The sequence below is a fragment of the Arthrobacter sp. AOP36-A1-22 genome (assembly GCF_052377615.1).
Taxonomy (GTDB): domain Bacteria; phylum Actinomycetota; class Actinomycetes; order Actinomycetales; family Micrococcaceae; genus Arthrobacter_H.
In genome coordinates this window covers 57,672-115,123 of record NZ_JBQSWX010000005.1, presented here as the reverse complement: position 1 = coordinate 115,123, position 57,452 = coordinate 57,672, and the positions used below count along the sequence as shown (strand labels likewise).

Sequence of the window (57,452 nt, the reverse complement as noted above, 5' to 3'; positions counted from 1 at the left end):
TATACCGTGCTGGCGCTGCGCCCGCTACCGGCGCAGCTGGCCGTTTCCAGGTGGCGGCGTCCCAGCGCCGTCAGGGAAAACTTCTTCATCGTCAGCCTCCCGGCAACACCACAGGGCACTGCATCCGCGTTCCTGCGGCTCGAAGCCGCGGGCTGCCCTTTCCACCTGCGGCGCACTGTGGTTCCATCCTACGGCCAAACACAGCTGATGTGCCCCCGATCACGTTTTTATTGGATGGGCGTCCGGGGCTCCCCTAGATTGGACGACTAATGTCATGGTCTCTTGCGTCATCTCGGCGTACGTTGGGGACCACCGGCCCGGTGGAGTTCGCTTCGACACGAAAAGCCAGGTGCCCCCAAAATGCAGAACAGTTTCGACACCCGCTCTGAACTGCAGGTCGATGACACGAGATACGAGATCTACCGGCTGGATCGCATCAAGGGCTCCGACCGTCTGCCCTACAGCCTCAAGGTCCTGCTGGAGAACCTGCTGCGCAACGAAGACGGGCATCTGGTCACGGACGAACAAATCAACGCGATGGCCAACTGGGATGCCAACTCAGAAACCAACTCGGAGATCCAATACACCCCGGCCCGGGTCCTGATGCAGGACTTCACCGGGGTCCCCTGCGTGGTGGACCTGGTCGCCATGCGCGACGCCATGACCGATCTCGGTGGCGATCCGAAGAAGATCAACCCACTGATCCCCGCGGAACTGGTGATCGACCACTCGGTCATTGCCGATGTGTTCGCCCGCCCCGACGCCTTCGGGGTGAACGCCGAACTGGAATTCGGCCGCAACCAGGAGCGCTACCAGCTCCTGCGGTGGGGCCAGCAGTCCTTCGACGATTTCCTGGTGGTTCCCCCGGACACCGGCATCTGCCACCAGGTCAACCTTGAATATCTGGCCCGGGTCGTCTTCACCCGGGAAGGACCCCGTGGCCCCCAGGCCTATCCGGACACCCTGGTCGGCACGGATTCGCATACCCCCATGGTCAACGGCCTCGGCGTACTGGGCTGGGGTGTCGGCGGGATCGAAGCCGAAGCATCCATGCTGGGCCAGCCGATGAGCATGTTGATCCCGCAGGTCGTCGGACTCAAACTGTCCGGGGAGCTGCCCGAGGGCACCACCGCCACCGACCTGGTCCTCACCGTGGCCGAGCTGCTGCGCAAGGTCAGGGTGGTGGGGAAGTTCGTCGACTTCTTCGGCCCCGGGGTCGGCAACGTCCCGTTGGCCACGCGGGCGACGTTGGGCAACATGAGCCCCGAATACGGTTCGACCGCTTCCATCTTCCCGATCGACGACGAAACACTGAACTACCTGCGCCTCACCGGACGCGAAGAGCACCAGATCCGGCTGGTCGAGGCCTATGCCAAGGAACAAGGACTGTGGCACGATCCCGACCACGTCCCGGAATACAGCCAGATCGTCGAGCTGGACCTTTCGACGGTCTCCCCCTCGATCGCCGGCCCGAAGCGTCCCCAGGACCGCATCCCGCTGGCGAAGTCGCCGCAGGTCATCCGCCGGCTGCTGGCCGGGCAGACCCACGCCGACGCCATCGCCGGAGGGCTCGACTCCGCCGTCGAGGACTCCTTCCCCGCCAGCGACCCGGTCGCCATCAGCACCCGCATCCAGCGCGACGACCCGCCGCGGACCTACGACGATGACGGCAATGTCCAGGACGCCTGGCCCTCGGACCCCTCCGAACTGCTGCTGGGCGGCCGGAAGACCAGCATCGACAACGGTGCCGTGGTCATCGCCGCCATCACCTCCTGCACCAACACCTCCAACCCCTCGGTGATGATCGGGGCGGCCCTGCTGGCCAAGAAGGCCGTGGAACGCGGCCTGTCCAGCCAGCCGTGGGTGAAGACCACCCTGGCCCCCGGTTCACGCGTGGTCACCGACTACTACGACCGTTCGGGGCTGACACCGTATCTGGAGAAGCTGGGTTTCAACCTGGTCGGCTACGGCTGCACCACCTGCATCGGCAACTCGGGGCCGTTGATCCCCGAAGTCAGCGCCGCGGCCTCGGAGAAGAACCTCACGGTCGCCTCGGTCCTGTCGGGCAACCGCAACTTCGAGGGCCGGATCCACTCCGAGGTCCAGATGAACTTCCTGGCCTCACCACCGTTGGTCATCGCCTACGCCCTGGCCGGGACCATGCGCACCGACATGCTCAAGGATCCACTCGGCCACGACCCCGAGGGCAAGCCGGTCTACCTGCGCGATATCTGGCCCAGCACCGACGAGATCAAGGACGTCGTCGACGCGAACCTCGAAGCGAAGATGTTCACCGAAGGCTATCTCGACGTCTACCACGGTGACGAGAACTGGCGCGGCATGACGATCCCCGAAGGCGACCAGTTCGCCTGGCAGCCCGATTCCAGCTACATCCAGCGTCCACCCTACTTCGACGGCATGACGCTGGACCCACCGCCGCTCACGGACATCCACGACGCCCGTGTACTGGCCTACCTCGGGGATTCGGTGACCACCGACCACATCTCCCCGGCCGGCGCCATCAAGGCCGATTCCCCCGCCGGCAAATACCTGCAGGACCTGGGAATCGAGCCGAAGGACTTCAACTCCTACGGATCACGGCGCGGGAACCACCACGTGATGATCCGCGGCACCTTCGCCAACGTGAGGCTGCGCAACCGGCTCGTCCCCGGGGTCGAAGGCGGCGTCACCAGGCATCTGCCCGACGGCGAGCGCATGAGCATCTTCGACGCCTCCACCCGCTACATCGGCGACCAGGTCCCGCTGGTCGTGCTGGCGGGTTCGGACTACGGGTCGGGGTCTTCCCGCGACTGGGCGGCCAAGGGCACCACGCTGCTGGGCGTCAAGGCGGTGCTGGCCGTCTCCTACGAGCGGATCCACCGGTCGAACCTGATCGGCATGGGCGTGCTGCCGTTGCAGTTCCTGGACGGCGAAAGGGCCGATACCCATGGGTTGACCGGGGAGGAGACCTATTCCGTCGTCGGCATCGAAGGTGCGTCCCCGCTGCCGAAGGAAGTCACCGTGCGCGTCGACGACGGCGAGAAGACCCGGGAGATCACTGCGAAGGTCAGGATCGACACCCCCGCCGAGGAAGGGTATTTCGTCCACGGGGGCATCCTGCCCTACGTCCTGCGTCAGTTGCTTTCGTCATGAGTGCCACCGACACCAAGCGCGGGCGGGTCCCGGTGCTGCGCTCCTCGGCCGTCCTGCATGCGGTCATGGCCGTGGGCGGGCTAATCATGGTGCTGTTCCTGATCGCGCATATGTACGGGAACCTGAAGGTCTTCGCGGGCCAGGAGGCCTTCGACGGCTACTCGGCGTACCTGCGCACGATCCTCGAGCCCCTGCTTCCCTATGCCGGGGCCCTGTGGATCCTGCGCGTGATCCTGCTGATCAGCGTCGGCGCCCACATCTGGGCGGCCTTCGTGCTCTGGCACCGGTCCCGGGCGGCCACCGCCGGCGGGGGCGGCTGGCGGTACCAGACCACGCAGAACCGCCGCGGCGTGCAACGCAGCTATGCCTCCTTCACGATGCGCTGGGGCGGGGTGACGATCGCCCTGTTCGTCGTCTACCACCTGCTGCATCTGACCGGGAACGTCATCCACCCCGGCGGAGCCTCGGACAGCGCCTATGAGCGGATGGTCAACGGCTTCTCCATCTGGTGGGTGGTGCTCTCCTATGTCATCGCGCTCATCGCCCTGGGCTTCCACCTGCGCCACGGCATCTGGAGCGCCTTCGCCTCCCTGGGCGCAAACACCAGCATCGCGGTACGACGCCGGCTCAATGGGCTGGCCTACGTGGTCACCTTCGTGATCATCGTCGGCTTCCTCGTACCACCACTGAGCATCTTGATCGGATGGGTAGGAGCATGATGAACGATTACTTCACCGAAGGCGACCCGCTGCAGGACACTCAGGACCCCGGCGGGCCGCTGAAGGACCGCTGGGACAAACGACGTTTCGAGGCCAAGCTGATCAGTCCGGCCAACCGGCGCAAGGTCTCCATCATCGTCATCGGCACCGGGCTCGCCGGTGGGTCCGCGGCGGCGACCCTGGGTGAGGCCGGCTACAACGTGAAGGTCTTCTGCTATCAGGACAGCGCCCGCCGGGCCCACAGCATCGCCGCCCAGGGCGGGATCAACGCGGCGAAGGACTACCGCAACGACGGGGACAGCATCCACCGGCTGTTCTACGACACGGTCAAGGGCGGGGACTACCGTTCACGCGAATCCAACGTCTACCGCCTGGCCCAGGTCAGTGCGGCGATCATCGACCAGGCAGTGGCCCAGGGGGTCCCCTTCGCCCGCGAATACGGCGGCCTGCTGGATACCCGTTCCTTCGGTGGCGTCCAGGTCTCCCGGACGTTCTACGCCCGCGGGCAGACCGGTCAGCAGCTGCTGCTGGGCGCCTACCAGGCGCTGGAGCGCCAGGTGGGGGCCGGGACCGTGGAGTTGAACACCCGGCACGAGATGCTGGACCTGATCGTCATCGACGGCAAGGCCCGCGGGGTGGTGGTCCGGGACATGGTCACCGGCGAATTCGAGACGCATCTGGCCGACGCGGTCGTACTGGCCAGCGGCGGCTACGGCAACGTCTACTACCTCTCCACCAATGCGATGGGCTGCAATGTCACCGCCAGCTGGCGGGCCCACCGCAAGGGCGCCTATTTCGCCAACCCCTGCTATACGCAGATCCACCCCACCTGCATCCCGGTCAGCGGGGACCACCAGTCGAAGCTGACCCTGATGAGCGAATCGTTGCGCAACGACGGACGGATCTGGGTGCCGGTCAAGGCCGGCGACGACCGGGCCCCGGCGGACATCCCCGAGGACGAACGCGACTACTACCTGGAACGGGTCTACCCGGCCTTCGGCAACCTGGTCCCCCGGGACGTGGCCTCGCGGGCGGCGAAGAAGCAATGCGACGAGGGCCGCGGCGTGGGCCCGGGAGGCCTGGGGGTCTATCTGGATCTCACCCACGCCATCAAGCGGTTGGGCCGGCACGTCATCGAGGAGAAATACGGCAACCTCTTCGACATGTACGCCAAGATCACCGACGAGGACCCCTATCAGGCGCCCATGCGCATCTATCCGGCCATCCACTACACGATGGGCGGGCTGTGGGTGGATTACGACCTGCAAAGCTCCATCCCCGGTCTCTTCGTCATCGGCGAGGCGAACTTCTCCGACCACGGCGCCAACCGGCTCGGCGCCAGCGCCCTGATGCAGGGGTTGGCCGACGGCTACTTCGTGCTGCCCGGGACCATCAACGACTATCTGGCCCGCAACCCGTTGCCCGCCGACGTCGACGCCAACCATCCAGCCGTCGTCGAGGCCGCCGAGGGCGTCCGTGAACGCACCGAACGGCTGCTGTCCATCAACGGGAGCCGTTCGGTGGATTCCTTCCACAAAGAGCTCGGGTCCATCGTCTGGGAGTACTGCGGCATGGAACGCAATGCCGAAGGACTCAGCCACGCCATCGAAGAGATCCGCCGGCTGCGTGACGAGTTCTGGACGGATGTGAAGGTCACCGGGGTCAACGAGGAATTGAACCAGTCCCTGGAGCGGGCGGGCCGGGTCGCCGACTTCTTCGGGCTCGCGGAGCTGATGTGCATCGACGCACTGCACCGCGAGGAGTCCTGCGGGGCGCATTTCCGTTCCGAAAGCCAGACCGAGGGCGGCGAGGCCCTGCGGCAGGACGAGGACTTCAGCTACGTGGCCGCCTGGGAATTCGGCGGCGATGGAGACGAGCCGGTACTGCACCGTGAACACCTCGAATTCGAGAACATCAAGGTCCAGCAAAGGAGCTACAAATGAAGATCACATTGCGGATCTGGCGCCAACACCATCAGGACCAGCCCGGGGCCATGGAGGCCTACGAGGTCGACGAGATCTCCCCCGACATGTCGTTTTTGGAGGTCCTCGATCTGCTCAACGAGGACCTCACGCTCAACGGCGGGGAACCGGTGGCCTTCGACCACGACTGCCGCGAGGGGATCTGCGGGATGTGCTCCCTGGTGATCAACGGGCTGGCCCACGGCCCCGAGGCGTTGACCACCACCTGCCAGCTCTACATGCGCCACTTCGAGGACGGCCAGGTCATCGACGTCGAACCCTGGCGTTCGACGGCGTTCCCGGTGATCCGGGATCTGGTGGTGGACCGCAGCGCCCTGGACCGGATCATCGAAGCCGGCGGTTACGTCAGCGCCCCCACCGGCGCCGCGGCGGACGCCAACGCCGTCACCGTGCCGAAGAAGGATGCCGACCGGGCCTTCGACGCCGCGGCATGCATCGGCTGCGGGGCCTGCGTGGCCGCCTGCCCCAACGGTTCGGCGTCGTTGTTCCTCGGCGCCAAGATCACCCACCTCGGTTCGCTGCCCCAGGGCCAGCCCGAACGGGACGAGCGGGCCCTGGCGATGGTCGAACAGCACGATGCCGAGGGCTTCGGCGGCTGCACGCAGATCGGTGAATGCACCGCGGTCTGCCCGGCGGGCATCCCCTTGGACATGATCTCCCAGCTGAACCATGACGTGCTGTCCGGGTTGAAGCACCAGTCGGGACAATGATCTGTCCCCCGGCAAGGCCTACGTCTGGGCTGATCCCTGCTCGCGCCTGACGCGGCGGACGGTGTGGAAGACGTGGTGCGCCAACACCACCAACGCCGCCCAGCCCAGCCCGAGTGCCCAGGCCACGGCGACATCCGTGAACCAATGGTGGCCCAGATAGATGCGGCTGCCGCCGATGAGGACCACATAGGCCACACAGCCGGCGACCTTCAGCGCCCGGGTCCAGCGGCGTTCGAGCTGCAGGAACCACAAATAGGCGATGACCATGATGATCGCCGTCGCGTTGAGCGTATGCCCGGAGGGGAACGACGGCGAGGTTTCATAGGGCGGGACGGCGTCGGCCATCGGTGGCCGGGTCCGCCCGATCAGATCCTTGCCTGCAATGGTCATCACCACGGAGCCGGCCCCCGCCGCACCGATAAGCAGCAGCGGCCGCCAGGACCGACGGATCCGCGTCAGCACGGCGATCGCTGCCAGGGCAATAATCGACATCCCGATGACCGAGCCGGTGTTGGTGAACCAGGTGACCGCTGTGTCGGCCAGCGGGCTGCGCCACGTCATCACCCAGGCCAGTAACGGCCGGTCCACTGCGGCCAGGTTGTCCTTCTCCGCCAGGGATTCGTAGATATTGGCGGCAAAGAGGGTCATTAGGGTGACGAAGGAGGCGCCGATGACCAGCGTGATCCACAAGGCACCATAGGCCCCGAGTCGCGAGGGCAGCCTGCGTGCCGCGGCGTCGGCGACCGGATGCCCCCGTGGGGGAGGCTCGGGTGAACAGGAAGTGGGCATGCCTGTCAGACTAATGCCATGACGCTGCGCATACTGGCCATCGGGAAGAAGCACGAGTCGTGGGTGGCCGAGGGCATCGAGCGCTATTCGAAGCGGATGAAGAAACCCTTCGACGTGTCCTGGGCCCTGCTGCCGCATTCGTCCCGGGAAGGCGATGCCGCACGCACTGAGGAATCCGCCCGCATCCTGGCCAAGGTCCAGCCACGGGACCATGTGGTCCTGCTGGACGAACGCGGGAAGAACATCGATTCCCCGGCCCTGGCCCGTGCCCTGCAACAGCCGCTGGATACCGCACGCCCGGTGGTGCTGGTCATCGGCGGCGCCTACGGGGTGGACAGGTCGGTGCACCAGCGGGCCGACTTCACCTGGAGCCTGTCCAAGCTGGTCTTCCCCCACCAACTGGTCCGGCTCGTGGTGGCCGAACAGCTCTACCGTGCCCAGGAAATCGCCGGAGGGCGGCCGTACCACCACCAATAATGGTGCCGAGGTGCCCCGACCGCCCCCGCGCCAACTCGTCGGTGCTTCGGCGTAGGCTTTCAGCGATGGCAGAAAAGCCCGCAGCAGCCGCAGTGCTCCAGAAGTTCACGCCCGCGACCCGCGAGTGGTTCACGGGTGCCTTTGCCGCGCCGACGGCCGCCCAGCTCGGCGCCTGGGACGCCGTTTCCGCGGGCAGCAACGCCCTGGTCGTCGCCCCGACCGGTTCGGGCAAAACCCTCTCCGCCTTCCTCTGGGCCCTGGACGGGTTCATCCGAAACAGCACCGAACCACCGGCACTGCCCACCCTCGATGCCGACGATGCAGTCGCTGCACCCGGGAAGAAGGCGAAGGCCCCGAAACGCAAGACCCGGGTCCTGTACATCTCTCCGCTGAAGGCGCTTGGCGTCGACGTCGAACGCAACCTGCGCGCACCGCTGATCGGGATCACCCGGATGGCCCAACGACTCGGCCTGCCGGCCCCCGAGGTCAGTGTTGGCGTGCGTTCGGGAGACACCCCGGCCAATGACCGCCGCAAACTGCTGACGAGTCCGCCGGATATCCTCATCACCACCCCCGAGTCACTGTTCCTGATGCTGACTTCCAAGGCCCGGGAGACACTGACCGGCATCGACACGGTCATCATCGACGAGGTTCACGCCGTCGCCGGCACCAAACGCGGGGCCCATCTGGCGGTCTCGCTCGAACGGCTCGATGCCCTGCTGACAACCCCGGCCCAGCGCATCGGGCTCTCGGCCACCGTCGAACCCCGGGCCGAGGTCGCCCGGTTCCTGGGCGGGTCCCGGCCGGTGGACATCGTGGCTCCGCCCTCTCAGAAGACCTGGGACCTGACGGTCACCGTCCCCGTGGAGGACATGACGAACCTGCCCGCAGCCGCCGAAGCCAGCGAGCTCGACGAACTGGCCGGCTTCCAACCGCAGGCAAGCATCTGGCCGCATGTGGAGGAGAAGATCGTGGACCTCATCGAGGCCAACCGTTCCACGATCGTCTTCGCGAACTCCCGGCGCCTGGCCGAACGGCTGACGGCGAACCTGAACGAGATCCACGCGGCCCGGCAGGAACTGACCGGCTCAGATCCGTGGGCCGCATCGGCCAGCGAACCGGCCACCGGACCGACCATCGCCCCCGAACCGCAGCATCCGCCCGCGCAGGTCATGGCGCAGGCCGGGGCCAGCTCAGGCGCCGAGGCCGTGCTGGCCCGGGCCCACCACGGGTCGGTCTCCAAGGACCAACGCGCCGACATCGAGGATGACCTGAAGTCCGGGCGCTTGCGCTGCGTCGTGGCCACCTCCTCGTTGGAACTGGGCATCGACATGGGCCTGGTCGATCTGGTCATCCAGGTCGAATCCCCCCATTCGGTGGCCTCCGGACTGCAACGCGTGGGCCGGGCCGGACACCAGGTCGGGGAAGTCTCCACCGGGGTCTTCTTCCCCAAGCAGCGCTCGGATCTGGTCAATACGGCGATCACCGTCGAACGCATGCGCTCCGGGGCCATCGAGGCGTTATCCATTCCGGCGAACCCGCTGGATATCCTGGCCCAGCAGACCGTCGCCGCCGCAGCGTTGGGTGAGGTCGATGCGGAGGAATGGTTCGACGTCGTGCGTCGTTCGGCGCCCTTTGCCGCGCTGCCCCGGTCGGCCTTCGACGCGACCCTTGACCTGCTGGCGGGGAAGTACCCTTCCGATGAGTTCGCCGAACTGCGTCCACGCATTATCTGGGACCGCGAGGCCGGCACCCTGTCCGGCCGGCCCGGCGCCCAACGCCTGGCCGTCACTTCAGGGGGCACCATCCCGGACCGCGGCATGTTCGGGGTCTTCCTCATCGGCACCGAGGACCAGAGTGGCGGCGGGCGTCGGGTGGGCGAACTCGACGAGGAAATGGTCTACGAATCCCGCGTCGGCGACGTGTTCGCCCTGGGTGCGACCAGCTGGAAGATCGAGGACATCACCCACGACCGGGTCCTGGTCTCCCCCGCCTTCGGCCAGCCCGGCAAACTGCCCTTCTGGAAGGGCGACTCGCTGGGCCGTCCCGCCGAACTCGGCCGGGCGCTAGGCAGGTTCCGCCGGGAGCTCGGCGGAGCCGGCGCGGACGATGCCGGGGCCCGGCTGGCAGCGATCGGCCTGGATGGTTGGGCGGCAGCGAACCTGGCCGGTTATCTGGCCGACCAGCAGGAAGCCACCAGCATCATCCCCAGCGACACCACACTGGTGGTCGAACGCTTCCAGGACGAGCTCGGCGACTGGCGGGTGGTCCTGCACTCACCGTTCGGCATGCCGGTGCACGCCCCCTGGACGTTGGCCGTCGGCGCCCGGCTGCACGAACGCTACGGGATGGACGGTTCGGCGATGGCTGCCGACGACGGGATCGTGCTGCGGGTGCCGATGATGGACGATGAGCCCCCCGGGGCCGAACTCTTCCTCTTCGACTCCGAAGAGCTCGACACCATCGTCACCACCGAGGTGGGCGGTTCCGCCCTCTTCGCCTCGCGATTCCGTGAATGCGCGGCCCGGGCCCTGCTGCTGCCGCGGCAGAACCCCGCCAAACGCAGCCCGCTGTGGCAACAACGCCAACGCTCGGCCCAGCTGCTGGACGTGGCCAGGAAATACCCCTCCTTCCCGATCATCCTCGAGACGGTCCGCGAATGCCTGCAGGACGTCTACGACCTGCCCTCGCTACGCTCGATCGCCGCCGAACTGCAGGGCCGGGGGCTGCGGATCGTGGAAACGACCACGCGCCAACCCTCACCCTTCGCCCAGACCCTGCTCTTCGGCTATGTCGCCCAATTCCTCTACGAGGGCGACTCCCCGCTGGCCGAACGCCGGGCCGCCGCCCTGTCGATCGACCCGTCACTCTTGGGCGACCTGCTGGGCCGCACCGAATTGCGCGAACTGCTGGACCCCGAGGTCATCGCGGCCACCGAAGCCGAACTCCAACGGCTATCCCCCAACCGCCGGCTCAAGGGTCTGGAGGGGGCCGCCGATCTGCTGCGTCTGCTCGGGCCCTTGGGGATCGAGGAGCTGGCGGCCCGGCTGCGCCCGGCCGACGAATCCGCAGACGAGCCTGCCCAGGACGACGGCGAGGCAGCTGCGGACGCGGGCACCGGATCCGACGCCGGACCAACCCGCCCGGCAGCCACCGTGGACGAGGCCTCCGGGTATGCCGAGGCCCTGGTGCGCAGCAACCGTGCCCTACGGGTCAATCTCGCGGGCCGGCCGGTGCTGGCGGCGATCGAGGATGCCGCCCGGTTGCGTGACGGGCTCGGCGTCCCGTTGCCGATGGGGATCCCGCTGGCCTTCATCGAGCCGGTCGCGGACCCGTTGGGTGACCTCGTGGGACGCTACGGGCGCACCCATGGGCCCTTCACCGTGGCCGAGGCCGCCGCCGCGCTGGGCTTGGGCAGCGCCGTCGTCCTGTCGGTCCTCAAGCGTCTGGGCACCGAATCGAGGGTGGTCGAAGGAGAATTCCGTCCCACCACCGGTGAGTCGGCGGCTGGCTCCCCGGCGGCGAGCGAGTGGTGCGACGCCGAGGTGCTGCGCCGGATCCGCCGACGCTCGCTGGCCGCGCTGCGCGCCGAGGTCGAACCGGTCGACGACGCCACGTTCGGGCGGTTCCTTCCCGACTGGCAGTTCGTGGGGCAGGAGCTGCGCGGGCTCGACGGGGTCGCCACGGTGATCGACCAGTTGGCCGGGGTGCCGGTTCCGGCGAGCGCCTGGGAGGCGTTCGTGCTCCCGGCCCGGGTGGCGGATTACCAGCCGGGGATGCTCGACGAACTGATGGCCACCGGGGAGGTGTTGTGGTCCGGTGCCGGGACGTTGGCGGGAAACGACGGCTGGATCAGCCTGCATCCCGCCCAGGAGGCGGCACTGACGCTGAACCCCGACGCCGATTTCGAGCCTTCCGGGGTTCAGGTGCGCCTCCTGGAGATCCTGGCCAGCGGCGGCGGCTACTTCTTCCGCCAGATCACCGGGGCCCTGGGGGTCACCGGCCAGGACGAATCGGTGCTGAGCGCCCTCTGGGAGCTGGTGTGGGCCGGTCGGATCGGCAACGACACCTTCGCCCCGGTGCGCGGACTGCTCGGCGGTGGACGAACCGCCCATAAACCCCGCGGGGCCCCACCCCGGGCCCGGGCGCCCCGGCTGGGTCGGATGCGCTCACCGCGGGGACCGGGGATGCATGCCTCCGGGCTGCGTCCCGGCGCTGCCGGGGCCACCGCGCCCATCGCCCCGGCCCAACCACAGGCCGCCGGACGCTGGTCCCTGCTGCCGGCCCCGGAAGCCGATCCCACCCTCCGGGCCCATGCCGGTGCCGAATTCCTGCTCGACCGCTACGGCGTGCTGACCCGCGGTTCGGTCATGGTGGAGAACGTCCCCGGCGGGTTCGGCCGGCTCTACCGGGTCCTGGCCCGGCTGGAGGAAGCGGGCAGGACCCGCAGAGGCTATTTCATCGAACACCTCGGGGCCGCCCAGTTCTCCGTCCCGGCGACGGTGGACCGGCTGCGCGGGCATACCCGGGATACCGATCTGGAGTCCGCGGTCTCCCCCGCCGCCGGCCCCGGGAGGGTTCCGTTAGCGGTAGCCCTCGCGGCGACCGACCCGGCCAACCCCTACGGGGCGGCCCTGCCCTGGCCGACCGTGGGCTCGTCAGAGGACGGGCCCTCCCCCACCGGGCAACGCCCGGGACGCAAGGCCGGCGCCGTCGTCGTCCTGCTCGATGGCCGGTTGGGCCTGTACCTGGAACGCGGCGGCCGGACGGCGCTGGTCTTCACCGAGGAGCCGGCCGAACTCGAGGCCGCCGCCCGGGCGCTCGTGGCGGCCCTGCGCACGGCCCGGGTGGAGCGGATCGCCCTGGACAAGGCCAATGGGGCCCCCGTCCCCGATACGCCGCTGGCCAGGGCCTTATTGGCCGCGGGATTCCATTCCTCCCCCAACGGATTGCGCTTCCGCCCGTGAGTCGTTTTGCGGAGACCGGTATAGTGTGATCCATTCCACTTAGTGGGCTAGCGATGAGGCCAGCAACGAAGGACGTGACCAGCAGTGCCAGAGGGTGACAGCATCTACCGGGCAGCCCGTCGGCTCGATGCGGCACTGAGCAACAGGTCCCTGCAGTCCAGCGATTTCCGGCTCCCGTCCTACGCCACCTTGAACCTGGCCTCGCAAACGGTCTCCTCCGTGATCTCCCGGGGCAAGCACCTGCTGATCCGGGTGGCCGATCTATCGATCCACACCCACCTGTCCATGGACGGGCATTGGGATGTCTACGCCACCGGCGAGCGCTGGCGGGCCCCGGCCTTCAAGGCACGGTGCGTGCTGCGCAACCCGGACTTCCAGGCGGTCGGTTTCGACCTGGGTTTCCTGCGGGTGATCCGCACCGTCGACGAGCCCGACGCCGTCGGCCACCTCGGACCCGATCCGCTGGGGGCCTCCTGGGATGCCGAGGAGGTGCACCGCCGTCTGGCCATGATGCCCGAGCGGCCCATCGCCCTGACCCTGCTGGACCAGCGGGTCATCGCCGGTCTGGGGAACATCTACCGTTCGGAACTGCTCTTCCTGCTGGGCCTGCACCCCCGCACCCCCACGGGGCAGCTGCCCGATCCGGTGTATCTGGTCGATCTGGCCCATCAGCTCATGCATGCCAATATGGACCGCTCGCGCCGGGTCACCACGACGCCGCCGATGCGCGACCAGTACTGGGTCTATGGGCGGGCCGGCAAGCCGTGCCTGCGCTGCGGGGACACCGTCGAACACCGCAAGCTCGGCCAGCCACGCCCGCCCGCCGGGGCACGGCGCGGGGCGGACCGGGTCCCGGCGGGACGCCGGGGCCCCGAGGCCGGAGGACCCCGGCCCGCCGACGGCACCGGACAGGTCAAGACCGACGAGCACCAGCGGGCCCCCGGGGCCGAACCGTGCGAACGCGGCATCGACCTGAACGAACGCGACCTCTATTTCTGCCCCAGCTGCCAGGTGGATCCCTTCGCCTGAATCCTGCCGTCGCCCCGACGTGGGAAACTTATTCCATGGCCATGCAATCCCCCCTCCCCGTCCGCAACGGCGTCAACGCCACCCGGTTGCGCATCCCCCGGGAAGGGCCCTGGGCGACGGTCATGGACTACATGCTCGAACGCTTCGGCCATGTCGACCCCGAAGGCATCGTCCGCCGCTTCCGGGAGGGCGAAGTCGTGGGCCTGGGCGCCGAACCGTTGAGCACCAGCACCCCGTTGGGCCACCACGATTTCCTCTGGTACTACCGCAACCTCCCCGATGAGCCGGTGCTGCCGGTCACCGAAACGATCCTGTTCCAGGACGAGGACCTGCTGGTCGTGGACAAACCGCATTTTCTGCCCAGCACCCCCGGCGGCCGGTTCATCCAGGAATCGGCGCTGGTCCGTCTGCGCAACCGGCTGGACCTACCGGATCTGGTGCCGATGCACCGGCTCGACCGGGCCACGGCGGGCATCATCCTCTTCTCCACGAATCCGGCCACCCGCGGTGCCTACCAGGTCCTCTTCGAGCGTCGCCGAATCCAGAAGGAATACCGCTGCGTCGCAGCCCTTCCCCCCGGCTGGGATGCCGCCGCAGCCATGGCGGAACCGGACCCGGATTCCGCCCCGGGCCGGCATGGCCAACCCGTGAGGCAGATCAGCGGAAACCACCGGGCGACCGCCGCCGATTTCCCGGCGGAGTACCGCAACCGGATGGTCAAGGAAAAAGGCCATCTGCTGGCCCTGACCCAGCCCGGGGAACCGAACGCGGAAACCCGGATTGACCTGTTGCGCACCGGCCTGGGCACCGGAGCCCATGCGGGCACCGCCGTCGGACTCTTCCGCCTGCGCCCGCATTCGGGCAAGACGCACCAATTGCGGGTGCATATGGCGGCCCTGGGGCTGGGCATCCTCAACGATGCGTTCTACCCGGACCTGTGGGAGAAGGCCCCTGATGACTTCACCCGGCCGTTGCAGCTGTTGGCGCATTCGATCTCCTTCACCGACCCGCTCTCCGGGGCTCCGGTCACCTACACCTCGCAACGGAACCTGGGCGAATTTCCCGGTCCCGTCCACTAGCGGCAGGACCATGTCGGAGCTGTTACGTCCAATCGTCGGAGCTAAAGAGGCCAGTGGGATCACGATCCGGCCACAGCTGGGCCCGAATCCGCGCCGACGTCCCCAAACGGCCCCCCGGTATTAGGTAGGCTATGAGCGGTGGTATGGGGAGGAATCATTGCCATGAAAACAGCGGGTAAAGGGGATTCCACGTCATGACAGAAACACGCCAGGAGACTTCGGCGGCCTCCGAGGCGCTGGAGCGTCTGCGTGCCCATCAGCCCCCCGCCTCCCCCCGTGCCGAGGGCCCCGAATCGTCCTCCCCCCGGCCCCCGCACCACGACGGCGCCTCCCCCACGAACCATTCCACCTCGCTGCCGCCCAAACCCACGCGCGACCCCGAGGGCGTGCTGAACGAATCCGACGCACCCTCACGGCATATGGCCGCGGCAGGAACGCGCGGGAGGCTGCCTGACGAGAACGCCAAGACCCGGTTGAACACCTGGCTCGACGGAATCAACTCCCCCGACTGGCAGGAACTGGCCCGCAGGACGAAGACCGGCACCGTACGGACCATCGCCGCCCAACGCGCGGCCTCCCGCCGCCGGGCCGACGCCCGGGCCAAGGCCCGCGAGGAGAAGTCCCGCCAGCGGGCCGAACGCGAAGCCGCCGAAGCCGCCGAAGCCGAAGCCTCCGCGGAGCGCAAACGCGCGGCGGAGGAAGCAGCCCGACTGGCCGCCGAAGCCGAAGCGGCCCAGCAGGCCGCCGAAGAGGCCGCGGCCCGGGCGGCGGCCTCCACCAACGACCTCGAATCGTTGGTGGAAAACGCCCGCGAGGCCATCGTCGACGCCGCGGAGGTCCCCCGGACCGCCGAACAGCTGCGCAACACCAGCCCCTTCTGGGTCGACGACGAGGGCCCCATCTACGTCCCGCCCTACAACCTGCCCTCCAGCGACCCGGATCCGCCGGAGCAGCGCTCGGATCTGATCCGTCGCCTCGTCGTGACGGTGGTTGCCGCCGCCACCCTGGTCCTGGGGTTCATGGGCCTGGGCTGGTTCGGGGGCCCCACGGCCCATTCGGCCGCCCACTCGGCCTACGGCCCCGAAAATGCCTTGCTGGCACCCAACAGCAATTCGTTCATGATCTGGGGCGTGCTGTTCGTCTGGATCGCCCTGTATGCGATCTTCCAATGGCATCCGAGCCAGCGGTCCTCCTACCGCCAACGCGACATCGGCTACCTCACGGCCGGGGCCGGGCTGCTGGGGGCGTTGTGGCTGCTGTGTGCCCGGTCCTCGCTGGTGTTCCTGTCGGTGGTCGTGGCCCTGGCGCTGACCACCGTCCTGGTCTATGCGGTCCGCCGGATGAACCAGCGCACTGCCCGGTCGAATGTGGAGCGGGTGTTCGTGGACGGTCCGGCCGCCTTGTTCCTGGGCTGGATGCTGGTCCTGCTGCCGGCGACGCTGTCCATCGCGCTGACCCGCGCCGGATTCACCTTGCTCCTGCCGGCCTCGTTGTGGGCCGTCCTGACCATCGTCGGGTGCACGTGGGCCGCCGCCAGCTTCTCCATGTCCGAGCGGGGCCGCATCGTGGTGGCATTGGGCTTCGCCTGGGGGCTGTTCTGGGTCATGCTGGACCGGCTGCTGACCCTGCAGTCCTCGGCCCCGGTGGCGATCGTCTGCGGGTTGTGCGCGTTCATCGTGCTCCTGGCCACGGAGAACCGCCGATACCAGATCGGCCATGCCGAGCGCCGTGCCGCCCGCGGACAGCGCACCGAGTTCTAGAGCGCGGTCCACCGGCCCCGGACCCGGCGCAGCACGAGAAGTCGTTGGGTGGCGGCCACGCCCTCGACGGCGGCACGCATCCGCGCGGCGGCCGAGCGGGCGGCGCGCAGATCGGCGTCGTACTCCTCCTCCTCGACCGTGAAGCGCACAGTGATCCGAGGGACTCCGGCGACGATGTCGAGCTGGTTTGCTTCCACATGGTGGGATTCGGCCAGGGAAGCAACCGCCGCGTCCATCACCGCTTCGGGGCGGTGGCCCGGACGCAGGGACAGGATGTTCAGCTGGGCACGAAACGAGGGCACCACCCCAGCGTAGTGCCCGGCGATGCCCTCCTTCGAACCAGGCCTCAGGCGATCGCGGAGATCCCGGTGGCGGCCCGGCCGACGATCAACAGGTTGATGTCATGGGTGCCCTCATAGGTGTAGATCGCTTCGGCATCGGCGAAGATCCTGGCCATCCGGTGATCGGTGACGATCCCGTTACCGCCCATCGCGGCCCGGCCCAGGGCCACCGATTCGCGCATCCTCTCGGTCGCGAACGCCTTGGCCAGCGCCGCCTGCTCCATCTTCTCGGTCCCCTGGGACTGCGCCCGGGCGATCTGGGTCATCAACGCCATCGACGCCGTGGCATTTCCCAGCATGGTGGCCAGTTTCTGCTGGATGAGCTGGAAGGAGGCCAGCGGCCGGCCGAATTGTTCACGCTCCAACACATAGGCCCGCAGCACGTCGAAGGCCGCCAGTTGTTGTCCGACGGCGAGCCAGCCGACCATGATGCGGCTGGACCGCAGCAACTGGTTGATATCGGCGAAGGAATCGATTCCGGGGAACCGGTCCTCCTCCATCACGCGGACGTCCCGCAACACGATATCGGCGTTCTGCACGGTGCGCAGCGAGATCTTGTTCTCGATCTTGGAGGTGGTCACCCCGGGCAGGGAGGTGTCCAGGACGAATCCGCGCACCGCACCGGTGTCCTCGTCCAGGGCCCACAGCAGCAGGTGCTCACAGAACGTCCCGTTGCCGATCCAGCGTTTGGCCCCGTTGATGATCCAGGCATCGCCCTCCCGGCGGGCCCGGGTTTCCATGCCCTTGGCGACGTCGGAACCGTGCTCCGGTTCGGTCAACGCGAAGGCCCCGGTGGTGCGCAGGGCCGCCGCATCGGCCAGATAGCGTTCACGCTGGCCCTCGGTGCCGAAGTCATGCAGGGACTCGACGAAGAGGTCGTGGTGGATCATGAAGAACGTCGCCAACGACGCATCGGCCCGGGCCAGCTCGGCGATGAGCAGTCCGTGGAACAACGTCGAATAGCCGTGCCGGGTCGGCGTGCTCACCCCCAACGCCCCGAGCCTCGGCAGCAGATCGAAGGGGAACTCCTCGGCGGTCCACCACGCCCCGGCATGTTCGGTGACGTATTCGGCCACGAAGGCGCGCACTTCGGCCAGCTTGGCCCGCTCCCTCTCGTCGAGTTGCGACTCGATGTCCAGGAAATCGGCCCCGGCTAGTTCCCGGGTGGTGCGGGCAGGAGGGCCGCCCTCGTTCTTCACGGTCATCCCGCTCCTTATTTCGGGGCCATGCGGATGGCTCCGTCGAGTCGGATGGTCTCACCGTTGAGCATCTGGTTGGCCAGGATGTGCTCCACCAGCGCGGCGTATTCGGCGGGCTTTCCCAACCGTGAGGGGTGGGGCACCTGGGCGCCGAGGGAGTCCTGGGCCTCCTGCGGCAGACCGGCGAGCATCGGCGTTTCGAAGATCCCCGGGGCGATGGACATGACCCGGATGTGCTGACGGGCCAATTCGCGGGCCAGCGGGAGGGTCATCGCCGCGACCCCTCCCTTGGAGGCGGCATAGGCCGGCTGGCCGATCTGCCCGTCGAAGGCCGCGACGGAGGCCGTGTTCACGATGACACCGCGTTCCTCGGTCCCGGTCTCGTCGTCGAGGATCGGTTCGGTCCCGGCCATGGCTTCGGCGGCCAGCCGGACGACATTGAAGGTGCCGATCAGGTTCACGGCCACGACCTTCTCGAAGGAGGCCAGCGGAAGGACTCCGTCCCGGCCGAGGACCTTGCCCGGGGTGGCTACCCCGGCACAGTTGACCAGCACACGCAGCGGCGCCATGTCGCTGGCCACTTCGACGGCGCGCCGGACCTCCTGTTCGTTGGTCACGTCCGCGGCGACGAACCGGGCCCGTTCGCCCAGTCCGATGGCGGCGTCCTCGCCGGCCGATCCGGGCAGGTCGAGCAGGACCACATGGGCCCCGGCGTCGTAGAGCTTCTTGGCGGTGGCGGCACCCAGGCCGGATGCGCCACCGGTGATGAGGGCCGAGGCCCCGGCGATGTCCATGGTTCCTCCCGAAAGGGCGGATCGACCCGCCCGGTTAATGGTTGTTAACTCAAATCCAACTGTAGCGTCTGTCGCGCGGACACTCCACCCCTGCGGACGTCGTAGGATTCGCTCATGAGCCCCGTATCCGGCCCCCGCCCCTTCCTGCTGCTTTCCACCCGGGAGGACCCCGTGGCCGCCGCGGACGAGGTCCGTGGGTTCCTGGCCGCCGCGGACCTTCCGGCCGCGCTGTTGGAGGTCGTGGCCCTGGGCGCCTCCCCGCTGCCGGCCCCACTGGACCTGGGGGCGTATTCGGGCATCCTGCTCGGCGGCGGACCCTTCAACTCCTCCGATGACCCGGCCGGCAAATCCCCGACCCAGCGGCGGGTCGAAGCCGAGATCTCGGGATTGCTGGACCAGCTCCTGGCCCATGACTTCCCGTTCCTTGGCGCCTGCTACGGCATCGGGACCCTGGGGACCCACCAGGGCGGCACCGTGGACCGGACCCATGCCGAACCCGTCGGCCTCTCCCGGATCGAGCTGACCAGGGCCGGGGCCCGCGATCCGATCACCGCCGGGATGCCCCCGGCCTTCGACGCCTTCGTCGGACATAAGGAGGCGGTCTCCACGCTGCCTCGGCACGCCGTCCTGTTGGCGACCTCCGGGCCCTGCCCGGTGCAGATGTTCCGGATCGGCACGAATCTCTATGCCACCCAGTTCCATCCGGAGCTCGACGGAGACGGGCTGGCCACGCGTATTGGGATCTACCGTGACGCAGGCTATTTCGATCCCGCGGAGGCCGGCCCGTTGACCGAACTCGCCCATGCGGCCGACGTCCCCTGGCCGGGCCTGATCCTGCGCAACTTCGTCCAGCGGTACCAGCGCTAGGAGGCCCGTCCCGGGTACTGCCCCGACTAGCGGCGGGTGACCTTGCCGGTGAGCTGGGCGGCCGGCTGCAGGAACAGCGGCCGGGCGGCGATCCAGCCGGCCACCACGACGATCGCCGCGACCACGAAGATCCAGAACCCCACCCAATTGACCACATCGGGGCCCTGGCCGCTGTACATGTAGTTGAGGTTCCGGCGCATGCCGGTGGTGAAGACCAGGACGACGTGCACGAAGATGAACACGACGAAGTAGAACATCACCGGCAGGTGGATGATCCGCGCCAGCAGGACCGGATAATAGCGGTTGATCTTCCACTGGGTGGACCACAGCGAGGACATCCGCACCCCGGTCACCACCGCCAGCGGCGCGGCCACGAAGATGGTGACGAAGTAGGCGAGCAGCTGGATGCCGTTGTAGTTCTGCCAGGCCGATTCCATCGGCCACTCCAGCGACAGATACTGCAGCCCCGCCGAGATGGCCTGGGGGAAGACATCCCACCCCGTCGGGATGATCCGTTTCCAATGCCCGGTGGAGAAGACCAGGACGTAGAAGACCACCCCGTTCAGGATCCATAAGCTGCCCAGGCTGTAGTGCAGCCACAGGTAGATGCTCATCTTGGCCGGTGGATTCTGCCGGTTGCGGGGCCCCACCGTGCGGGTCCAATAGGCTTCCGGGGTCCGTTCGGTACGCACCATCCACCCGGCGCGGATGATCAGGATGATCAGGAAGAAGTTGAAGAAGTGCTGCCATTGCAGCCACCAGGGGAAACCGTCGGCGGTATCCGTGGTGGCCGGGGGCTGGCCCGGATACTCGGCGAGGAACCCCTGTCCGGCGGAGCTGCCCAGATACCATCTGGCCCCGAGGACGGCGGCGGCGAGCGCCACGACCACGAGGGGGCAGATCCAGACCAGTTTGAACCATTTGGACTGCCTGAAACCCGAAACAGGCCGCTGGGCCGGTGTTCTCATTGCGCTCCTCTGCCTCACCTTCGCCCCGGCTCCATGGGGTCACCGGGTCCGCCCATCATCCCCCGGACGACTCCCGCCGCCGTAGTGCGGCGGTCAGGGCCGGTACCACCTGGTGCAGGTCCCCGATGATGGCGTAGTCGGCCTGGGTGACCATGGGCGCATCGGGGTCGGTGTTGATGGCCACGATCATCTTCGCCGATTGGCAGCCAGCCCAGTGCTGGACGGCGCCGCTGATGCCGCAGGCGAGATAGACCTCCGGGGAGATCCTGCTGCCGGTCTGCCCGATCTGTTCATGGTGGGGGCGCCAGCCGAGGCTGGTCACCACCCGGGAGGCCCCCAGGGCGGCGCCGAGCTGGTCCCGCAGCTGAAGCAGGTCATCGAAGCCATCCGCGCTGCCCACGCCGCGGCCGGCCCCGACCACCACCCGCGCCCCGGTCAACGTCGAGGTGGCATCGGGGGCGCCGGTTTCGACCCGGACGACGGCGGTGACCAGATCGGCGTCGGAGAGTTCGGGCTCGAATTCGTGCCAGACGGGAGCCGAGGCGTCATCGGCCGCCACCGGGTCCACGGCATGCCCGGCGACGGTGAGGACCCGGGGTGCACCGTCGAGCCGCATGTGCTCGAAGACGCCCCCACCCATCACCTGGCGCGAGAGGACCAATGGTTCGGTATCGACGATCCCCACGACGTTGGCCGCCATCATCGCCCCTGCCCGGGCGGCCACATGGGCCAGGACCTCGCTGCCGCGCGGGGTTCCCGCAGCCAGCACGTAGGCGGCCGGCACCGCTCCGAGGGCGGTCGCCCAGCCGCTGGCGCCATAGCGTTCCAGCCGTTCGCCGGCGGCATGGTGGATGGAGTCCACTCCCTGTTCGGCCAGTTGGGCCGACAACTTCTCCTTCACCCGTTCCTGCGCTTCGGGGCCTCCGGCCGAGGCCTCCCCGGCCCCCAGGGGACCAATGATCAGTGCCTCGACGGTTTCGCCACCGAGCCGGCCGGCCAGTTCCCGCGCAAAGGTCAGGGTCTCCAGCGAGGTGGGGGTGGCTCCGTCGCTGCCGGTTTCCACGAGGACCAGAATCATCGGTTCAACACCCCGCTGCTGGCCAGGATCTCGACCAGTGCCGGGACCGCATCGGGCCCCTCACCCAGGATCTGGACCGTACTGGGTTTCGTCGGGGGCAGCGTCAGCTTCACCCGGCCGGAGCCGATCGGCTCGATCAGGGGGTCCTTGCGGTCGATGCTCAGTCGCTTGGCCTTGAGGCGGCCGCGGATCGAGGGGTAGCGCGGCTCCACTCCCCCCTCCTGCACGGCCATCACCGCGGGCAGGGGGACCTCGAACACGTCGGTGCCCTGCGGCCCGGCGCCCCGGGCCAGCACCGAGGATCCGTGGATCTCCGCGGTGTTGATCCCGGTGAGGACCGGCCGGCCCAGGGCGAATCCCAGCCGGACGCCGACCTGGAAGTCACCGGTATCGGCGGCGTCGTTGCCGACGAGGATCAAATCGTAGGCGGCCGGCGAGGCGCGGACCTCCGCGGCGATCGCGGCCGCCACATCGGCCGGCCCGTAGGATTCGGGGTCCGCGGTGATCAGGGTGGCTGCACCGGCCCCCAGCGCCACCGCGTACCGCAGTTGTTCGGCCGCCTCCGCGGTACCGAGGCTGAGCACCCGTACTTCACCGCCGGTGTCCCCCGCCAGCCCGACGGCGAGCTCGATCGCGCATTCGTCGTGTTCGCTCAGCGTATGGCCGACATGGCGGGCGTCGATGCTGTGCCCATCCTGGCTCAAGAGGATCTCCCCGGCGATTTCCGGGACCCTTTTGATGCAGACCAGCAGATTGACCATTTTCAGCTCCTGATTCTGAGGTTCTCGGGGTCGAAGACGGCGGTCGCATCGGTGGCGACCACGCTGACCGGATAGGAACGGCCCAGGTAGTCCACGGCCAGCCGGGTTCCCACCCGCGCTTGCGCCGGGGGAAGGAAGCTCATCAGCAGATGCACGCCCAGCGATGGCGCCGATCCCGCCGAGGTGACATAGGCCCCGCGCCCGTGCGCGTCGATCAGCGGTTCCCCCTCGGGACCGGTGACCGCTTCACCGCCGAGCATGTAGCGGCGCACCCCCGCCTCGTCCCGGTGATCGTCCACTTGCAACGTGCACAGGATGCGCGCCGGGTCCTGGGAGCGTTGGCGCAGATAGGCGTCGCGGCCGATGAAGTTCTGGGCCTTCACCCGCGGCCGCATCATTCCGGTCTCCACGATGGTCCGCTCCGCGTCCAGTTCCGCACCGAACGCCCGGTAGCCCTTCTCCAACCGTCCGGTGGTCCCGTAGACCCCGTTGCCCACCGGCACCAGGCCATCCTCCCGGCCGGCCTCGGCCAGCAGCGACCAGAGCCGGGCCCCTTGCTCCATCGGCACATACAGCTCCCACCCCAGTTCCCCGACGTAGGAGATCCTCGAGGCGTGGACCTCCAGGGGGCCGGCTTCCAGGGTCCGGCAGCGGGCGAACCTGAAGCCCTCCGCTGAAATATCGGAGTCGGTGATCCGGCCCAGGACGTCCCTGGCCCGCGGGCCCCAGAGGCCGATGGTGGTCAGTTCGGAGGTGCGGTCGACCACTTGGGTGGTGGCCGGATCCACCCGCCGGTCGGAGAACCACTTACGGTCGATGTTCCCGCTGCCGCCCCCGGTGACCACCCGGAAGTGTTCCTCCCCCAGGCGCATGATCGTCAGGTCGGAGCGGAAACCTCCGCGCGCGTCCAGCACCGGGGTGTAGATGACCCGTCCGGTGTCCACGTCCATCTGGGCCACCGCGACCCGCTGCACCGTGGCGAGTGCCCCCGGGCCGAGCACGTCGAAGATGGCGAAGGCGGAGAGATCCACCATCCCGGCCCGCTCCCGCATCGCCAGGTGTTCGGCATTGATGATCGGTGACCACCACCGCGAATCCCATTCGGCGGTCCGGTCCATGACCGCGTCGCCGTATTCGGCCAGCAGTGGCGCATTCGAGGCGTACCATTGCGGCCGCTCCCAGCCGGCGGCCTCGAAGAAGGTGGCTCCGAGCTCCACTTCGGCCTGGTGCATCGGGGCCAGGCGGACCCCGCGGTTGCTCAGCCACTGCTCGGACGGGTGCACGATGCCGTAGGTCTTGTGGAAGCCCTCCTCGACACGGGCCTTCACATGGGTGCGCGTGCGTTGGTGCGGATGGAAGCGGGCGATGTCGGCGGCGTGCGTATCGTATTCGGGGGTTCCGGTGGTCATCCATTCGGCGATCATCCGTCCGACGCCGGGGCCTTCCTTGATCCATACGGCCGCCGCGGACCACAGCCCGGCCACCTCGGGGGTCTCCCCCAGCAGCGGGCCGCCGTCGGGGGTCAGTGAGAGCAGCCCGTTGATGGCATACCTGATCTCCACCTGGGGGTTGCCCAGGATGTCGGGCATCAGTTCCAGGGCCTGTTCCAGTTGTCGGTCGAAGTCGTCTTCCGTGAACGGCATTTCGGTGGGTGAAAGCTTGGACTGGGCGATGGAGGGGATGTCTTCGGCGTCGTGCAGGATGGGCCGGTGTGCGTAGGAGCCGATCTCCAGATCACCGCCGTGCTGGCGTTCGTAGCATCCGGTGTCCATGTCACGGATGATCGGGAAGGAGATCTCACCGCTGGTGTCGGCGAACTGCGGAACCGGTCCGACGCTGATCATCTGGTGCACCGTGGGGCTCAGGGGAATGGAGGCCCCGGCCATCCTGGCCAGTTTCGGCGACCAGACACCGCAGGCGATGACGACGGTATCGGCCTCGATGGTTCCGGCGTCCGTGTGCACCCGGCGGATTCGCCCGTCCTCGACCTCCATGCCGGTCACCTCGACCGTGGGGCAGACCTGCAGCGCCCCGAGCCCCAGGGCCGCCTCCCGCATCAAGGTGCCCGCCCCCTGGGAGTCGACGACCCCGACCCCGGGGGTCCAGAAGGCCCCGCGGATGATCGAGGGCTCGAGATAAGGCACGCGGTCGACCACGGCTTCCGGGGTGACCATCTCCGATTCAATGCCCCAGGCCCGGGCCGAGGTCAGACGCCGGTGGAGCTCCTGCATCCGTTCGGCGGTGCGCGCGACCTCGAATCCGCCGGATTGGGTGAAAACGCCCATTTCCTTGTACTGGCGGATGCTGTCGGCCGTCAGATCGGTGATTTCGCGTGAATGGTCCACCGGGAACAAGAAGTTCGAGGCATGCCCGGTGGACCCGCCCGGATTCGGCATCGGTCCCTTATCGAGCTGGACGATATCCCGCCACCCCAGGCGGGCCAGGTGGTGGACGATGGAATTGCCCACGATTCCGGCGCCGATCACCACTACTCGTGCACTCGCGGGAACCGTACCCATGACGCCACCTCTATCGGCCGTCGTTCACTGACGCGGCGGGCAGCTCGGGCCACCGTGCATGAACCGCCGTAGCTGAACCATTGCGCGTTTGGCGGTCGCCGTCAAGGGGTGTGTCCCCGCGTGGGCATCTCGCTGAATCCGGGGTGGGCGTGGGAGGCTTCGCCGCGTTCGGGCCTGGCGATGAACCGGGCGATCTCGCGGGGCTTGAATTCCTGTCATTGAGCGTGCGGATCCGATGGTACAGCGCGTAACGGTTGGTCCCGTTGAGTCGTTCGCGGCCCGGGTCAGGCCCGTGAATTCCCCGCCCTTCCGAGGCAGGACCAGCAGAATCGGCCACCAGTGTCTATGCGCAAGCAAACTACTTTGCTAGCATCCTAATCATGCCCACTGAAGCCACCCCGGATCCGGACCGGAAGGTCCAATTCAACGTCTACCTGCCCGCCGGACTGGTGCGGGAGATCAAGCACGCGGCCATCGACGCCGAGACCTCCCTCTCGGCCTATGTCGCCGAGGCCCTGACCGGACACCTGAAGGAGAAGAACTAATGCTGCGCCTGGCCCCCATCCGGTTCACCGACCACATCGGTCCCTGGACCACCCTGCTCGAGGCCCTCGGTCTGGCCCACGCCGTCGACACCGACGGCTGGCATGAGTTCGACGCCGCGTCCGGCCGTGTCCGGCTGCACGCCACCGACGCCGATCACCCGGCAGGGACCACGCTGCTGTCCTTCGAGGTCGGCGATCTGGAGGAATTCGCCCGGCGCACCCGCGCTGCGGGAACCCCGGTGGAGGTCACCGAGGAAGCCCACGGCAGCACAGCCACCGTCACCGGCCCCGATGGCCTCGCCTTCCCCGTCACCGTCCAGGCCTCCCGCCCCGAACCGGCAGCGGCCGACCCCGACGTCCAGGTGCTCGTGCTGTGGATGACCCCCGAGCCGCAGGGTCCCGCCGAGACCCTGCGCCATATCGGCGCGCGTCCCCGCATCGCCAGCGACAGCGGCGGCTGGGTCCAGTTCCAGGCCAAGAACGGCGGGCTGGTCGCCACCCATTCGGGCCCCCGGGCCTTTGCCACGCTCAGCTTCGGGTACGACGGCGATGCCGAGGCCCTGCACACCCGGCTGCGGGAGGCGGGATTGGACGCGAGTCTGATCGACGAGTCCTATGGACGCACCGTGCTGGTGGGCAACCCCGATGGAGGGGAGCCGATCTGGATCAACGAAGCCCAGCAGGATCTCTACGGCTACCACCGGATCGCCGACTAGCCGCGGGGCTGGAGGAGTCCGGGGGTCCCGACCCTACTCGGAGGCCCCGTCCCGGTCCCGACCATCGAGGAACAGACTGAGCACCACCAGGGACAGGCTGAGGATCGCCGCGACGAAGAACCCGCTGCGGAATCCGGTCACCTGCGCCTCGATCCCGGTGGCACCGGCCAGGGCCGAGGTGGCCGTCCGCGAGGCCAGGATGCCGACCAACAGGGCGGTTCCCGCCGCCCCACCGAGCTGCTGCAGGGTACTGAGCACCGCGGAGCCATGCGAGTGCAGGCGATGCGGCAACGGGTTCAGGGCCGTGGTGAAGGCCGGGGTGAAGATGAAGGCAAAGCTCAGCGACATGCCCAGATACAACGTCAGCACCCACCAGATCGGGGTGTCGGAGGCCAGCCTGGAGAAGGCGAACATGACCACCGAGAGCAGTGCCGTCCCCGGGATCAGCAGGGGGCGCGGACCGACCTTGTCGTACATCCGGCCCACCAGGGGCGCCAGCAGGCCCATGAGCAGCCCGCCGGGGAGCATCAACAGCCCGGTGCCCAGGGTGTCCACGTCCCTCACGTTCTGCAGGTAGATCGGCAGCAGGATGATCACCCCGAACAGCGACACCATGGCCAGGACCATCAGGGACAGGGCGAGCGTGAAGTTCCGGTAGGTGAAGGGCCGCAGATCCAGCAGTGCCGTGTCGCTGCGCTGCAGACGCAGTTGCAGCACCGTGAACGCAGCCAGCGAGACGAAGGAGACCGCGAGCGCCACCAGGGCGCCGACTTCCGGGCCCTGCCCGGCCCCTTCGCTGCCGCCACCGATCCGGCTCAACCCGTAGACCAGCCCGCCGAAGCCGGGAACGGCCAGCAGCAGGGAGGGGATGGACAGCGGCATGGAACCGGCCACTGCCTCCCGGGGCAGCCGACGGGCCCCGGCGATGAGGGCGACCAGGGCGACCGGCAACACGATCAGGAACATGAACCGCCAGGACAGGTACTGCAGGATCAGCCCGGAGATGGTGGGCCCGATGGCCGGGGCGACCGAGATCACGATCGACACATTGCCCATCACCATCCCGCGACGGGCGGCCGGCACCAGGTCCAGGACGGTGGTCATCAGCAGCGGGAGCATGATCGCGGTGCCGCTGGCCTGGATCACCCGGGCCCCCAACAGGACCTCGAAGCCCGGGGCACAGCTGGCCAGCAGGGTCCCCGCGGAAAACAACCCCATGGCCAGGGTGAAGACGGTGCGCAGCGAGAAACGCTGCAAGAGGTAGCCCGTGGTGGGGATGACCACCGCGGTGGTCAGCATGAACGCGGTGGCCAGCCACTGCACGGCGTCGGCGCTCACATCGAAGGCGACCATCAGCCGGGGCAGCGCCACGTTCATGATCGTTTCGTTGAGGATGACCACGAAGGCCGAGACGAGCAGCACACCGATGGTCATCTTCGCGGCGGGGTCCAGCCGGTCATCGCGGACGACGGTGGAGCCAGCGGGGTCGGAGTGTCCCGGGTCCAGCGGGGAGTCTTCGGAAAGCACAGGGGGTCCTCTGGTTGATCGGCCGCGCCGGTCGGCGCCGCCGGGTGCATCGGTGGTGGGGTGAAGGCCCGAAGAAGTGATCGAGGGTTCCGAACCACGATAAACCATCACGTGACCCGGCAGTTTGACCAGTGATCCACCCCACAGCCCTTTTCCGTCAATCCGTCACGTCCCGGAATGGGGGCGTGAAGTGTCGGGGTGGATGCGATAAACATGGGGGTATGAACGTTCGTACCCCGGACCCCAATCCCGGCTGGCTCTCTGAAGAAGACCTCTATGAGGCCCGGCAACGCCTGCCCATGCTCTACGTCGAAGCGATTCCGGTCCGCTTGGACCCGCTGGGCTATGTCAACGAGGTCGGTCTGCTCTACACCGCCGACGCCGCAGGGCACTTCACCCGCACCTTCGTCTCGGGTCGGGTCATGTACCGCGAGACCATCCGCGCCGCCCTGGTGCGCCACATGGAGAAGGACCTCGGCCCGCTGGCGATGCCGCAACTGCCGTTGAGCCCCGTGCCCTTCACCGTCGCCGAGTACTTCCCCTCCCCCTCGGAAACCGGGCTGACCGACGAACGCCAGCATGCCGTGGCCCTGGCCTATGTCATCCCCGTCCGGGGCGAATGCAGTCCCCGCCAGGACGCCCTCGAATTGACCTGGCTGACCCCGAGCGAGGCCCTGAGCCCCTCCATCCGTGACGAATTCGCCGGTGGCCGCGCCAACATCCTTCGACAGGCGCTGGCCCATGCGGGCTGGTGCGAGTAGGTAGTGACCTTGCAGCATGACTACATCCGGGCCGTTCGCGCCGAAAAAGTGGCTCCGGGAAACCGGTTCATCACCCGTACGGGGTCCCCGAGCCTGCCGGTGACCGGCGTCCGGACCGTTCCGGACAGCTTCGGCACCCCGGCCTACATCGAAGCCACGCTGGACAACGGCCAGAAGGTCACCATCGCCCATGGCTCGACCATCCGCGTCCACACCGTGGAACCACCGCCGGAGGCCACCCTGGATGAATTGACGGTGATCCCCGTGGAGGACGGCTCGCCCGAGGCCATCCTGATCTCCATCGCCCGCGAATATCCGTGGGACCAGCGGGTGCTGGCCCCCATCGCCAAGCTCAGCCGCGGTTTCAACCCGAAATCCGGGGCCCAGCTGGAGGACGTCCGCGATCTGGCCCATCTGCTCTTCGTCGAGCTCGACGACCAGCCGAATGTGTGGCGGGCCCTGGGCGTGTTGACGGAACTTCCCTTCGACGGGAACTTCGGGCGGTGGAAGTCCATCCAGTCGGCTCTGGCGATTGCCGCCTACCTCGCCGCCACCGACGGGGACTCCGAGGCCTCCCACCGGTATTCGGAATCGTTGCGGGTCACCGACCACATCGAGGAGGACCCGCTGAAGGACAAGCTCACGGCCGAGCTGCGCCAACGCCAACTCGACGAGCCGAACCTCTTCGACCGCGAAATCCACCGGGCCACCGCCGCCGGTGACTTGGTGGCCATCCGCTCCTGGCGGATCGAGCGGCTCGACGCGCTGCTGTATCTGCTGGCACACGGCGGGTCGCGGGCGCTGACCCGCGAGGAGCTCCAGCGCATGGTCGACAACGAATTGGAGACCTTGCGCTCCATCGACGGACCGGGACAGCAGGAGGCCGCGCAGGCGGCCGACGACGCCGACGCCCCCGACTGACCCGGTTCAGCCGACGGGCGCAGCGAAGGGCAGGCGTCGGCGCAGTGCCGAGCCTGCCAGGGCGACGGCCACCCCGATGACCGAGCCGATGACCGTTTCCAGGATCCGGTCGTAGAGCAGTTGCGTGCTCATGCCCGCCACCAGCGAGATGCCGACCAGGGCGAGCGGGGTGACGCAGACCTGCGCCCAGAAGTAGTTCCGTGTGATGAGCATTTCCGCGCCGAACTGGGCCAGGCCGAGGAAGAGGATGATCATCCACGGGCTCGGTTCGGCCAGGATGATCAGTGCCATGACGCCCAACCCGGTGAGCGTGCCCAACACGCGGTGCAGCCCGCGGGCGATGCGGTGGCGGGTGGTGTGTCCCACGAGGGGGACGACGGCGGCGACCATCGCCCAGTAGGGGTGGCCGGTGCCCAGCACCGGGGCCACCAGCAGGGCGACCGTCCCGGCCAGCCCCGCGGCCACGAGGTACCCGATGGATTCCACCTTGATGGCCAGCTGGACCGCGGGGCTCTGCGGCCGCAGCCCGCCGACGTTCCACGGGGTCCGCCGTCCGGCGGAGACGCGTCCAAGCTGTCCGAGGAGCACGCACGACGTCACCGTGGCGATCGCGGTGACCAGGACCATCCCGAGCCCGGGGATCTCGGGGATGGAGGCGATCGCGGCAAAGCAGAAGATGTGGAACAGGGAGCCGGCGGGCCGCAATTGGGCGAATCCGGTGGCCAGCGAACACGCCCAGGCCACCAGGGTCGTCAGCCCCACGATCACCCATCCCCCGGCCGGGGAATCATGGTCGACCAGGAGCACGTTCACCGCCCAGGCGGCACCGATGAGCACCACGAACAGCACCCCGGCGCTGGCCTGCGAGCGCAGCCGGTCGCGGTGGCCGGGAACGCGTCCGAAGATCCCGGTGAAGGCCCCGAAGATCGCGAAGATCGCCAGGTCCAGCCGGCCCAGGCCCAACAGCACAGCCAATGGCAGGAACACTCCCAGACCGCAGCGCACCCCGATCCACGGGTCCTTGTCGCCGGGTCCCAGCGTCAGCAGTCGACGCAGCGTCAATGAGTCGTCCACTGCTCTCCTGGGTTGGTGTCTGCATCCACCCTATGACCCGCCGGCCCGCGGTCGCGGGGTCATCGCTGGCGCGTTCGTCACAACGTCCCGTCGGCATGGGGCAAAATGGTGGGGTGTCTGAAACCGATTCCCCTCCTGACGTGACGACCGCCGCCTCCGCCCCCGAGGCCCCGGCGTCGGACCCCGCGATCGCCGTGGCCCCGCATCCACGCCAGGACGCGTTCTCCTTCGAGGTCGGCACCCGGCTGACCCACGCCGACGGATCCGCCTCGCTGGGACGCACCGGCACCATTCGCACCCCGCACGGGGACATCCGCACCCCGGCGTTCATCGCCGTGGGGACCAAGGCCACCGTGAAGGCCGTGCTGCCCGAAGCCGTGGCCGAGCTGGGGGCCCAGGCCGTACTGGCCAACGCCTACCACCTGTATCTGCAGCCGGGCTCGGACCTCCTCGACGCCGCCGGCGGGCTGGGGGCGTTCATGAACTGGCCCGGACCCACGTTCACCGATTCGGGGGGCTTCCAGGTGATGAGCCTGGGCTCGGGGTTCAAGAAGGTCATCGACATGGAAGGTGCCGCCGCCGCAGGGGGCGACGACACCGTGGCCCCCGGCAAGGAACGCCTGGCCAATGTCGACGAGGACGGGGTCTGGTTCAAATCCCACCTCAACGGGGACCGGCACCGCTTCTCCCCGGAGATCTCCATGGGCGTGCAGCACCGGATCGGCGCGGACATCATGTTCGCCTTCGACGAGCTGACGACCCTGCATAATTCGCGGGGCTACCAGGTCGAATCCCTGGAGCGGACCCGACGCTGGGCCGAACGCTGCATCATCGAGCACTTCCGGCTCACCGACGAACGTTTCCCCAAGCCCTACCAGGCGCTCTTCGGGGTCATCCAGGGCGCCCAGTATGAGGATCTGCGGCGCAAGGCCTGCCGGGATCTCGGGGACATGCCCTTTGATGGCTTCGGCATCGGCGGGGCCCTGGAGAAGGAGAACCTGGGCACCATCGTCGGCTGGTGTTCGGAGGAACTGCCCGAGGACAAGCCACGGCACCTGTTGGGCATTTCGGAGCCCGATGACCTCTTCACGGCCATCGAGAACGGTGCCGACACCTTCGACTGCGTCTCCCCCACCCGGGTGGCCCGCAACTCGGCGTTCTACACGGCCCACGGCCGGTTCAACCTCTCGGGACGCCGCTACCGCGCCGATTTCACCCCGCTGCAGGAAGGCTGCCGCTGCTACACGTGCACGCATTATTCCCGCGCCTACATCCATCACCTGTTCAAGGCGAAGGAACTGGTCAGCCACACGCTGATCTCGATCCACAACGAATACTTCGTGGTCTCGATGGTGGACCGGGCCCGTGAGGCGATCGAAGACGGTACCTTCGCCGCGTTGAAGGAGTCCACGCTGGCCGCCTATTACGCTGGCGCCCCCGACCCGCAGGGCCTCTAGGCAGGCCGGGGGCGGTACGTCCCGGCGAACCAAGCGCCCACCCCGAGGCCCACCGCGAGCACCAGCAGCACGGCGGGAATCGCTGCCCCCAGCACCGCCAGGGCCCACGGGACGACGGCGATCAGCATCAGTTCCGGCCCGTGGACGGCATGGCCGATGAGCGGCAGGGCGCCGCGGCCGAACATCTGGCGTTGCAACACCGCATCCCAATCCAGTTCGGGCCGGTAGGCCAGCCGCAGGGATCCTCCGGCCACGCCGATCCCGCAGAACACCCCGATTCCGATCAGCAGGATCCATTGTCCCGGCGCGCCCGGTCCGACCAGCGCCCACCCCAGGATGGCCCCGGCCAGTGCGCCCCAAGCGCTCAAGACGATCGCCGGAAGCAACCCGTGGGCCTTGCGCGCGGACTTCGCATCCAGGGGCAGCAGGGCGTCCAGCCCCGGCACCCGGGCCGCCTCGGCCGCCGCCACCCCGGCGGCCTGCCCGGCCAGGGTCGCCGATACCGCGATGGCCACGCATAGTACGACGGCGGTGCCCCCGCCGCGGGCGGTGACGGCCCCGGCCAGCAGGGCCAGACTGATCACCAGCCGGCCCCACACCGGACCGGTGCGCAGCAGGACCAGCGCTTCGGCCCGCAGCAGGGCCCCCACCGGGGCGCCGGTGAAGCGTGCGGGGATCATCCGGGGCCAGGGATCACGGACATGGCTGCGCCGGCGGGGGCCGTGGGCAAAGGAGCCCAGCAGCGACCGGGCGTCGAGCAGGGCCAGTGAGTTCCCCGCGTGTCCGCTGATTCCACCGGCCTCGAGCAGCTCCGAGGTGGGGATCCGCCCCAGCAACGGACGCACCACCGCCCAGCCCACCAGGGCCACCAGCAGCAGGGCCGCGGGGATGGCCCAGTTCCCCGTGGATGGCCACGCCGAGGGCAGGCCCGCCCAGATCCCCGGGGTCAGCAACCTGGCCGTTCCGGCGGCCCGGAGGATCGCGTCCACGGCGTAGGCTAGGACGATCAGGCCGCCCAGGACCCGGAGCCCCCTGCCGACCATCGGGCGCAGATGCAGGATCTGGCCGGCCGCCACCAGGAGTCCGACCAACACGAATTCGGCGCCCAGCGTGAAGCTGCCGGCGGCCAGTTCGCCCAGCGGCGGGCCGCTGAATCCGTTGTATGAGGCGGTTCCGGCGGAGAGGCCCAACGGCAGCCAGAGCACGGCGCCGACGATGAAGACCCAGACCAACCGGTTCCGCAGCTGCCGGGCGAGCATCGGCACCCGGTCCACCGGCAGCGAGAACCACCACAGGCCCTGGGCCCGGTCCACGGCCACCGGCCCCATCCGGCTCAGCAGGGACGCCACCCCCAGCAGGGCCAGCAGCAGCAGGGCCGAGCCGGCGTCGGCCCCCGGGACGACGGCGATGCCCTCGCGGACCAGGGATCCGGCGGCCGATGCGCGCATGCCCTGGGCCAGGAATTGGACGACGCCGGAGAGGTAGGCCAACAGGATGACGGCCCCGAAGAAGGTGATGTAGAAATCGCTCCAGCGGTCGGGCCGCTGCGCCCGACGGCGATCCCGGCGCAGCCGGTGGGTGGCCGCGACCGGGTCGAAGTCCGAGGGTGGGCCCCCGGGGACCCATGCTGGAAGGGACCGTCCCGCCCCGGAGGCGTGGACGCTCATGCTCCGCCGATGGCCGCGGCGCCTTCGGCTGCGGTGGCGAAACGCAGTCCCTCGTCGACGATCAGGCAATGGTCCACCACCGTGGTGAGCAGGATGGCGTCGTGGGTGACCAGCAGGACCGCCCCGCCATCGTCGATCCGGGCCCGCAACCTCACCGCGAGTTTCGCGCGCATCGGCGGGTCCAGTCGTTGTTCCGGCTCGTCCAGGACCAGTAGTTCGCTGGGCCGGATCATCCCGGCGGCCAGCAGCAGGCGGCGGCGTTGGCCCGAGGACAGGGCCCCGGGCAGGGCGTGGCGGGCCGTGGTGAGTTCGAAGAATTCCAGTTCCCGCTCCACGGCTTCCTGCCCGTCGGGGACCTCGTGCCCCGAGGCGATGAGCTGCAGGTGTTCCTCCACGGTGAGCGAATCGAAGAACGCGTCCTCGTCGAAGACCGCGGAGATCATCCGGCGGTGGATGTGGGAGGTGTCGTCGGTGAAGACCCCCAGCACCGAGGCCGTACCGGCCAGTGGGGGCTGACGGCCGATGAGGGTGCGCAACAGGGTGGACTTCCCCGCGGCATTCAGCCCGACGATCCCCAGGGCGTCTCCCCGGTCGAACACCAGATCCAGGGGTCCGCAGACTTCGAATTCGCCGTAACCGGCGACCAGTTCCCGGGCGGTCAGCAATGGGGCGTCCTGCGTATCCATACCGCCCAGCGTACCGGCCCCCGTCTCAGCTCCGGCTCTGGCCGTAGGTGGGTTCGTGGCGCTTGAACCAGCGGATCACCAGCGTGGTGATCGGCACAAAGAGGAACTCCACCCCCGTCTTGTAGACGAACCCCACCAGGACGTAGTTGATGAACTGTCCGGCGTCGGCGATGCCGATCACCGAGGCGGCGATCGAGCAGAAGATCAGGGTGTCGGCGAATTCCCCCACCCCGGTGGAGCCCATCAGCCGTCCTACCAGCCCCTTTTCCCCGAAGCGGTCCTTCATCTTCACCAGGACATATGAGTTCAGGGTCTGGCCGACCAGGAACCCGCACAGCGAGGCGGCCACGATCCGCCAAACCGGGCCCAGGGTCCGTTCCAGCTCCTGTTGACCGTGGTAGAAATCCGCGGCGGGCAACATGATGATCACCCAGAAGCAGAAGGTCGCGAACGCCGCCAGCAGGAAGGTGATGATGATCGCCCGACGGGCCGCCTTGAAGCCATAGACCTCGCTGACGACGTCGCCGAGGATGTACGCCAGCGGGAAGAGGAAGAAACCCCCGTCGGTGATGATCGGTCCGAAACTCACCCCCTTGGTCGCGCCGATGTTGGACAGGATGACCACCACGGCCATCAGGGCCAGCACGGCCGAGAAGTAGGGGCTTCCGGCGGAGGCGAAGACGGCCTGGCGGGCGCGTCCCGTCGTCGGTTCGGTGGGCATGGTGTTGACGGAGTCGCCGGAGGTGGCGGGCATGAGGTGGTTCCCCTTCTGGAAGTGGTTCGCCAGGCAGGGTGCTCCGGGTCGCCCCGGGTCCGCCGCCCGCTGTATTAGCACTTGACGCCTCCCATTCTCCCATGTCCACGGCCGGCCCGGGATTCCGGTCGCAAGCCGTGGACGAAATATATTTTGAACATGTTCAAAACTTGCTATGGTGGGCTTGATCCCGGCGATGACGAGGCAACGATGGAACCGAAGACCCATAAATCAGCCCTCACCCGGGCCCGGATCCAGACAGCCGCCCTCGCATTGTTCTCGCGCGACGGCTTCCACCGCACCACGATGCGTGCCATCGCGGCGGAAGCCGGGGTCTCCCCGGGCAACGCCTACTACCACTTCTCCTCCAAGGAGGATCTGGTCCAGGAGCTGGCCCGCGGGCTGATCGATGAACAGTTGCGTGCCGCCCGCCCACTACTGCTGTCGGGCAACAACCTGCAGGACAACATCCGGATCGTGCTGGATGCGGCCTTGGACGCGGTGGCCCCGTTCCACGATTTCGGTTCCGTGTTGATCCGCGCGGCGATGAGCCCCGACACCACCACCACGGCGGGTGTCACCCGGGCCAAGGAGTTCGCCCTGTGGCGCCAGGCGGTCGCCGCATCACTGCCCCGACCGCCCCTGGCGATCCGCGACGACCTGCCCGAGCTGCTCTGGTTGGTCCAACGCGGCCTGATCATCTTCTGGGCCTACGATTCCTCGCCCGACGCCGATCGCAGTCGCCGGCTGGCCGCGAATGCGGCGGCCCTGATGGCCCGCCTGGCCGTTCTGTCCAGGCTTCCGGTGGTCCGGCACATCATCGATGACGTGATCGGGGTCGTCCGCAACGTGCAACGCGACGAAACACCCTAAAATGAGAGCATGACTTCCACGCAACAGCATTCCTCCCCGGCCATCACGCTGACCATCGCCGGTTCCGAAGCCACCGGCGGGGCAGGGGCACAGGCCGACCTGAAGACCTTCCAGCAGCTGGGAACCTTCGGGATCACGGCCCTGACCTGCATCGTCTCCTTCGACCCGAAACAGGGGTGGGATCACCGTTTCGTTCCCGTGGAGCCCCAGGTGATCGCCGACCAGCTCGAGGCCATCCAGACCTGCTATTCCGGTCAGCTCGATACGGTGAAGCTGGGCATGATGGGCAGCCCGACCACGATCGACACGGTCGCGACCGCACTGCGGGCCCAGCAGTGGAAGAACGTCGTGCTCGATCCCGTCTTGATCTGCAAGGGCCAGGAGCCCGGACATGCCCTGGATACCGACCAGGCACTGAAATCCACGTTGCTGCCGCTGGCCACCTTCGTGACCCCGAACCATTTCGAGGCCGAATCCCTGTCGGGCATCACCATCGACAGCGTCGAGGACCTCGAGCGTGCCGCCCGCATCATCCACGAGGCCAGTGGTGCCGCGGTCCTGGCCAAGGGCGGAATCCGCCTGGCCGGCAGCGACGCCGTCGACGTATTCCACGACGGGACGACCACCGAGGTCCTGTCCACCCCCAAGATCGGCGAAGTCGCCGTTTCCGGTGCCGGATGCTCGCTGGCTGCCGCCGTCACCGCCGAGCTGGCCAAGGGGGCCACCCCGCTGGAAGCCGCCCGGGCCGCCAAGACCTTCGTCACCGCAGGTATCGAACACCGGATGGCCTCCCACGCGCCGTTCGACGCCCTCTGGCAGGGAGGCATCACCGCCTGACCGGCCCCGCGGCACGGTCGTGGCGACGACACCTCATCGAGGGGTCGTCGCCACGACTTTTTTGGCGGCCGCACCGGTCCTCGAGGTCCCTCCAGTGAACACTTTCCGCGGAAGTCCACACTTCGTGTGGTTTCGTGACACCGACTCATTGAAAGTTTGCGGCGACCAGCCCTCGGACCCTCCAGTGCCGACCTGCCGAGATCTGGGGTGTCATAGCCCCGCCCCGACTACCATCCGGTAGCAGCAAGGGCCTGCCCGAGCCGCTCGCGCACCCGCTCTTTTTTGACACCAAAACCGCGCCAACAGCGCCGTTCCGGCGCGATGGAAACTCTAAAGCAACTCCTTGACTTGTGACGACACTCACTTAGGCTATGGCGTGGGGCGCTCCGGGGTAACAGCCCCATCGGTGCCCCGAAACCGCCCAATCGGTTACAAGGAGCATCATGAATCACTCGCATCGGCCACGGCTGGCCCGTTCCGTCGTGGCTGCGGTCTCAGGCTTGGCCCTGGCCGCCACCATGTCGGTTCCCGCCAATGCCGCACCGAAAGACATCAATTCAACCCCCGGAAGCCAAGCAGAGGCCTTCGGGGGTTCCTCATTGGATCAACAGGACATCAAAACGCTGCAGGACCTGAAGGTTTCAGGGCCCATGGTCAGCAAGAAGGGCGAGGTCACCGCCTACGTCCAGTTCAGTGGCGAAGGCGCCTTCGCGGCCACCCAGCCCTCGAACGTGGCCCGCAGCAAGTCGGCCCCGGTCAAGAACAAGACCAAGGTCAAGCAGATCCGCAAGAACATCGAGTCGCAGGGTGCCTCCGCGGCGAAGGCCTCCAAATCGAAGGTCGTCTACACCACCACGAACGCCCTTCCCGGCGTCGCCCTGCGCGGGGACGCCGACGCCCTGCGCGCCCTGTCCAAACGTTCCGACGTCGTGAAGATCACCGCGGTCGTGCCGAAGTCCCCGACCAACAAGGGCTCGGTCATCGACACCAAGGCACTCAACGCCTGGTCGGGTCTGGACCAGACCGGCGACGGGGTCACCATCGCCGTGCTCGACACCGGCGTCGACTACACGCATGCGGACTTCGGTGGTCCCGGCACCGTGGAGGCCTATAAGAAGGCACAGGCCTCCGACGACCTGCCCGGCCCCGACTCGGGGCTGATCGATCCGGATAAGTTCATCGGCGGTTGGGACCTGGTCGGTGACGACTACAACGCCGATCCCTCCTCCCCGACCTACCAGCCAGTCCCGAAGCCGGACGCCAACCCGCTGGACTGCCAGGCGGCAGGGCACGGCACCCACGTTTCCGGCAGTGCCGCCGGCTACGGGGTGGACGCCGAGGGCGGGACGTTCGACGGGGACTACTCCACGCTCGATGCCAAGGGCGTCTCCTCGATGAAGATCGGCCCCGGCTCGGCCCCGGAGGCCCAGCTCGTGGGCATCCGCGTCTTCGGCTGCGGAGGATCCTCCTCCGTGGTGGGCCAGGCCCTGGACTACGTCCTGGACCCCAACGGCGACGGCGACTTCAGCGACCGCGCCCAGATCGTGAACATGTCCCTCGGCTCGGACCACTCCCCCGTGGACGATCCGGAGAACGACATCGTCGATGCACTGGCGGAACTGGGGATCCTCTCGGTCGTCGCCTCCGGCAACGCCGGTGACGTGACCGACGTCGGCGGCTCACCGGGCAACGCCCGCTCCTCGCTGACCGTGGCCAACACGGTGGGCTCGAAGATCACCCTCGACGGGGCCAACGTCCTGGCCCCCGATGACGTGGCCGGCACCGCCGCCGGACAGTATTCGGCCAGCTTCGACTACACCGATGCCTCCAAGGAGCAGCTCACCGGTGAAGTCGTCATGGCCGACCCCTCGAATAAGTTCGGTTGCGACGCCTTCCCGGCCGACACCGACTTCGACGGCAAGTGGGTCTGGATCCAGTGGGAGGAAGACGGCGACTTCCCCTGCGGTTCGGCAGCACGCTTCAACAACATCGAGGCCGCCGGCGGCGCCGGCGTCGTCCTGGATTCACCGCGCAGCGTGTTCGACGCCGGTATTGCCGGCAACGACAAGATCCCGGGCATGCAGCTCAATAAGGACTACTCCGAGAAGCTGCGTCCGGCCGCCGAAGCCGGCACGCTGAAGCTCGAGCTCGACAAGGACCTCATCGGAACCGCCTCCGGCGAATCCGGTGCCTTGGACACCTTGAACTCCAGCTCCTCTCGCGGGGTCCACGGTTCAAACGGCGTCGTCAAGCCCGACGTCGCCGCACCGGGCACGCTCATCGGCTCGGCAGGCGTGGGTACCGGAAACGGCCCGGCCGTGATGACCGGCACCTCGATGTCCACCCCGCTGACCGCGGGCATCGCCGCCCTGGTGGCCGGCTCCGGCAACTACAGCGCCTACCAGGTCAAGTCGATGGTGATGAACACGGCCACGGCCGACGTCACCGCCGATAACGGCGAGACTTTTGGTCCGAACCGCGTCGGCTCCGGTCGGGTGATCGCCGATGCGGCGATCAAGACCCCCGCCTACGCGTTCGCCACGGATGCCCCGGATCTGACGACGCTCTCGTTCGGCGTCGTGGAGATGGGCAAGAAGAAGATCAAGAAGACCAGCTCGATCACCGTGCAGAACACCTCCAAGTGGACCCAGCACTACCGTCTGGACTACGTGCCCTCGACCACGATCCCCGGCGCTTCGTATTCACTGAGCACCGATAAGGTCAGCATCCAGCCGGGCAAGTCCAAGAAGGTCAAGGTCACCCTGACGATCAAGCCCCAGAAGTTCGCCAAGACCATGGATCCGACCATGGAGAAGCAGCAGCTGGGCCTGAACCGCCAGTACCTCGCCGACGCCACCGGTCGCATCGAACTGCGCGCCAAGGGCCAGCCGGCACTGCGCGTTCCCGTCCAAGCCGCGCCCAAGGCGTCCAGCAACATGCGGGTGAAGGGCAACAACATCAAGACCAAGAAGGGCAAGGTCACCGCCCCGGTGAAGCTCAAGGGCAAGGGCCTGCTCACCGGCAACGGTGACGAGCGCGTCCTGTCCCTGGTCTCGGCGTTCGAGCTCGGTGCCACCAGCAAGAAGCTGCCCAAGGCCATCGACGAGATCCCGGGCGCCCGCGCCATGGATCTGCAGTATGTCGGTGCCGCCTCCGATGCCCCGACCAACGGGGTCTCCGACGGTCTGCTGAACTTCGGTATCAGCACCTACGGCAACTGGGCCCACCTGGCCGGCGGGACGGAGATCAACGTGGAAATCGACACCAACGGGGACGGCAAGCCCGACTTCGTCACGTTCAACACCAACGTCGATGGCCTCGATCTCGATCTGGCGGCAACGCAGGACCTGAAGACCGGTGAGCAGGTCGACCTCTGGCCGACCAACGGCCTGACCGGTGAGACGGACTCCAACACGTTCGACACCAGTGCCGTGAGCCTGCCGGTTTCGTTGGATGCCCTCGGGGTGTCCGAGGATTCTTCGGGCCAGGTCCAGTACCGGGTCAGCACGTGGAGCCAGTACAACGCCGATGAGTCCGGGGCCCAGGTCCCGGTCGACACCACCGACTGGATCGCCTACAACGCGGTCGATCCGGATCTGTGGTTCGAGGGCGCCGGAACCGGGACGGCCTTTGCCGACCTGCCGGGCCAGAAGCTCACGGCACACGTCCAGGACTACTCCAACGCCTTCCCGAAGAAGCGGATGATGGCGAAGAAGAAGGCCAACCAGGAAGAGGGCTTGTTCCTGCACCTGCACAACAAGACGGGCAAGAAGGCCCAGGTCGTGACCTTCACCAAGAAGTAACGGCTACATGAAAGCAGGGGCCGGCGGATTTCGATCCGCCGGCCCCTCCTTCATGAGCACCTGCTGTGTTGCGTTGGATCCGGCCGACCCGCGTTGCCTGCCGGGGACAGCTCAGCGGCCGGGCCTCCAGCCGAAGTCCGGGTCCCGGCGTTCCAGGAACGCGGCCACCCCCTCGTCGATATCGGGCCCGGCGGCCATTTCCGTCCAGGCCGTCTCCCAGGCACCGGCCAGCTCCGCCGGGTCCGTGGCCGGGTCGGTGGCCCGGTCGATGAGCTCCTTGGTGGTGAGCATCGAGTACCGCGACCGTGCGGTGAGCTCGGTGAACAGCTCCCTGACGGAGTCCTCGAACCCGTCGGCGGGTACGACCTCGGCGACCAGTCCCATCTCCCGGGCCCGCGGGGCCCCGAACGTCCGGGCGCTCATCAGCACGTATTTCGCCGTGGCCGGGCCCAGCAGCCGCACCAGGCGGTCGATGCCGGCCCGCGGGTAGATGATCCCCAGTTTGGCGGGGGTGATCCCGAAGGAGGCGTCGGTGGAGGCGAAAATGAAATCGCAGGCCGAGGCCAGCTGCCATCCCCCACCCATGCAGTGGCCCTGGACGACGGCGATGGTCGGCTTGCCGACCCGGGCGAGTGCCTGGTCCGCGGCGGTGAGGTGGTCGGTCCTGCCGTCCTGGTCCAGGATGACGTCGCGCAGCTCCCCGATGAACACCCCGGCGCTGAAGGTTCCCCCGGTCCCTCGTACGGCGACCACATCCACATCGGGGCGGTCATCCAGATCGGCCGCCGCGGCGGCGATGTCCTGGCACATGCCCCGGGTCAGGGCGTTGCGCTTGGTGGGGTTGACCAGCGTGATCGTGCCGACCCCTGCCTCGACGCCGACGGTGATCCCTGGACCGCTCGGCGCCGCGGCCTTCTCGGGGGTCTTCATGACCTGGTGCTGGACGGGCGCAGCTTCACGTTGATCTGCTTGGTCTGGGTGAAGCCTTCGAGCATGCCCTCCAACGAGACCTCGCGTCCCATGCCCGACTGCTTATACCCGCCGTAGGTCTGTCCGACGACCTGGCCTCCGCCCTGGTTGACCTGGACCCAGCCGGCCTGCAGCGAATGTGCGGTGTCCAGGGCGCGGTCCAGATCGTGGCTGAAGACATAGGCGGCCAGCCCGAAGTGGGTGTCGTTGGCCATTTCGATGACTTCCTCGCGGGTGTCGAAGGGGATGGCCATGAGCACCGGCCCGAAGATCTCTTCACGGGCCAGCCGGAAGTCGTTGCGTCCCCCGCCGAAGACGGTGGGCACATGGTAGAAACCACGGGTCAGTTCACCTTCGGTGGGGGCGCTGCCGCCCAGGAGCGTTTCCAACCCGCCCATCGAGCGGCCCTCGTCGAGGTACCCCGTGATCCCGGCATGCTGTTTGGCGTTGATGACCGCACCCATGTCGCTGGCTTCCTCCAGCGGGTCCCCGACCTTCATGGCGCCCAGTCGCGGCACCAGTTCGGAGAGCACCTCGTCGTACACCTCCCGGTGGATGAACAGCCGCGATCCGGCCGTGCAGCTCTGGCCCTGGCGGGCGAACCGCGAGGCGAGCAACAGCTGGTCCACCAGCTGGTCGTCCACGGCATCGGGGAAGACGATCGAGGGGTTCTTGCCGCCGAGCTCCATGGACATGTGGGCCAACCGTTCCCCGGCCTGGGCGGCGACGCCGCGGCCGACTTCGGTGGATCCGGTGAAGGAGACCTTGTCCACCCCCGGATGTTTGGCCAGCGCGTCGCCGATGACCGCCCCGCGACCGGTCAGCGCATTGAGCACACCGGCGGGCAGGTGCCGGTTGCAGACCTCGGCCAGTTTCAGGATCGTCAGCGGGGCGTCGTCGGCGGCCTTGAGGATCACGGTGTTCCCGGCGGCCAGGGCCGCCGGGATCTTGAAGCCGGCGATCATCAGCGGCGAGTTCCACGGCAGGATCGCGGCGACGACCCCCAGCGGTTCGCGCCGGGTGTATTGCAGCTGGTCATCGCCTGCGGGCAGGGTGGTGCCCTTGGATTCGCCGGCCACGCCGGAGAAGTAGCGGAAGAGGGAGACCAGGGAAGCGACTTCGGGACGGGCCTGGGTGCGGATCGCATTGCCGGTGTCCAGGGCGGTCAGCCGGGCGAATTCCTCGGTCTCCGCCTCGATGTCATCGGCGATCAGTGCCAGCGGGCGGGCCCGCCTGGTGAAGTGCTGGGCGGCCCATCCCCCGAATGCCCGGCGTGCGGCACCCACCACGCGTTCGACGTCGTCCACGGTGGAGGCGGGCACCCGGGCGATGACCGAATCACGCAAGGCCGGGTTGGTGACGTCGCGCCACTGCCCGGAGACCGAGTCCACGCGCTCCCCGTCGATCCACTGCGGCCAGTCCAGGATGTCGGCGCCCGTGGAGCGCGAGGCCTCCACGGAGGTGCCGGCGGCCTCGTTCGTGGCCGCGCGGGCAGCCGCCTGGGGGTCGGTGCCGGCGGGGCCGTTCGTGGTGGGCGGGGTGGTGTTCTGGTTCATGCTGCGCCTCCGATGGTCGATGTGTCGTTATCGCCGGTTGTGTCGTGATGGGTCCCGTCGACGAGCTGGACGATCGCCGAACAGTCCAACCCCTGCGTCCCATCCTGCATCAGAGTCTCGGACATTGACGAGACCTGTTCGGTCAGCACCCGCTCGGTGTTGGCCTGCCTGCCTGTCAGCGGTGATGCGGAGAGAGTCCCCCGCCCATGACCAGCATCACATGCTGCTACGGTGCACTCAAGCACCAAAAAGGCATAAGCGTTGTGCAGATATGCACATACCCGATGGATACGAGCCCCCATGAACAGATCCCCCAGCCCCGATGACCTGCTGATCCTGCTGACGGTCGCGCGGTTGGGTCGCTTCACCGCGGTGGCCGAGGCCCTGGAGACCACACACACCACGGTGTCCCGCCGCATCGCCGCCCTGGACCGGCAACTGGATGGCCGGACCCTGGATCGGACCTCCACCGGGTGGGAGCTGACCGATCTGGGGCACCATGCGCTCCGGGCCGCGGAATCGATCGAGTCGAGCCTGACGGAGCTCAAATCGGCGGTCAGCCAGCGCGGGGAGGAGGTGTCCGGCGTCGTGCGCGTCCATGCCTCCGATGCCTTCGGTGCTTATATCGCCGCACCGGCGATCGCCCGACTCCAGCAGGAGCACCCGCGGCTGAAGGTCGAACTGCTCAGTGCCACCCGTCGGGCCAGCCGCAACCGTTCGGGGGTCGATCTGGAGGTCGTCGCCGGGCGGGTGGAGGATTCGCGGGCCGAAGTCATGGTCCTCACCAGATACTTCCTCCGGTTGTTCGCCAGCCCCGCGTACCTGCACGACGCCGGAGAACCGGCGACCCTGACGGACCTGGCCCGGCACCGTTTCGTCTCCTACGTCGATTCGGAGCTGCAGGTCGCGGAGCTGGACTACCGCTCCTCCGGGCTACCGGTCCCGGCGGCGGCCTTCCAGGCCACCAGCATCTTCGCCCAGCTGCAGGCGGTGCGCGCCGGCGGGGGCATCGGCATGCTGCCTTCCTACGTGGTCCACCAGGACCCGGGGTTCGTTCCGGTCCTGGCCGATGACTTCGAACGGGGCATCACCTACTCGGCGGTGGCCCGTACGGAGTCGCTGCGCTCGCCCGGCGTGAAGGCGGTCGTCGAGGCGCTCCTGACAGAGACCCGGGGCCGTCGCCAGGCGCTCCGGTCCTGACCCTCCCCCGGGGTCAGCGCGGCAGGGCCCTTCACGACGCCGCCGCCTCCGGGGGGCGGGTGTCCATCCGGCAGTGGTACCGGGTTAGTCGTCCGCATCCTTGGAGTTCGTCAGGACGTCCCCGCTACCGGCATCGATCTGCACCTCGTGCTTGGCGCCGGCGTCGTCGATCAAATCGCCTTCCCAGACGGTCGTGCCGTGCTCGTCATCGAGGCCGAGTTCGGTGATGCGGGCATCCGGGACGGCATCGCGGAACTTCGCGGCAGCCTCCTTGAAGTCAACCTTGGCGGCGTCGACCCGATCCTGGTGCTTTTGCCGATCCTGCTCGTCGTCGTCTTCCGTGGAAGGCGAGCCGATCACGCTGCCGTCGTCGGCGGAGATGTCGACTTCGTGTTCGGTGCCATCGGAGGTCACGACCTGGACTTCCCACCGGGTCACGTTCTCCTCGGTTTCAATCGATATCACCGTACTGTCGGAGACTTCCTCGAGGGCGGCGTCGCCGGCGTCCTCCAAGGAGATGCCCTCGCTGTCGGTGCTGCTGCCCGAAGCGCCCGCTTCATTGCCGGCGTCCGAGGATGGGGACATGGCCGGCTGGCTGGAGGACTCCGCTTCCGGGCTGGGTGCGGCGGAACCGTCATCTCCGGAGCCGCCACCGGAACAACCGGCCAGTGCGAGCATGGTGACGGCCGAGACTGCGACGAGCTGCCGGGGGCCCCGAAGCCGTGCCGTGGTGCGTGGCGCTCCGGCCTGAATGCTCTCAAGATCCTTGGACATTTCGCCCTCCAATACTCAACGTGCTTGAACCGGCCAAACTACGCCGCCCGTCGACCAACGTCCAGTCATTTCGCTCGCGGCCGGATCCCCTGGCCACCCTTAGACCGGAAGTTCCCCCGCCCCCTTCAGGCTCTTCATCACGATCGTCGAGGTCAGCTTCTCCACTCCGGCCAGCCCCACCAGGACCTCGTCATAGAACTGCTGGTAGCTGGAGAGGTCGGTGGCCATGACCTTGAGCAGGAAGTCAGGTTCCCCGAATAGTCGTGAGCCCTCAACGATTTCCGGGATGGATGCCACCTCGTCCTCGAAGGCATACATGTTCTGCCGATCCTTCAGGGTGACGAACACCAGGGCCTGGAAGCCCAGCCCGATCCGGGGCGCGTCGAGGATCGCCCGGTAGCCCGAAACGACTCCGGCGGCTTCAAGGTCACGAAGTCGACGGTGACAAGGGGCGACGGTCAGACCCACTTCCGCGGCCAGGGCCGTGACGGTCATCCGACCATCCTGTTGAAGCAGGCGCAAAATATTTCTATCTATATCGTCAATCACGCAAGAACCTTACCGTGAGGCGCGTCGTTTCCTCGAAAAACGGTAAGCACTTTTGGGGCGGAGTTTCCTAAGCTTTCCCCGAAGAGCAACACGACCACCAGGAGCGCCTCATGGACCCACATCTGATCCTCGGATTCGCCGCCATGTCCGTCGCCCTGGCCCTGACGCCGGGCGCCGACTGGGCGTATGCGATTTCCTCCGGACTCAGCGGGCGAAGGATCGCCCCTGCCGTGGGTGGCCTGCTCAGCGGGTTCATGGTCCACACCCTGCTCATCGTCGCTGGTCTTGCGGCATTGGTCATTGCCCTGCCCCAGTTGCTGGCCGCCCTGACGCTTGTCGGTGCCGCCTATTTGATCTGGCTCGGTGTCTCGACCACCCGCTCCTGGCGCGACGCCGGCTACACCAGTGCCGCCGAGGGGGCCCAGCCCCCGCCCGGGAACGGCAGCAGCTTCCTGCGCGGGCTGGGCACCAGCGGAACCAACCCCAAGGCCCTGTTGCTCTATCTGGCCCTCATCCCGCAATTCATCGATTTGAATGCCGGGCTGCCGGCGCCGGTGCAAACCGGCATCCTGGGGATCTCCCATATCCTGGTTTCCGCCGTCGTCTACACCGGCGTCGCCCTCGGCGCCCGCCGTCTGCTGGCCAGCCGCCCGGCAGCAGCCCGCATCGTCACGCTCTCCAGTGGCGTGATCATGCTGGGCCTGGGCGCCTTGTTGCTCGGCGAGCAGGTCATCAACCTCACGGCCGGCTAGCCGCGGGTTCCGCCCGGCTTCGTCCAAGGGCGCCGAGGCCCGGCGGGTTCCGTCGTGAGCGACGGCTCAGGGGCAGGGCTTCCAGGTCCTGCCACCGGGCGCGTAGCAACGAGGTCCGGTATATCCCGGATAGGGGGTGCCGGTCTTCTTCGGCACCTTCCTGGTGGCCGGAGGCGCAGCAGGAGCCTGCGCCGGCGCCTTCCGCGTTCTCCGCTTCGCTGCCTCGCGGGCTTCCTTGGCCTGGGCAGCCTGGCGGGCCACCCGTTGTCGTTCGGCGATCCGGGCCTTCTCCTGCCGGGCTGCCTCCGCGGCGGCAGCCCGGCTCGCCGCAGCGGCCTGTTGCGCGGCAACCGCCGCTGCCTTGGCCTCGGTCTTCTTCCGTGCTTCGGCTTTGGCCTTGGCCTTCACGGCGGCTTCGTGTTCCCGGGTCACCAGCAGCTGCCGGCGTTCCTTCAGGATGCCCTCCTGCCGGGTGGCTGCCGCCGTGGCCTTGGATAGCCGCGGAGCCAGTTTCCCGGCCACCACGGAACCAACGACGGCACGGACCGCGTCTCCGGAGTCATCGGTCCGGCCCAGCAGCAGATCGGCCGCCTTTCCCGCAGCAAGGGCCGTTGCCGCACCGGACAGGAGCCCCGAGGCCTCGGCAGAGGTTTGCGCGGTCGCCGTCGGAACCGTTGCCAGCTGGTCGATGGCCGATTCGATCTGAGCGGGAACGGTGCATTCGACCGTTGCACTAAAAAGTCCCGTTTCCTCCTCGAGCGCTTCCTGTTGGGCCGCGAGGACCTCGTCGTGGAAGCGGTGGTTGGGCTCGAACAGGACGGCCACCCCCAGGCCTTCGCGGGCGATGTCCGCATTGACCAGGTCCCCGTCCAGATAGACGCCGGCCAGGGTGCGATCGTAGCGATCGGTACGTTCGACGTCGTACTCGAGGTGGACCCCGGTTCCGGCAGGAAGCCGCTGGCGCAGATACTCGGTGGCCTCGGGGCCCAGGCACTGCACCGGGGTGTTGGGCTTCTTGGTCTCGGGGGTGTCGACGTTCAGCAGTCGGATGGTCTCCACGGTTCCGTCGAGTGAGGCCACGAGGGTATCGCCGTCGACCACCCGGACCACGGTGGCATCCGCCCCGGAGCTGGACGGGGTGTCCACCGCCGCCGACCCGCCGGAGGTGCAGCCCGACAGGGCAACGGCGACCGCCACGGCAGCCACGACGAACCGCGGGCTCTTCCGCCATGGCGACGGGGTCACCGGATTCCGGACCGACATTGGTCTCCCCCCAGGATTGCCCGCACGCTTCGAATGGTTCAAAGCATAACCCCGGTGCGACCGATCACGGCTTCTTGTTCTTGCCGCCCCCGTCATGGCTCCTGCCGTGCTTCTTCTCTTTTTCCTTCTTCTTCTTGGCTTCTTCCTTCTTCTTCTGTTCGGCCTTCTTTTTCTGCTCGGCCTTCTTCTCGGCCGCCTTGCTCTTTTCGGCGGCCTTGCTCTTTTCGGCGGCCTTGCTCTTCTCGGCGGCCTTGCTCTTCTCCGCCGCCTTGCTCTTTTCAGCGTCTGCCTTGGCCTTCTGCGACGCGGCCGCACGCTCCTGGGCGGCCCGCTGCTCGGCAGCCCGCTGTTCCGCGGCGGCGCGTTCTGCGGCGGCCTTCTGCTCGGCCGCGCGTCGTTCGGCAGCGAGTTTGGCTTCTTCCTTCTTCTTCTTGTCCTCGGCCTTCTTCTTGGCCACCAGCTTGGTGTGGACGCCTTCGACTTCACCCAGGCGCTTCTTCGCCGCGCTGACGGTTCCGGAGATCTCCTTTTCCCACCGGGCCTTCTCGGAGGCATAGACCACGGCCTGCGCGGTACCTTCCTTGACGTCCATGCCGGTCAGCGATTCCTTGGCCGATTCGCCGTCCTTGAGCACCGATTTCAGGTCGTCGATCATGTCCTCGGCGGATTCGATGCTGCTCGGCGGGGCCTTCGACACGGACTGCATCCGCTTCATGGCCGGTTCCACCGTGGCGGCGATGGTGCATTTTTTGGAACCGTCGAACAGTCCCTTGCCCTGCTCCTGGGCGGAATCCTGGGCCTCCAGGACGCGGTCGTAGTAGGGGTTGTTGGGGCTTTGCTTTTCCGCGACGGCAAATCCTGCCTTGGCCATCTCCGCGTTGACGAAGTTGCCGGCGGAGAACGCCGCCGCCATGTTCTTCCTGCGCTTGGGAGGCATGTCGTCGTCGTATTCCAGACGGACCTTCTTGCCCTCCGGCAGCATCGTCTTCAGGTGTTCGGTGGCCTGGTCACCGAGGCATTCGGCATCATCGCCGGCGGCCGGGGCCAGGACGTTGAGCAGATCAACCGTCTTTTCCTTGCCGTCGACGTCGGCGATGAAGGTATCGCCGTCGAGCACCCGGACGACGACCCCGCCGAATTCAGGGACGTGGTTGTCCTTGAAATTGATGCGGCAGCCGGCCAACGACGACGTGACGACGAAGACTCCGACGACAACGGCCGCGGCCCTCTTCAAGGGGCGGTTGTTCAAAAGCGATGGATCCACCATGCGCTGGCCTCCAGTGGGTTGCGGGTGGTGTGACCACGGGCCGTGGACTACCGAATGTAGTACCACGGACCGGGATAGGCCAAGGCCACCCAACAAGTACGACGGCGGCCCGGTGGGCCACCCGGATCTATCGTCCGAGGCGCGCCGATGGCGCTAACGGTTGCGGAGGGGCGGGGTTGGACCCCGTTTCCGCGCATCCCGGGCGTCGGAGCGGGGCGCAGCCGGGATGACATTCCACAAGGATTTTACCGTGGATCGACCGACAACCCCACATCGGCATGGTGCGCCGCCCTCAGGAGGCATGGGCCGGGGTGCTGAAGGCGGCCGCCGAACGCAGCGTGGCTTCCGCCTCCACGGGGTTGATCCGCGCCAGGGTCATCCCCGCGGTCAACAAGGCGAAGAGCAGACGGGCCCGCTCGTCGATCCGGGTTTCGGCCTGGGTGTCCGGCCCCTCCGGCGGGGCCTGATCCACGGCGGGCGCCGGCAGGTCACGGCGCAAGGCGGCAGCGAAGGCCCCGGTCACTTCGACCCGGTAGGCCTCCATGGCGGTACGCACCGCTTCGTCACGGCTGTTGCGTCCCGATGAGGCGGTGAGCAACAGGCATCCGCGCTGTGGGCCGACTTCCCCGCACACGGCATCGGCCAGGGAATCGAAGTAGGCGCCAAGCCCCGCGGCCCCGTCCCGGGCCGTGACCAGGACCTCGAGCCGGGGCCGGACCACCTGGTCCAGATAGCTCTGCACTGCCGCGTCGAAGAGCCCCCGCTTGGAGCCGAAGGCGTTGTAGATGCTCGAGCGGCCCAACCCCGTGGCCCGCTCCAGTTCGGGCATGGCCGCGGCATCGTAACCCGCGACCCAGAAGACGTCCCGGGCCGCTTGGATGACCTCATCCACGTCGAATGCCTTGCTCCGTGCCATGTGTCTCCTTCCGGCCCCGTCGAATCCCCCGGCATTGCGCTCGGGGTGAACTTCGCCTCAAAATGTTTATTTTGTATCGATCGTTCTAATATTATAGACCTATCGCAGTCAGCGATACCACCGACTTCAAGGGAGCAATTCCATGACTTCCAGTACACAGATCCAGCTCGCCCAGCGCCCCACCGGGTGGCCCGACCACGAGAACTTCCGCACCGCCGTCGTCGATCTTCCGGCATTGGGCGAAGGCGAGGTACGGGTCGCCAACGACTTCATCTCCGTCGACCCCTACATGCGCGGCCGGATGAACGACAACACCGGATCCTACATCCCCCCGTTCAACGTCGGCGAGGTCATGGGAGGCGGGGCCGTCGGCCGCGTCATCGAGAGCCGCGACGATTCGCTGGCCGAAGGCACCCTGGTCCTGCACGACCTGGGCTGGCGGGATGTCGCCCAGGGCCCTGCCGCAGGATTCCGCGCCGTACAGGAACTGCCGGGCCTGCCGGCGTCGGTCTACCTGGGCGCGTTGGGCATGACCGGCCTGACCGCCTGGGTCGGCCTGCTCGAGATCGCCTCCATGAAGGAAGGTGACACCGTCTTCGTCTCCGGTGCCGCCGGGGCCGTGGGGACGATGGTCGGCCAGATCGCCCGGCTCAAGGGCGCGGCCCGGGTCATCGGTTCGGCGGGCAGCCCCGAGAAGATCGAACTGCTGACCTCCAAGTACGGGTTCGACACCGCCTTCAACTACAAGGACGGCGATATCGCCGGCCAGCTGGCAGCAGCCGCCCCCGAAGGCATCGACGTCTACTTCGACAACGTCGGCGGCGAGCACCTCGAAGCAGCCCTCGGCACCCTGAAGACCGGTGGACGGGTGGCCCTGTGCGGGGCCATCTCGCAGTACAACATCACCGAGCCCGAGGCCGGCCCACGGAACATGGCCAACCTGATCACCAAGGGCCTGCGCCTGCAGGGCTTCACGGTCGGGAACTACACCGAGCACCTCCCGGCCTTCGCCGAACAGGCAGGGGCCTGGCTGGCGGCCGGGGAGCTCGTCTTCGACGAGACCGTGGTCGAGGGACTGGATCACGCGGTCGACGCGTTCCTGGACCTGATGCGCGGCGCCAACACCGGCAAGATGGTCGTCAAGCTCTAGCCGACACCATCCCGGGGCCCCGGCCTCCCCACCGCGGGGAGGCCGGGGCCCGATTCACGCGGTGACCACGGGCAGGTCGGACCATTCGGTGGTGTAGCGGGGCGAAGCGAATTCGCGTTTCATCGTCCAGGCCGCCGGTTCGGCCAGCCCGGCATGGCCCAACCCGATCGCCGCCTGTCCGAAACGGGCGCGCACATCCCCGAGCAGCGTCCCCATCCGGCGCTCCTCCCCCTCGGCCGTGAAGGCCTCGAAAGCCGCCTGGCCATCCGCCGGCTCCAGGCCCGAGAGCACCACCCCGGCCCGCACGTACCGCATCCCGGGGACCAACCGTTCCCGCATCGCCGCGACGGCGGTCCGGGTGAGCACGATCGGATCCTGCGTCGGCGCCGACAACCTCACGCCCACCACCGGATTCGCCCCCGGTGCTTCCGCGGATCCGGCAAAGCGGCTGACCCCGGCACTGACGGTGAGCATCGTGGCCCGCAATCCCTCGGCAGCCATCCGCGCGGCCCCGCGTTGGGCGTAGAGCGCCATCACCTGGTCCATGTCCGAGGCGGTGGTCACCGGGGTGGAGAAACTACGAGAGAACATGATCTGCGCCTTGTCCGCCCGCTCCTCGACCTCGGGAATGCACGGTGTGCCGTTGAGTTCAAGCACGGTGCGCTGCAGCACCACCGAGAACTTCTTGCGGATCACCAACGGGTCCGCCGTCCGCAGATCGGCGATCGTTTCGATGCCCAGGGCGTTGAGGCGTTGCCCGTTCCTGGCCCCGACACCCCACAGCCCGGTGACGGGGACGCGTGATTGGATGCGGTGGATCTCCTCCGGCGGGACGCTGTCGAGTGAACAGACCCCACCCAGACCGGGGTTGTGCTTGGCCACGTGGTTGGCGAACTTCGCTAGGGTCTTGGTCGGGGCGACCCCCACGCAGACCGGGACCCCGACGTTGCGCCACACCGCTTCCCGGATCCGGCGCGCGCTGTCCCGCAGCGACGATTCGTCCCCCGGTAGCCCGATGAACGACTCGTCGATCGAGTAGACCTCCTGCCAGGCGCCGAACCGTCCGATGACCTCCATCACGCGGGACGACATGTCACCGTAGAGCTCGTAGTTGCTGGAGCGGGCCACCAGCCCCATGCCCTCCGCGCTCCCGGCGACCTGGAACCACGGGGTGCCGGTCTTGATGCCGAGCTGCTTGGCTTCGGGTGACCGGGCGACCACGCAGCCGTCGTTGTTCGAGAGCACGACGACGGGACGGCCTTCCAGTCGCGGGTCGAAGGCCCGCTCGCAGGAGACATAGAAATTGTTCACGTCCACCAGTGCCATGCGCCCGCGTCCGGGACCCGGCTCAGACATGGTGCAGGCAGCGGGTGACCACGCCCCAGACGGTGAGGTCCTCCAACGCCCGGACCATGACCGGACCGGTCGCGGGGTCGTCGGTGCGCAGCCAGACCCCATCGGCGTCGATGCCCAGGCGCCGGATGACCATTTCGGCCTCCAGGACGGCGATGACGACCCGGCCGTCGCGCACCGGAAGGGAGCGGTCCACGATCACCTCGTCCCCGTCGCAGATGCCCGAGGCGGCCATCGAGTTCCCCGCCACACGCATGATGAACGTGGACGTCCTATCGCGGATCAGATGCCGGTTCAGGTCGATCCCACCGTGGAAGTAGTCGCGGGCCGGGGACGGGAAGCCGCTGGCCTGGCGTTCCGCCGTCGGCCCGCCGGTGGCCTCATCCCCGCCGAAGGTGCCGGGCGGCGGGACATGCACGGGCTCCTGACCGAACACGACACCCCCCTGGAATAGAACAAACTTTCGATGACCAGCGTAGCATCACCGGCCCCGGTTCCCGAGCCGCCGTCGGGCACCAAAAAACCGGTCCCGATCGCAGGGATCGGAACCGGTTTGGTGGGCGGCGGAGCCTAGGCGTCGACGGTGATGACCGTGACGACGGGCTTGCGGCGCAAGGCGCGGTCGGACCAGCGCACCAGGGCCTGGGAGATCGCCCGTTCCGCGTCCGGCCCGGTCTTGACGCCCTTGAGTCCGTTGAGGGTCTTCTCCACGATGCCCACGGCCTTGCCGAGGTCCTTATTGGAGAAGCTGAAGCCCACCGGGAAGAACTCGGGGTCCTCCTCCAGGGCGCCGGTCGCCGGGTCCACGATGGCCAGCACGGTCAGCGCGCCGTCCTCGGCCAGACGGATGCGGTCCTGCAGGGACTCCTCCGTGGCCGCGCCGGCGACCATGTTCTCGACGTAGACGTAGTCGGCGGCGACGTTGCCCGAGACGCGGGCGACGCCGTCCTTGAGGTCGACGGTCACGCCGTCCTCGAGGACCAGTGCATTCTTGGGATCCACCCCGGTGCGCACCGCCAGTTCGGCGTTGGCCTTCAGGTGGCGGTGTTCGCCGTGGACCGGCATGACGTTCTTCGGGCGCACCAGATTGTAGCAGTACACCAGTTCGCCGGCCGAGGCGTGCCCGGAGACGTGGACCTTCGCGTTGCCCTTGTGCACCACGTTGGCGCCGAGCTTCGTCAGGTCGTTGATCAGGCGGTAGATCGAGGTCTCGTTGCCCGGGACCAGCGAGGAGGCCAGCAGGACGGTATCGCCTTCGATGAGGTCGATGATGTGGTCCTGGTTGGCCATGCGGGCCAGTGCGGCCATCGGTTCACCCTGCGAACCGGTGCAGATGATGACGACCTTCTCCGGCGCCATCTTGTCGACCTCCTTGAAGTCCACGAGCACGTTGCGCGGGATCTTCAGGTAGCCCAGCTCGCGGGCCGTGCCCATGTTGCGGACCATCGAACGGCCCACGAAGGCGACCTTGCGGCCGTACTTATGGGCGGAGTCGATGACCTGCTGGATGCGGTGCACATGCGAGGCGAAGGAGGAGACGATCACGCGGCGCGGGGCGGTGCGCATGACGTTGTCGATGGCCGGCAGCAGATCGGCTTCGGCGGCCATGAAGCCCGGGACCTCGGCGTTGGTGGAGTCCGGCAGGAACAGGTCCACGCCTTCCTCGCCCAACCGGGCGAAGCCGGCCAGGTCGGTGATGCGGCGGTCCAGCGGGAACTGGTCCATCTTGAAGTCGCCCGTGGCCAGCACGGTGCCGGCACCGGTGCGGATCGCCACGGCCAGGCCGTCGGGGATGGAGTGGTTCACGGCCAGGAACTCGAGGTCGAAGGGACCGAACTTCTTGCGTTCGCCTTCCTTGACCTGGACCACGTTGGGCTTGATCCGGTGTTCCTGCAGCTTGGTCTTCACGAAGGCCAGCGTCAGCCGGGCGGAGATCAAGGGGATGTCGGCGCGTTCACGCAGCAGGTACGGGATGCCGCCGATGTGGTCCTCGTGGCCGTGGGTGAGCACGAGGCCCACCACATCGTCCAGGCGGTCGCGGATCGCCGAGAAGTCCGGGAGGATGACGTCGACGCCGGGGTGCTGTTCCTCGGGGAAGAGGACGCCGCAGTCGACGATGAGCAACTTGCCACCGTATTCGAAGACGGTCATGTTGCGGCCGATCTCTCCCAGGCCGCCCAACGGCATGACACGCAGGGCTCCCTTGGCGAGTGCGGGCGGGGTCTGGTGCTGCTTTTTTCTCAAGAGTGTCCGTTCTCTGTGCTGTTCTGGTTTCTTCGGTATCCGGCCGGCAGCGTCAGGTGAACAGTCGACGCCGGAGCGAACCGGGAAAATCAAGGGCTTCAGCGACCCACGGGCGGCAGAAGCATATCTACCTCGACTTTACCACCGCTTCGGCGCTACGCCGCCGTCGGGCCCCGCGCAGCAGCGACCCCGCGCGCTTCCGGAGGAGGAATCGCGCGGTGGACCGGTTATTCGGCGGGGTCCTGCACCAGATGCCTGCCCAATGCCTCGCGCTCGTCATCGGTCAACGCGCGGGAGGCGGCACCGTCGGCCGCCAACGGGACGATGACCGTGGTGCCCACGAACACGGTCGTCCCGTCCTGGACGCCGGTGTGTCGCAGGGTGAAGGATTTCGTCCCGATGCGCTCGATGCCCAGGCCGATGGTCATCGACGGGATGTATTCGGCCTGGGCCAGGTAGTCCACGGTCATCGAGGCGACGACCACCCCCATCAGCAACCGGGCGAACCCGTCCTCGGTGCGGATCCACCGCACCCTGGCTTCCTCCATGAGGGTGACGATGCGGGCGTGGTTCAGGTGGCCGTTGGCATCCTGATCCGACCAGCGCAAGGCAATGGTGACGTCCGTGGAACTCATGGCCCCACCCTACCGGGGCCGCTGGCGGCTAATAGACGACGTCGAAGACCCAGACCGCCAACGTCATGGTGGTCAAAGTGGTCAGGACCAGCGAGATGACGTTCAGCCAGATGCCGGCCTTGAGCATGTCGGAGATCTCGACGTAGCCGCTGGAGTAGGCGATGGCATTGGGCGGGGTGGCCACCGGCAACATGAAAGCGCAGGTGGCGGCGATGGCGACGGGAACCACCAGGAGCATCGGGTCCAATCCCAGCCCGACGGCGACCCCTCCGATCAGCGGCAGGAACGCGGCCGCGGTGGCCGTGTTGCTGGTCAGTTCCGTCAGCCCCAACACGATCAGGGCCACGGCGGCGATCAGGACCACCACCGGCAGGAAGCCCAGGCCGTCCACTTGTTCGCCGACCCATTTGCTCAGGCCGGTTTCGGTGAATTGAGCCGACAGGGCCAGCCCGCCGCCGAAGAGCAGCAGGATGTCCCAGGGCAGTTCCTTGGCACTGCCCCAGTTCAGCAGCGGGACGCCCTTGCGCAGGTTCGCCGGGATGATGAACAGGGCCACGGCGACGCACATCGCAATGACGGCATCCTCGATGGAGGTATCGGGCCACAGCAGCGGCACGGTGATCCAGGAGGCCGCGGCGAGCACGAAGATCGCCAGGACCAGTTTCTCCCCGACGTTCATCCGGCCCAGCTTCTTGTACTCATCGGAGATGAGCTGGCGGCCGCCGGGGATCTCGCTGATCTCGGGCTTGAAGATCACGAAGGTCAGCAGGTACCAGGCCACCGCCATGAAGACGACCGACATGGGAACGCCCACCAGCATCCACTGTCCGAAACCGACATGGATGTCGTGGGCCTGTTGCAGATAACCCACCATCAGGGCGTTGGGCGGGGTCCCGATGATGGTGCCCAGCGAGCCGATGGAGGCGGAGTAGGCGATGCCGAGCATCAGGGCGATCCCGAATTTCGGGGGTACCTTCTTCTCATCGCTCATCCGCGCGGTCAACGCCAGCACCGACATCCCGATGGGCAGCATCATCACCGCCGTGGCGGTGTTGGACACCCACATGCTCATGAACCCGGTGGCGATCATGAACCCGCCGATCAGCTGGCGGGGCTTGGTCCCCACCAGCAGCACGGTGGCCAGCGCGATCCGCCGGTGCAGGTTCCACCGTTGCAGGGCCAGGGCGAGCATGAAACCACCCATGAACAGGAAGATGATCGGATTCGCATACGGTGCCGCGGCATCGCCCATTCCGGCGACGTTGAGCATGGGGAACAACACGAGCGGAAGCAGCGCGGTGGCGGCCAACGGGATCGCCTCGGTCATCCACCACAGGGCCATCACGGTCGCCACCGCGGCGGTGAACCGGGCGGGTTGGGCCAGATCGCCGGGCAGCAGGAAGAAGACGACGACGGCCAGCACCGGCCCGGCGAAGAGACCGATCCGCTTGCGCATCAACACGGCCGGGCTTTGGGCGGATTCGCGCAGCCCGGGCGCCTGTTCGGCGTCGTCCTCCGCAGTGGCGTCCGGGGCATCGTTCGGACGGGTATCCGGTTCGTTTGACGGCGTTGTCATCACGGTCCTTCTGCTGGCGTGGACGGGATGGTTCGGTCCCGTCCGCCCACTATCTCCGATACGGGCTCTTCTGCCCAGAGCACCACGCGGGCCGGCGCGGACTTCAGGAACGCAATGCCGCCAACGCGAACCCCACCATCTCGGTGAAGGTCTCCTCGCGTTCCTGCGCAGTGAGATCAGAGCTGCCCGGGCTGCCATCGGAGACGGTGCCCAGCATCAGGGTCTCGATCTTTTCCCGCATGCCCACCGCATACAGGGCGGCGGCTTCCATCTCGACCGCCAGGGTGCCGGCCTCGGTGAGCCGGACCATGGCCTCGGGGTCGCCGTTGTAGAAGTCGTCGCTGGTCAGCACGGAGCCGACATGGACCGTCTTCCCGCTGTCCTCCCCATGGGCGACGGCGGCACGCAACAACCCGAAATCGGGGGTGTGGCTGA

At 67.8% G+C, this 57,452-nt stretch carries 49 protein-coding genes (2 of these 49 cut by a window edge); 21 read left to right on the top strand and 28 right to left on the bottom strand.

Going from position 1 to position 57,452, the window contains the following annotated elements:
* A protein-coding gene (locus ACT3S2_RS04870; protein ID WP_444561341.1) for a LuxR family transcriptional regulator crosses the window boundary here: on the bottom strand, nt 1–89 show its beginning. The gene continues 373 nt to the left of window position 1, outside the view; 89 of the gene's 462 nt are visible here — the first part of the coding sequence; the start codon lies at nt 87–89; its stop codon lies beyond the left edge, outside the window.
* A gap of 271 nt (nt 90–360) precedes the next feature.
* On the opposite strand from ACT3S2_RS04870, the gene ACT3S2_RS04865 reads away from it, so the two are divergent.
* The 4 genes from ACT3S2_RS04865 to ACT3S2_RS04850 are packed head-to-tail and all read left to right on the top strand — an operon-like array spanning nt 361 to nt 6,564.
* Nucleotides 361–3,153, top strand: coding sequence for an aconitate hydratase (locus ACT3S2_RS04865; protein ID WP_444561340.1), 2,793 nt, complete (start codon nt 361–363; stop codon nt 3,151–3,153).
* On the top strand, nt 3,150–3,872 hold the full coding sequence (locus tag ACT3S2_RS04860; protein ID WP_444561339.1) for a succinate dehydrogenase cytochrome b subunit: 723 nt from the start codon (nt 3,150–3,152) through the stop codon (nt 3,870–3,872). Before ACT3S2_RS04865 ends, ACT3S2_RS04860 begins: the two co-directional genes overlap by 4 nt.
* Nucleotides 3,869–5,815, top strand: coding sequence for a fumarate reductase/succinate dehydrogenase flavoprotein subunit (locus tag ACT3S2_RS04855; RefSeq protein ID WP_444554187.1), 1,947 nt, complete (start codon nt 3,869–3,871; stop codon nt 5,813–5,815). Before ACT3S2_RS04860 ends, ACT3S2_RS04855 begins: the two co-directional genes overlap by 4 nt.
* Nucleotides 5,812–6,564, top strand: coding sequence for a succinate dehydrogenase/fumarate reductase iron-sulfur subunit (locus tag ACT3S2_RS04850; protein WP_444554188.1), 753 nt, complete (start codon nt 5,812–5,814; stop codon nt 6,562–6,564). Before ACT3S2_RS04855 ends, ACT3S2_RS04850 begins: the two co-directional genes overlap by 4 nt.
* A gap of 18 nt (nt 6,565–6,582) precedes the next feature.
* On the opposite strand, the gene ACT3S2_RS04845 is transcribed toward ACT3S2_RS04850, so the two are convergent.
* Nucleotides 6,583–7,353: a phosphatase PAP2 family protein gene (locus ACT3S2_RS04845; protein WP_444561338.1), complete on the bottom strand. Its 771-nt coding sequence runs from the start codon at nt 7,351–7,353 to the stop codon at nt 6,583–6,585.
* Between the two features lie 18 nt (nt 7,354–7,371).
* Between ACT3S2_RS04845 and rlmH the strand changes: the two genes are divergently transcribed.
* The 5 genes from rlmH to ACT3S2_RS04820 all read left to right on the top strand — a co-directional run bounded on the left by rlmH (nt 7,372) and on the right by ACT3S2_RS04820 (nt 16,665).
* Nucleotides 7,372–7,830: a 23S rRNA (pseudouridine(1915)-N(3))-methyltransferase RlmH gene (gene rlmH / locus ACT3S2_RS04840; RefSeq protein ID WP_444554190.1), complete on the top strand. Its 459-nt coding sequence runs from the start codon at nt 7,372–7,374 to the stop codon at nt 7,828–7,830.
* A 65-nt stretch (nt 7,831–7,895) separates the two neighbouring features.
* On the top strand, nt 7,896–12,797 hold the full coding sequence (locus tag ACT3S2_RS04835) for a DNA glycosylase AlkZ-like family protein (RefSeq protein ID WP_444561337.1): 4,902 nt from the start codon (nt 7,896–7,898) through the stop codon (nt 12,795–12,797).
* Nucleotides 12,798–12,881: 84 nt separating this feature from the next.
* Nucleotides 12,882–13,826: a DNA-formamidopyrimidine glycosylase family protein gene (locus ACT3S2_RS04830; protein ID WP_444561336.1), complete on the top strand. Its 945-nt coding sequence runs from the start codon at nt 12,882–12,884 to the stop codon at nt 13,824–13,826.
* Nucleotides 13,827–13,867: 41 nt separating this feature from the next.
* A complete protein-coding gene (locus ACT3S2_RS04825; RefSeq protein ID WP_444561356.1) occupies nt 13,868–14,905 on the top strand; it encodes a pseudouridine synthase in 1,038 nt (345 codons plus the stop codon).
* 194 nt (nt 14,906–15,099) lie between these two features.
* Complete coding sequence (locus ACT3S2_RS04820; RefSeq protein ID WP_444561335.1) at nt 15,100–16,665, top strand: hypothetical protein; 1,566 nt, start codon at nt 15,100–15,102, stop codon at nt 16,663–16,665.
* Here ACT3S2_RS04820 and ACT3S2_RS04815 read toward each other — a convergent pair.
* From ACT3S2_RS04815 to ACT3S2_RS04805, 3 genes are read right to left on the bottom strand one after another with little or no spacing between them, the layout of a single operon-like run.
* Nucleotides 16,662–16,967, bottom strand: coding sequence for a hypothetical protein (locus ACT3S2_RS04815; protein ID WP_443382957.1), 306 nt, complete (start codon nt 16,965–16,967; stop codon nt 16,662–16,664). The genes ACT3S2_RS04820 and ACT3S2_RS04815 overlap by 4 nt on opposite strands.
* Before the next feature lie 44 nt (nt 16,968–17,011).
* On the bottom strand, nt 17,012–18,211 hold the full coding sequence (locus ACT3S2_RS04810; RefSeq protein ID WP_443382954.1) for an acyl-CoA dehydrogenase family protein: 1,200 nt from the start codon (nt 18,209–18,211) through the stop codon (nt 17,012–17,014).
* An 8-nt stretch (nt 18,212–18,219) separates the two neighbouring features.
* Entirely contained in the window at nt 18,220–18,999 is a 780-nt protein-coding gene (locus tag ACT3S2_RS04805; protein ID WP_443382952.1) for a 3-hydroxyacyl-CoA dehydrogenase, read from the bottom strand.
* A gap of 114 nt (nt 19,000–19,113) precedes the next feature.
* Here ACT3S2_RS04805 and ACT3S2_RS04800 point away from each other — a divergent pair, with 114 nt between their 5' ends.
* Nucleotides 19,114–19,866, top strand: a complete 753-nt coding sequence (locus ACT3S2_RS04800) for a glutamine amidotransferase (RefSeq protein ID WP_443382949.1) — start codon at nt 19,114–19,116, stop codon at nt 19,864–19,866.
* A 26-nt stretch (nt 19,867–19,892) separates the two neighbouring features.
* Here the strand turns inward: ACT3S2_RS04800 and ACT3S2_RS04795 are convergent, their stop codons facing one another.
* The 4 genes from ACT3S2_RS04795 to ACT3S2_RS04780 are packed head-to-tail and all read right to left on the bottom strand — an operon-like array spanning nt 19,893 to nt 25,192.
* Nucleotides 19,893–20,834, bottom strand: a complete 942-nt coding sequence (locus ACT3S2_RS04795) for a cytochrome b/b6 domain-containing protein (RefSeq protein WP_443382946.1) — start codon at nt 20,832–20,834, stop codon at nt 19,893–19,895.
* Between the two features lie 55 nt (nt 20,835–20,889).
* Nucleotides 20,890–21,897, bottom strand: a complete 1,008-nt coding sequence (locus ACT3S2_RS04790) for an electron transfer flavoprotein subunit alpha/FixB family protein (RefSeq protein ID WP_444561334.1) — start codon at nt 21,895–21,897, stop codon at nt 20,890–20,892.
* Between the two features lie 11 nt (nt 21,898–21,908).
* Nucleotides 21,909–22,673, bottom strand: a complete 765-nt coding sequence (locus ACT3S2_RS04785) for an electron transfer flavoprotein subunit beta/FixA family protein (protein ID WP_444561333.1) — start codon at nt 22,671–22,673, stop codon at nt 21,909–21,911.
* A gap of 2 nt (nt 22,674–22,675) precedes the next feature.
* Nucleotides 22,676–25,192: a GcvT family protein gene (locus tag ACT3S2_RS04780; protein WP_444561332.1), complete on the bottom strand. Its 2,517-nt coding sequence runs from the start codon at nt 25,190–25,192 to the stop codon at nt 22,676–22,678.
* Between the two features lie 380 nt (nt 25,193–25,572).
* Between ACT3S2_RS04780 and ACT3S2_RS04775 the strand changes: the two genes are divergently transcribed.
* Nucleotides 25,573–25,737, top strand: a complete 165-nt coding sequence (locus ACT3S2_RS04775) for a CopG family transcriptional regulator (RefSeq protein ID WP_443382934.1) — start codon at nt 25,573–25,575, stop codon at nt 25,735–25,737.
* Nucleotides 25,737–26,453, top strand: a complete 717-nt coding sequence (locus ACT3S2_RS04770; RefSeq protein ID WP_443382932.1) for a VOC family protein — start codon at nt 25,737–25,739, stop codon at nt 26,451–26,453. The genes ACT3S2_RS04775 and ACT3S2_RS04770 overlap by 1 nt, the downstream gene beginning before the upstream one ends.
* A gap of 33 nt (nt 26,454–26,486) precedes the next feature.
* Here the strand turns inward: ACT3S2_RS04770 and ACT3S2_RS04765 are convergent, their stop codons facing one another.
* Nucleotides 26,487–27,980 (bottom strand): MDR family MFS transporter, encoded by a 1,494-nt coding sequence (locus ACT3S2_RS04765; RefSeq protein WP_444561331.1) that lies wholly within the window; start codon nt 27,978–27,980, stop codon nt 26,487–26,489.
* 221 nt (nt 27,981–28,201) lie between these two features.
* Here ACT3S2_RS04765 and ACT3S2_RS04760 point away from each other — a divergent pair, with 221 nt between their 5' ends.
* Both ACT3S2_RS04760 and ACT3S2_RS04755 read left to right on the top strand, forming a co-directional pair.
* Entirely contained in the window at nt 28,202–28,741 is a 540-nt protein-coding gene (locus tag ACT3S2_RS04760) for an NUDIX hydrolase family protein (protein WP_443382927.1), read from the top strand.
* Nucleotides 28,742–28,744: 3 nt separating this feature from the next.
* A complete protein-coding gene (locus ACT3S2_RS04755) occupies nt 28,745–29,662 on the top strand; it encodes a DUF6707 family protein (RefSeq protein WP_443382925.1) in 918 nt (305 codons plus the stop codon).
* Nucleotides 29,663–29,668: 6 nt separating this feature from the next.
* Here the strand turns inward: ACT3S2_RS04755 and ACT3S2_RS04750 are convergent, their stop codons facing one another.
* Nucleotides 29,669–30,736, bottom strand: coding sequence for an FUSC family protein (locus tag ACT3S2_RS04750; RefSeq protein ID WP_443382923.1), 1,068 nt, complete (start codon nt 30,734–30,736; stop codon nt 29,669–29,671).
* A gap of 140 nt (nt 30,737–30,876) precedes the next feature.
* Here ACT3S2_RS04750 and tgt point away from each other — a divergent pair, with 140 nt between their 5' ends.
* Nucleotides 30,877–32,193, top strand: a complete 1,317-nt coding sequence (tgt, locus tag ACT3S2_RS04745) for a tRNA guanosine(34) transglycosylase Tgt (RefSeq protein WP_444554216.1) — start codon at nt 30,877–30,879, stop codon at nt 32,191–32,193.
* Here tgt and ACT3S2_RS04740 read toward each other — a convergent pair.
* The 3 genes from ACT3S2_RS04740 to ACT3S2_RS04730 are packed head-to-tail and all read right to left on the bottom strand — an operon-like array spanning nt 32,190 to nt 35,300.
* Nucleotides 32,190–33,860, bottom strand: a complete 1,671-nt coding sequence (locus tag ACT3S2_RS04740) for a DUF6297 family protein (protein WP_443384290.1) — start codon at nt 33,858–33,860, stop codon at nt 32,190–32,192. The two genes, tgt and ACT3S2_RS04740, sit on opposite strands and share 4 nt — an antisense overlap.
* Nucleotides 33,857–34,546, bottom strand: coding sequence for an ABC transporter ATP-binding protein (locus ACT3S2_RS04735; protein WP_443384289.1), 690 nt, complete (start codon nt 34,544–34,546; stop codon nt 33,857–33,859). The genes ACT3S2_RS04740 and ACT3S2_RS04735 overlap by 4 nt, the downstream gene beginning before the upstream one ends.
* A 25-nt stretch (nt 34,547–34,571) precedes the next feature.
* A complete protein-coding gene (locus tag ACT3S2_RS04730; RefSeq protein ID WP_443384288.1) occupies nt 34,572–35,300 on the bottom strand; it encodes a queuosine precursor transporter in 729 nt (242 codons plus the stop codon).
* 159 nt (nt 35,301–35,459) lie between these two features.
* Here ACT3S2_RS04730 and ACT3S2_RS04725 point away from each other — a divergent pair, with 159 nt between their 5' ends.
* From ACT3S2_RS04725 to ACT3S2_RS04715, 3 genes are all read left to right on the top strand, one after another.
* Entirely contained in the window at nt 35,460–36,173 is a 714-nt protein-coding gene (locus ACT3S2_RS04725) for a TetR/AcrR family transcriptional regulator (RefSeq protein ID WP_443384287.1), read from the top strand.
* A 9-nt stretch (nt 36,174–36,182) separates the two neighbouring features.
* A complete protein-coding gene (locus ACT3S2_RS04720) occupies nt 36,183–37,010 on the top strand; it encodes a hydroxymethylpyrimidine/phosphomethylpyrimidine kinase (protein ID WP_443384286.1) in 828 nt (275 codons plus the stop codon).
* Nucleotides 37,011–37,453: 443 nt separating this feature from the next.
* Nucleotides 37,454–40,813, top strand: a complete 3,360-nt coding sequence (locus ACT3S2_RS04715; RefSeq protein ID WP_443384068.1) for a S8 family serine peptidase — start codon at nt 37,454–37,456, stop codon at nt 40,811–40,813.
* Nucleotides 40,814–40,924: 111 nt separating this feature from the next.
* Here the strand turns inward: ACT3S2_RS04715 and ACT3S2_RS04710 are convergent, their stop codons facing one another.
* The 3 genes from ACT3S2_RS04710 to ACT3S2_RS04700 are packed head-to-tail and all read right to left on the bottom strand — an operon-like array spanning nt 40,925 to nt 43,463.
* Complete coding sequence (locus ACT3S2_RS04710) at nt 40,925–41,743, bottom strand: enoyl-CoA hydratase/isomerase family protein (RefSeq protein ID WP_443384067.1); 819 nt, start codon at nt 41,741–41,743, stop codon at nt 40,925–40,927.
* A complete protein-coding gene (locus tag ACT3S2_RS04705) occupies nt 41,740–43,338 on the bottom strand; it encodes an aldehyde dehydrogenase family protein (RefSeq protein WP_443384066.1) in 1,599 nt (532 codons plus the stop codon). Before ACT3S2_RS04705 ends, ACT3S2_RS04710 begins: the two co-directional genes overlap by 4 nt.
* On the bottom strand, nt 43,335–43,463 hold the full coding sequence (locus ACT3S2_RS04700) for a hypothetical protein (protein WP_443384065.1): 129 nt from the start codon (nt 43,461–43,463) through the stop codon (nt 43,335–43,337). The genes ACT3S2_RS04705 and ACT3S2_RS04700 overlap by 4 nt, the downstream gene beginning before the upstream one ends.
* 175 nt (nt 43,464–43,638) lie before the next feature.
* On the opposite strand from ACT3S2_RS04700, the gene ACT3S2_RS04695 reads away from it, so the two are divergent.
* Nucleotides 43,639–44,538, top strand: a complete 900-nt coding sequence (locus ACT3S2_RS04695) for a LysR family transcriptional regulator (protein WP_443384064.1) — start codon at nt 43,639–43,641, stop codon at nt 44,536–44,538.
* Nucleotides 44,539–44,622: 84 nt separating this feature from the next.
* Here the strand turns inward: ACT3S2_RS04695 and ACT3S2_RS04690 are convergent, their stop codons facing one another.
* On the bottom strand, nt 44,623–45,312 hold the full coding sequence (locus ACT3S2_RS04690) for a PepSY domain-containing protein (protein ID WP_444561330.1): 690 nt from the start codon (nt 45,310–45,312) through the stop codon (nt 44,623–44,625).
* 99 nt (nt 45,313–45,411) lie between these two features.
* Nucleotides 45,412–45,861, bottom strand: a complete 450-nt coding sequence (locus ACT3S2_RS04685) for an Lrp/AsnC family transcriptional regulator (protein WP_443384062.1) — start codon at nt 45,859–45,861, stop codon at nt 45,412–45,414.
* A 110-nt stretch (nt 45,862–45,971) separates the two neighbouring features.
* Here ACT3S2_RS04685 and ACT3S2_RS04680 point away from each other — a divergent pair, with 110 nt between their 5' ends.
* Nucleotides 45,972–46,613 carry a LysE family translocator gene (locus ACT3S2_RS04680; RefSeq protein WP_443384061.1) on the top strand — a complete coding sequence of 214 codons (642 nt, stop codon included), beginning with the start codon at nt 45,972–45,974 and terminating at the stop codon, nt 46,611–46,613.
* 66 nt (nt 46,614–46,679) lie between these two features.
* Here the strand turns inward: ACT3S2_RS04680 and ACT3S2_RS04675 are convergent, their stop codons facing one another.
* The 3 genes from ACT3S2_RS04675 to ACT3S2_RS04665 form a co-directional block, all read right to left on the bottom strand.
* Nucleotides 46,680–47,858, bottom strand: a complete 1,179-nt coding sequence (locus tag ACT3S2_RS04675; protein ID WP_444554195.1) for a thermonuclease family protein — start codon at nt 47,856–47,858, stop codon at nt 46,680–46,682.
* A gap of 82 nt (nt 47,859–47,940) precedes the next feature.
* A complete protein-coding gene (locus ACT3S2_RS04670; RefSeq protein ID WP_443384059.1) occupies nt 47,941–49,143 on the bottom strand; it encodes a thermonuclease family protein in 1,203 nt (400 codons plus the stop codon).
* Between the two features lie 292 nt (nt 49,144–49,435).
* Nucleotides 49,436–50,059, bottom strand: coding sequence for a TetR/AcrR family transcriptional regulator (locus ACT3S2_RS04665; protein ID WP_444561329.1), 624 nt, complete (start codon nt 50,057–50,059; stop codon nt 49,436–49,438).
* A gap of 142 nt (nt 50,060–50,201) precedes the next feature.
* Here ACT3S2_RS04665 and ACT3S2_RS04660 point away from each other — a divergent pair, with 142 nt between their 5' ends.
* The gene (locus tag ACT3S2_RS04660; protein WP_443384057.1) at nt 50,202–51,209 is read left to right on the top strand and encodes an NADP-dependent oxidoreductase; all 1,008 of its coding nucleotides are present in this window, start codon (nt 50,202–50,204) and stop codon (nt 51,207–51,209) included.
* Nucleotides 51,210–51,263: 54 nt separating this feature from the next.
* Here ACT3S2_RS04660 and ACT3S2_RS04655 read toward each other — a convergent pair whose 3' ends face one another.
* The 6 genes from ACT3S2_RS04655 to deoD all read right to left on the bottom strand — a co-directional run.
* Nucleotides 51,264–52,565 carry a Y-family DNA polymerase gene (locus tag ACT3S2_RS04655; protein ID WP_443384056.1) on the bottom strand — a complete coding sequence of 434 codons (1,302 nt, stop codon included), beginning with the start codon at nt 52,563–52,565 and terminating at the stop codon, nt 51,264–51,266.
* A complete protein-coding gene (locus ACT3S2_RS04650) occupies nt 52,558–52,980 on the bottom strand; it encodes a LexA family protein (RefSeq protein WP_443384055.1) in 423 nt (140 codons plus the stop codon). The genes ACT3S2_RS04655 and ACT3S2_RS04650 overlap by 8 nt, the downstream gene beginning before the upstream one ends.
* A 152-nt stretch (nt 52,981–53,132) precedes the next feature.
* On the bottom strand, nt 53,133–54,749 hold the full coding sequence (locus tag ACT3S2_RS04645; protein ID WP_443384069.1) for a ribonuclease J: 1,617 nt from the start codon (nt 54,747–54,749) through the stop codon (nt 53,133–53,135).
* 284 nt (nt 54,750–55,033) lie between these two features.
* Nucleotides 55,034–55,441, bottom strand: coding sequence for an acyl-CoA thioesterase (locus tag ACT3S2_RS04640; protein WP_444561328.1), 408 nt, complete (start codon nt 55,439–55,441; stop codon nt 55,034–55,036).
* Between the two features lie 28 nt (nt 55,442–55,469).
* Nucleotides 55,470–57,017, bottom strand: a complete 1,548-nt coding sequence (locus ACT3S2_RS04635) for an SLC13 family permease (RefSeq protein ID WP_443384053.1) — start codon at nt 57,015–57,017, stop codon at nt 55,470–55,472.
* A 103-nt stretch (nt 57,018–57,120) separates the two neighbouring features.
* Nucleotides 57,121–57,452 carry the 3' end of a purine-nucleoside phosphorylase gene (gene deoD, locus ACT3S2_RS04630; RefSeq protein WP_443384052.1) on the bottom strand. 376 nt of this gene lie beyond the right edge of the window, so only the last 332 of its 708 coding nucleotides appear in the window; the start codon falls outside the window, past its right edge; it ends in the stop codon at nt 57,121–57,123.

Bases quoted from the DNA above. Each gene is read 5' to 3' on its own strand.
- ACT3S2_RS04730 (WP_443384288.1), bottom strand. From the start codon at position 35,300: ATGCCCGCCACCTCCGGCGACTCCGTCAACACCATGCCCACCGAACCG.
- ACT3S2_RS04705 (WP_443384066.1), bottom strand. From the start codon at position 43,338: ATGAACCAGAACACCACCCCGCCCACCACGAACGGCCCCGCCGGCACC.
- ACT3S2_RS04795 (WP_443382946.1), bottom strand. From the start codon at position 20,834: ATGAGAACACCGGCCCAGCGGCCTGTTTCGGGTTTCAGGCAGTCCAAA.
- ACT3S2_RS04850 (WP_444554188.1), top strand. From the start codon at position 5,812: ATGAAGATCACATTGCGGATCTGGCGCCAACACCATCAGGACCAGCCC.
- ACT3S2_RS04780 (WP_444561332.1), bottom strand. From the start codon at position 25,192: ATGGGTACGGTTCCCGCGAGTGCACGAGTAGTGGTGATCGGCGCCGGA.
- ACT3S2_RS04690 (WP_444561330.1), bottom strand. From the start codon at position 45,312: ATGTCCAAGGATCTTGAGAGCATTCAGGCCGGAGCGCCACGCACCACG.
- ACT3S2_RS04785 (WP_444561333.1), bottom strand. From the start codon at position 22,673: ATGGTCAATCTGCTGGTCTGCATCAAAAGGGTCCCGGAAATCGCCGGG.
- ACT3S2_RS04720 (WP_443384286.1), top strand. From the start codon at position 36,183: ATGACTTCCACGCAACAGCATTCCTCCCCGGCCATCACGCTGACCATC.
- ACT3S2_RS04740 (WP_443384290.1), bottom strand. From the start codon at position 33,860: ATGAGCGTCCACGCCTCCGGGGCGGGACGGTCCCTTCCAGCATGGGTC.
- ACT3S2_RS04640 (WP_444561328.1), bottom strand. From the start codon at position 55,441: ATGAGTTCCACGGACGTCACCATTGCCTTGCGCTGGTCGGATCAGGAT.
- ACT3S2_RS04770 (WP_443382932.1), top strand. From the start codon at position 25,737: ATGCTGCGCCTGGCCCCCATCCGGTTCACCGACCACATCGGTCCCTGG.
- ACT3S2_RS04715 (WP_443384068.1), top strand. From the start codon at position 37,454: ATGAATCACTCGCATCGGCCACGGCTGGCCCGTTCCGTCGTGGCTGCG.
- ACT3S2_RS04810 (WP_443382954.1), bottom strand. From the start codon at position 18,211: ATGACCGTGAAGAACGAGGGCGGCCCTCCTGCCCGCACCACCCGGGAA.
- ACT3S2_RS04800 (WP_443382949.1), top strand. From the start codon at position 19,114: ATGAGCCCCGTATCCGGCCCCCGCCCCTTCCTGCTGCTTTCCACCCGG.
- ACT3S2_RS04820 (WP_444561335.1), top strand. From the start codon at position 15,100: ATGACAGAAACACGCCAGGAGACTTCGGCGGCCTCCGAGGCGCTGGAG.
- ACT3S2_RS04660 (WP_443384057.1), top strand. From the start codon at position 50,202: ATGACTTCCAGTACACAGATCCAGCTCGCCCAGCGCCCCACCGGGTGG.
- ACT3S2_RS04665 (WP_444561329.1), bottom strand. From the start codon at position 50,059: ATGGCACGGAGCAAGGCATTCGACGTGGATGAGGTCATCCAAGCGGCC.
- ACT3S2_RS04865 (WP_444561340.1), top strand. From the start codon at position 361: ATGCAGAACAGTTTCGACACCCGCTCTGAACTGCAGGTCGATGACACG.
- ACT3S2_RS04725 (WP_443384287.1), top strand. From the start codon at position 35,460: ATGTTCAAAACTTGCTATGGTGGGCTTGATCCCGGCGATGACGAGGCA.
- ACT3S2_RS04775 (WP_443382934.1), top strand. From the start codon at position 25,573: ATGCCCACTGAAGCCACCCCGGATCCGGACCGGAAGGTCCAATTCAAC.
- ACT3S2_RS04760 (WP_443382927.1), top strand. From the start codon at position 28,202: ATGAACGTTCGTACCCCGGACCCCAATCCCGGCTGGCTCTCTGAAGAA.
- ACT3S2_RS04835 (WP_444561337.1), top strand. From the start codon at position 7,896: ATGGCAGAAAAGCCCGCAGCAGCCGCAGTGCTCCAGAAGTTCACGCCC.
- ACT3S2_RS04695 (WP_443384064.1), top strand. From the start codon at position 43,639: ATGAACAGATCCCCCAGCCCCGATGACCTGCTGATCCTGCTGACGGTC.
- ACT3S2_RS04645 (WP_443384069.1), bottom strand. From the start codon at position 54,749: ATGCCGTTGGGCGGCCTGGGAGAGATCGGCCGCAACATGACCGTCTTC.
- ACT3S2_RS04735 (WP_443384289.1), bottom strand. From the start codon at position 34,546: ATGGATACGCAGGACGCCCCATTGCTGACCGCCCGGGAACTGGTCGCC.
- ACT3S2_RS04805 (WP_443382952.1), bottom strand. From the start codon at position 18,999: ATGGACATCGCCGGGGCCTCGGCCCTCATCACCGGTGGCGCATCCGGC.
- ACT3S2_RS04855 (WP_444554187.1), top strand. From the start codon at position 3,869: ATGATGAACGATTACTTCACCGAAGGCGACCCGCTGCAGGACACTCAG.
- ACT3S2_RS04860 (WP_444561339.1), top strand. From the start codon at position 3,150: ATGAGTGCCACCGACACCAAGCGCGGGCGGGTCCCGGTGCTGCGCTCC.
- ACT3S2_RS04825 (WP_444561356.1), top strand. From the start codon at position 13,868: ATGCAATCCCCCCTCCCCGTCCGCAACGGCGTCAACGCCACCCGGTTG.
- ACT3S2_RS04710 (WP_443384067.1), bottom strand. From the start codon at position 41,743: ATGAAGACCCCCGAGAAGGCCGCGGCGCCGAGCGGTCCAGGGATCACC.
- rlmH (WP_444554190.1), top strand. From the start codon at position 7,372: ATGACGCTGCGCATACTGGCCATCGGGAAGAAGCACGAGTCGTGGGTG.
- ACT3S2_RS04680 (WP_443384061.1), top strand. From the start codon at position 45,972: ATGGACCCACATCTGATCCTCGGATTCGCCGCCATGTCCGTCGCCCTG.
- ACT3S2_RS04635 (WP_443384053.1), bottom strand. From the start codon at position 57,017: ATGACAACGCCGTCAAACGAACCGGATACCCGTCCGAACGATGCCCCG.
- ACT3S2_RS04670 (WP_443384059.1), bottom strand. From the start codon at position 49,143: ATGGTGGATCCATCGCTTTTGAACAACCGCCCCTTGAAGAGGGCCGCG.
- ACT3S2_RS04845 (WP_444561338.1), bottom strand. From the start codon at position 7,353: ATGCCCACTTCCTGTTCACCCGAGCCTCCCCCACGGGGGCATCCGGTC.
- ACT3S2_RS04700 (WP_443384065.1), bottom strand. From the start codon at position 43,463: ATGTCCGAGACTCTGATGCAGGATGGGACGCAGGGGTTGGACTGTTCG.
- ACT3S2_RS04655 (WP_443384056.1), bottom strand. From the start codon at position 52,565: ATGTCTGAGCCGGGTCCCGGACGCGGGCGCATGGCACTGGTGGACGTG.